The following is a 57,671-nucleotide window of genomic DNA, read 5'->3' on the forward strand; positions in this document are numbered from 1 at the left end:
ACCTGTCCCGAGACTATATCAAGGGTTTATGCCATCTCTGACAATGATGGAAACTCCTCTCAATGTACACAGCTTATCGTGGTCAACGATGACATTGCGCCCGTATTAACCGTTCCGGCAGACGTTGCCAATGTGGAATGTGATGCTGTGCCTGCAGTGGGAATCGCAACGGCTACAGACAACTGTGATGCCGACGTGAGCGTTACCTACGATGGCGAGGTCAGAACCGACGGAACCTGTGAGGATACATATATCCTGACAAGGACCTGGACCGCCACTGACAACTGTGGAAACGCAACGACATTGTCGCAGACCATCAACGTCCAGGACACTACGCCACCTACTATTGACACTCAGGCAAATAATTTAACGGTTGAGTGTGATGGTGCAGGTAATATTGCAGACCTTAACAATTGGTTAAATTCAAATGCTGGAGCTTTTGCTTCCGATTCTTGTGGCAATGTTACATGGTCTAATGATTTTTCTGCACTTTCTGATGGATGTGGGGAAACTGGTTCTGCAACTGTAGTCTTTACTGCCACAGATGATTGTGGAAACACGTCCACAACGTCTGCAACGTTTACCATCGAGGACACAACGGCGCCAACTGTACCTACTAATGAAAGTTCTACAGTTCAATGTCTATCAGATGCTGTTCAGCCTAATGCTCCTATAGTAACAGATGTATGTAATGGCATCATTACACCAGTAATTACTGCCGGTCCAGATCCAGTTTGTGAAGGCACTAAAGTTTATACATTTACCTATACCGACTGTGCAGGAAATGCATCAGTGTATACCTATACTTACACCATTGACCTTAATGCATTTATATTGCCTGAAAATGGAGCAGAAACTATTGATAATTTAGCTGATGCTGTGGAACCAACTCCACCTACCGTCACAGATAATTGTGGAAATATTTTAACTCCTTCAGCGCCAGAAGTTACTGAAACACCTGATTGTCAAGGGACTATTAAATATACATTTACATATACAGATTGCGCCGGTAACACCGCTGATTGGACTTATACTTATACAATTATCTTAGCGCCATTTACAGTTCCTGCAAATGAAGCTTCGACTGTAAGTTGTATTGCTGATGCTGTGGTTCCAACTCCTCCTACTGTATTTGATGCCAACGGTAATGAAGTAGTTCCTATCATGACCGAAAATGATGATCCAGTATGTCAAGGAGATAAAATATATACATTCACGTATACTGATTGTGCGGGCAACACTGCTGATTGGACTTATACATACACGATATATGATGATATTGCTCCTATAGCACCTAATGCTCCGGCTAATATGACTTTTGAGTGTATTGATGATGTTCCAGTAGCAGGAAACCTAACTGCTGTAGATAACTGTTCTGGTAACATTACCGTTGCTGGTGTAGATAGTGTAGATAGTTCAAATCCCTGTAACGTAATTATTACTCGTACTTGGACATTCACAGATAATTGTGGTAATTCAAGTTCTGTTGCTCAAGTCATCACAGTTACAGACACAATTGCTCCGGTAGCTCCAAGCGCGCCTACTGATATGACCTACGAATGTATTGATGATGTCCCATCAGCTGGCAATTTAACTGCTGTAGATAACTGTTCTGGTAATATTACCGTTGCAGGTGTTGATAGTGTAGACAATTCAAATCCTTGTAATGTGATTATAACTCGTACTTGGACATTCACTGATAATTGTGGCAACGCAAGTTCTGTTAATCAGGTTATTACAGTTAAAGATACAACAGCGCCGGTATTGACAAGTGAATTAGATACTGAACTGAATGTAAGTTGTGCTGATGTTCCAGATGTTCCTAATTTGAAATTTGAGGATAATTGTTCGTCAAATGTTACTGTTGACTATAGTGAAACCAATACGTTTGATGAAAATATCTTAACAGATTATGAAATTGTAAGAACTTGGAAAGTCAGTGATGCCTGTGGAAATGAAAACACATATACACAAACACTGCATGTTGCACTTGATGAAGTTGTTACAGAAATAATTGCAGAAGACAGATGTTATGATGATGGTGTAGTTGACTTAAATCAATACTTGCAGGTACCAAACCTAAATGGTGTTTGGGAAATGGTTGAAGGTGATCCAGCAGCAACTCTCGATGGTCATATTTTCAATCCAACAACATTAGAGTTAAGTATGGATTTCCTCCCAAAAGACGGTGGAATAGATTATCTGTTCAAATACACAACAACAGATAGTGGTTGTATAAGCATTACCAATGTGTCCATGAATATCAATGCAGATTGTACGGTATTGCCTTGTGGAAGTGAAGATGTAGTTATCTCAAAAGCCATAACGCCTAACGGTGACCAATGGAATGAAAACTTTAAAATAAGTGGTGTTGAGCTATGTGGTTTTGTTATGGAAGTCAAGATTTTCAACCGTTGGGGAGCCTTAGTGTATGAATCTGATAATTATCAAAATGATTGGAATGGTAAATCAACAAGTTCTTCTTTAGGAAATGCTGGTACCGTACCAAATGGAACATATTATTACATTGTTATCTTAAAAAATAGTGGATTGGCTCCATTTACAGGCCCAGTTTACGTTGGAACCAAATAAAACTTTAACCTATGAAACTTATTAAACATTATATAATAGCTTTTGCGTTGTTTAGTTGTACGGTAGGAATTGCACAACAGTTGCCGCAATTCACACAGTACATGTACAACACAATCTCGATAAACCCTGCCTATGCAGGTAGTAGAGAGGCTTTAAGCATTGTTGGTTTACACAGAAGTCAGTGGGTTGGCTTTAAAGGAGGTCCCATTACGCAAACACTCTCAATCCACACGCCTTTAAGAAATGATAGAATTGGATTAGGTCTTTCTTTTATTCAAGATGATTTAGGCCCAGAAAATTTTTCTTATTTATATGGTGATTTTTCATATAGTATCCCAACGGGAAGATCCGGTAAACTGGCTTTTGGTTTAAAAGCAGGATTTACACAATACAGTCTGGATTCCGATTTTTTAAATGACCCAAAAGTATCTGAAGATGATTATTTTAAAGGATACAGAAACAGGTGGGCACCAAATATGGGAGTTGGATTGTATTATAGCACCAATAGATTTTATGCAGGTTTATCAACACCTAGAATTTTAAAAACAGATAAGAACAAAACTGATGGCTATGAAGCTTTAGAAAGATTGAGTTATTATCTTACCTTAGGATGTGTTATTGACTTGAGTAAAAGCATCAAATTTAAACCTGCTGGTTTAATTAAAGCAACCAATGGTGCACCAGCATCTTATGATTTAACTGCCAATTTCTTATTCAATGAGAAGTTTTGGCTAGGTGGTTCTTACAGAATCAATGAGAACACTGCTGCTTTTGGTGGCTTGGTTGATTTTCAAATATCAAGACAATTACGCATAGGTTATGCCTATGAGAAACCAATTTCTGATATTGCGGCCTATACCTCTGGCACACATGAGATTTTGTTGATTTATGAGTTTAAATTCTTAAGTTCAAAATTAAAATCGCCAAGATATTTTTAATTGAAAACAATCAAATTGTAACCATTGCAATAGCATTCTTAAATTGAAAAATTTTTAAAACAGATGAAAATAAAAAACTACATACTAGTTTCAATTGTACTAATGATAAGTTTGTCTGCATTCCCTCAACAAGGAAAACAGAAACGAGCTGATACATTGTTCAATAAATTCTCATTTGTAAAAGCAGCAAAAGTATATAGAGAGCTTATTGACAATAATTACAATAAAGATTATGCAACCAGACGTTTGGCTGATTGTTATGCGTATTTAAGAGATCCTAAAAATGCCGCTAGATATTACAAAAGTGTTGTCAAACAAGAAAATGTTCCTATTGAATATTATTATAGTTATGCCCAATCTTTAAGAGGTATAAAGGACTACAAAGAATCGCGCGTGTGGTTACAACGGTTTAAAGATTCTGGAGGAGTTGTTAATACCAATGATTTTGAAAAGGATGTCAATTTCATTACAAGCGTTTTTAATGCAAAACAACAGTATTTTTTGGATAGAATACGGTTCAATTCAAAGTTCAGCGACTTTGGTGCTTTTGAGTTTAAAGGCAAAATATATTTTGCGTCATCAAGAGACGAGGGTGTTTCGGTTAAACGCCTTTACGGCTGGAATGAACAACCGTTTTTGGATGTATATGTAACGGATGTAGGAAGCAAAAAAGTAGATCATACTTCCAAACTAAAAGGTGATGTAAATACCATATACCATGACGGTCCGGTTACCATCACAAAAGATGGAAACACCATGTATTTTACCAGAAACAACTACAAGGAAAATATAGAAGGCAGGGATAAAAAAGGGTTGATCAATATGAAAATATACCGTGCAACCTTAAAAGATAGCTTATGGACAAACGTTGAAGATCTTTCCATAAACAGTGATGACTTTTCTAACCAACATGCAGCTCTCAATACCGATGATACCAAACTCTATTTTTCTTCGGATAGACCTGGAGGATATGGTGGTTCTGATATTTATTATGTAGATATAAACCCAGATGGAAGCTTAGGAACACCCGTTAATGTTGGAAATATTGTAAATACAGACAAAGCAGAAGGATTCCCTTTTATCAATAATGAAGGCACTCTGTTTTTCTCTTCTGATGGACACCAAGGCTTAGGATTATTGGATATCTATGGAACCATTAAAGGTGATAACAATGAAATTGTTGACGTTATAAACTTAGGAATTCCAATCAATTCAAATAAAGATGATTTTGCCTTTACCATGAATCCTGATGGCGTTACGGGATACTTTTCATCAAACAGACCAGGTGGTCGTGGTGATGATGATATTTATGGCTACCATAGGGTTCCTACGCTACAAGTTGAAGGTGTTGTAAGTGATGCCATCAATACAAAGCCAATTGCAAATTCTGTGATTACCTTATATGATGACAAAGGCAACAAGATTGCCTACATGGTAACTGATGAAAATGGTTACTATCAAATTAACATTGACAGAAATAAAGATTACAAAATTGTAGCTAGCCAGAAAAAATATATTGATGATTACAGAACATTTACATCAAAAAACTTACAAACTGAACTGACATCAATTACCGCAAATTTATTATTGAATCCTGTTCAGGATGTTGTTAAACTAGCCGAGTTAAATACTATTTATTTTGATTTTGACAAGTATGATATCAGGGAAGATGCCGCTAAAGAACTGGACAAAATAGTGTCTATGATGAAAAACGACTACCCAGATATGGTCATTCGAATTGAATCTCACACAGATTCAAGAGGAACACGGTCTTATAATGATAAATTATCTATTGACAGGGCCAATTCAACCTATGATTATCTAATATCAAAAGGTATCGATCCTTCTAGAATTGTAGCACATGAAGGTTTTGGGGAACGCCGTTTAACAAATGGCTGTGAAGATGGCGCTAAATGTGAAGAAGAACAACATCAATTAAACAGACGTACACAATTTATAGTTGTAAAAATGGAATAATTAGTTATGAAATAAAACTAACCTGCTTTTAAAAAACCAAAGTGTTTTTTAATTAAAACAATACCCCCATGAAACCAAAAAAACACATATTAATTTATATAATTTTGCTAATAAATGCTGCCTTATTTGCTCAATACGGAAAGCAAAAAAAAGCAGATGCCTTATTCAATAAATTCTCGTTTGTAAACGCTTCAGAAGTTTATGAAACACTTCTGGAAAAAAACTTTAACGCCGATTATGCTGTAAGACAGTTAGGTGACTGCTATGCCTACATGCGAAATCCAGACAGTGCAGCTGTTTATTACAAAAAAGCTGTTGAGCAAAACAATGTTCCAAAAGAGTATTACTACAGATATGCGCAGTCTTTAAGGGGTATTAAAGACTATAAAGAATCACGTGTTTGGTTGAAAAAATTTAAAGATGCTGGCGGTGAACTGAATAATGAAAAGTTCATGAAGGATGCTGATTTTATTACAACCATTTTTAATGCTAAACCACAGTACTTTTTAAAAACGGTGAATTTTAATTCAAAATATAGTGATTTTGGAGCTTTTGAGTATGGTGATAAATTATATTTCACTTCTTCAAGAGATGAAGGCGTTTCAACCAAACACACCTACGGATGGGATGGGCAGCCCTTTTTAGACGTTTACGTTAAAGACAAAAATGATAGTGTTAATGTCATCAATCATAAATATAAACTTAAAGGAAAAGTAAATTCAGTATATCATGATGGTCCTATTACAATCACCAATGATGGCAAAACCATGTATTTTTCAAGAAACAACTTCAACAAAAATACACTTAACAAGGATAAAAAAGGTATTAGCAATTTAAAGATTTACAAAGCGACACTTGTTGATGGCTCATGGACCAATATTGAAGATTTACCTTTTAACAGTGATGAATATTCTACAGGACACCCTGCATTAAATAGTGACAACACTAAACTGTACTTTGCTTCAGATATGCCTGGTAGTATTGGTGGTTCTGATATTTATTATGTTGATATAAATTCGGATGGATCATATGGCTCTCCAAAAAATTTAGGAGATATAGTCAATACCAAAAAAAACGAAGTATTTCCTTTTGTTAATAGTGAAGGCACCCTATTCTTCTCTTCAGATGGTCATCAAGGATTGGGACTGTTGGATATTTTTGCTGCAATAACAGATAAAAATAATAACATAACAGGCGTTTTGAATCTTGGTGTTCCAGTTAATTCAAGCAAAGATGATTTTTCATTTTTCATGAATACGGATGGCACATCAGGCTATTTTGCTTCAAACAGAGATGGTGGAGTTGGCAGTGATGATATTTATGCTTATAACCGATTACTGCCACTGAAATTAGAAGGAACAGTAACCGATGCAATCAACAACAAACCAATTGCAAATGCAACCGTTAGTATATTTGATGGTGGTGGCAACAAAATGGCAGATTTGGAAACTGATGCTGACGGCTACTATGAAATTAATATTGACAGAAATGCTGATTATAAATTATTAACCAGTCACCAAAAATATGAAGATCAGTCCAGATTAATAACCTCTAAAAACATTGATAAGACTGCTAAGCGTATCTTAGCTGATTTTTCATTAAATCCTCTACAAGATGTTGTGAAACTAGCCGAATTAAACACGATTTATTTTGGTTTTGAAAAATATGACATTAGAAAAGATGCCGCATTGGAACTTGACAAAATAGTTAACATGATGACCAATATCTATCCCAACATGATTATTAGGATTGAGTCACACACAGATTCTAGGGGAACAACAGCATTTAACGATTGGTTATCCCAAAAACGAGCAAAAGCTACATTTGACTATTTAATTTCCAAAGGTATTGATCCTTCTAGAATTACAAAATATGAAGGTTTTGGTGAACGCAGATTAACCAACGGCTGTGATGGAAGTGTACCTTGTACAGAAGAAGAACATCAATTAAACAGACGTACTGAGTTTATAGTCATCAAAATGAAATAAAAATTAAAGTATTTCAAGAAATTATAGAAAAAAAACAGGTATTTAAATACCTGTTTTTTTATTGGTTGGTTAGCTATCAATACTTTATTACAAGATTGGTATAAAGAATATCATGGTAAATATATACTATTGAAAAATCATTTTCATTAACAAATGTTAATATAGCGCTTTTAATCCTTTCCGTATCCTACTTAATTGAACTGGTGTAATACTTAAATACGATGCAATATGGTATTGTGCAATCAATAAATCTATATCAGGAATTCGTTTTCTGAGCTCTAAATAACGTTGTTTGGCATCAAGTGAAATCAACTCAAGCTGGCGTTCTTCATATTGCATAAAAATATGTTCCACTATTTTGTTATATAAATTACTGATAACAATATCCGTGTGGCAAAGTTTAATCAACTTAACATAATCAATTTCATACACCTTGCAGTCCGTTAAGGTTTCATAGTTTAATTTTGATGGTTTATTTTTTATCAAGGCCGTAAATGATCCTACAAAACAAATAGGCATAAAGAAATTTTTATTGAACTCTTTTCCACTCTCTGTACTAAAGTAGACCCGCATTAAACCAGAAACAAGCATGTAGATTTTAGTAGGTGTTTCGCCTTCTTTAGCTATGAGTGTATCTGCTTTGATGTGTTTAAACGTAGAAATTCCTTTAAGCTTTTCAAAAGCATCTTCAGAAACATCGATAAATGTGTTTAAAAATGAGAGATTTGGATTCAAACTATTGTCACAAAATTAAAGCAATTAAGAAGGACGTTCCAATATACATTAATTTCTGAACAAAAGAAACCTAAAAACGATTTTTGATTATTTAATTAACTAACACATAAGATTGTTTTGCAATTTCCAGTTCCTCATTTGTTGGAGCAACTAAAATTTTTACTGAAGAACCAGGAACACTAATATCTCTTAACGTATTGCCGCGTACATCGTTTTTTCTGTGATCAAGATGTAATCCTAAAAATTCCATGTCTTCACAAACAATTTTTCTGATTACACTACTGTTCTCTCCTATTCCAGCTGTAAAAACAATGGCGTCAAGTCCATTCATAGCTGCTATATAAGCACCAATGTATTTTTTAATTCGATAACCGTTCATGTATAAAGCCAATCGGCAAGTTTCATCGCCTTCAGCCGATTTTGCCTCTATATCACGCATATCACTAAATCCTGTAAGTCCCAGCATACCGCTTTCCTTAAGTAAAATATCTTTAACTTCATCTGCTGAATACCCTAATTTGTCTATCAGGTAGAAAATCACGGACTGATCAATATCGCCTGCACGCGTTCCCATTATGAGTCCGTTAGCAGGTCCAAAACCTAAAGAATGGTCCACAGCCTTTCCGTCTTTTACCGCTGAAATACTACAGCCATTTCCTAAATGGACCGTGATTATTCTTGAATATGCTGCCTTTTCGCTTTTTAAATATTCAATTGACTTTTCAGAAACATATTTATGACTGGTTCCATGAAAGCCATAAGCCCTGATATCATAATCTTCCAAAAATTTGGTTGGAATGGCGTATTGATATGCTTTTTGCGGCATGGTTTGAAAAAAGGCCGTATCAAAAACCGCAACCTGCTTGGCATGAGAAAACACCTTTTCGGCAACCTCAATCCCTTTTAAGTTATGCGGGTTGTGCAAAGGCGCCAAGGGAACCAAGCTTTTTATCTTTTCTTTTACTTCTGGAGTCACTTCTACGGTTTCAGAAAACGTTTTACCTCCGTGTACCACTCTATGTCCTACTACATGAATACTATCTTTATCTCCTATGACACCAAATTCTTCATTCAATAATAAAGCGGTTATTTTTAATAAACCTGTTTCATGATCAGGAATATCAACTTCTTGAGTCAATTTAAAATCTCCAGATTTATAACTTATTAGCGCGCCATCTAATCCAATACGTTCTACCATTCCACTGGCCGCCACAATTTCCTCTGGCATTTGTATTAATTGATATTTAATTGATGAGCTTCCTGAGTTGATTACTAATATGTTCATTTTAAATTCCTTGTGCCTGAATGGCTGTAATAATAACTGTGTTAAATATGTCGTCTACGGTACAGCCTCTACTTAAATCATTTACTGGTTTATTCAATCCTTGTAGCATAGGGCCAATGGCCAATGCTCCAGTTTCTCGTTGTACTGCTTTATACGTGTTGTTTCCCGTATTCAAATCCGGAAAGATCAAAACGGTGGCCTGTCCAGCAACTTCAGAGTTTGGCATTTTGCTTTTGCCTACACCAATGTCAACAGCGGCGTCATATTGAATAGGTCCTTCTATTTTTAAATCCGGGCGTTTTTGTTTGACAATTTCAGTTGCTTTTCTAACCTTGTCAACTTCTTCCCCTTTTCCTGAAGAACCAGAGGAGTATGATAGCATGGCGATTCTTGGTTCAATTCCAAAGGCCATACTGGATTCTGCTGATGAAATGGCGATTTCTGCCAACTGCTCTGCATTGGGGTTTGGGTTGATAGCGCAATCACCAAATACAGACACCCGATCATCTAAACACATAAAAAATACTGAAGAAACAACCGATACAGATGGTTTCATTTTTACAAACTGTAAAGCAGGTTTAATGGTATGCTGTGTTGTATGTGCTGCACCAGAAACCATACCGTCTGCCAATCCTTTATAGACCATCATGGTTCCAAAATACGATACATCGTTCATTAAATCTTCAGCAATATCAATGGTAACACCTTTGTTTTTTCGCAATTCAAATAAGGTATTTGCAAAATCCTGTGAGAATTCAGATTCCAAAGGATTGATAATATTTACTTTATTGATATCCAATTTTAAACCTAATCTGTGAATTGTTTCAGTAATTTGGTCTTTATTGCCTAAAATGGTCAAATCAACAATGTCCATTAAAACCAATCGTGCGGCAGCTTCAATAATCCTATCATCGTTACCTTCAGGAAGTACAATATGCTTTCTTGATTTTTTAGCACGCTTTAATAAGTTATATTGAAACATTCTAGGCGTGATGCCTCTTTGAGTGAATGTCACTAATTTATCTGATAATTCATCAATATTACAATATTTATCAAACGTGTTTAAAGACATGATGATTTTGTCCTTATTTTCTGCATACATATGAGAGCGTACAGCACCTATTTTATTGGCCGCATCAAAAGTGCCATATTTAGATGACAAAATAGGTACAATTTGTTGCAGACCGTCAATAAGCTTAACAATAGAATCCTCAGGTAACAAACCGCCGGTCAAGACTATACCAGAAATAGATGGATAATTACTAGAAATATTAGCTTGTAACGCACCTAAAATAATATCGGCTCTATCACCAGGTGTAATAATCAAACAATCTTGCTCCAACTGGGTTAAATAGTTACGCAATTGCATAGCACCAACTTTAAAACTACTGGTTTGATTATTGATGAAATCCTCACCAAATATAATTTTTGCATCAATGGCTTTAGCTATTTCTTTAACTGTTGGATTTTTTAATGCCGGAATTAAAGGAATGGCATTAACAATAACATCTTTAGGTAAATTTTGCTCAACACCTTCAATGATTATCGGTATGTTCTTTTCTTGAACTTTATTGGCTATGACAGCTAATACCTTTACTTCCTTTTCCTTGAAAGAATCATAGGCCAAGTGCAATCCACCAATAAATTCATCAAGGGTCTTGCCTATTCCACTTGATACAATAATGGCTGGGATACCTAAGTTTTTGGCTATTAAAATATTGGCATCCAATTCTATGGCAACACCTTCTCCAGAAAAATCGGTTCCTTCAACCAACATGAAATCATTTTTATCCTCAAGGGCCTTGTATTTTTCAATAATGGTATCAAAAATTTCACCTTCTTTTCCAGTATTTCGCTTGTTTATAAATTCAGAACGCGTAAAGGCAAAAGCCTCTTCTGGTTTTATATCCAACTCAAAATGCGTTAATATGGTATTGATATGGTTATCAATTTTTTCTTTTGATTCGTCATCAATTATAGGCCTGAAATATCCTACTTTTGGGGTCTTTCCTAACAACATTCTCATAAGACCTAAAGCGACTATTGATTTACCACTATTAGGCTCACTGGTTGCTATATAAATAGCTTTATTCATTTGTACTAATTTTGTACAAATGTACTCTAAAATTTTTATTGAAATAAATTTTTAACGCCCTAAAATCAAGGGTTTTGCGCTTTTTTTTAAATATTTTTTTTGAAATTTTTATATTGAATTTTAAAATGATTTTAATCATATTTTGTAAGTTTTTTTTCGATTAAAAAATATGGTTTCGTCTAAAAAATATCTTGTATTTTTACTGTATGAGTTTACTTATTATTAACATTAAAGAACTTCTTCAAGTTAGGGATCAACATATCCTACAAGTTTCTGGAAAAGAAATGGGAATACTCCCAACAATTAAAAATGCTTTTCTATTAATAGAAGATGATATCATTAGGGATTTTGGAAGCATGGATAATTGCCCAAACAAAACACCAGATAGAATAATTGATGCTCAAGGCAAAATGGTATTGCCAACTTGGTGCGATTCCCATACGCATATTGTTTATTCTGGCCATAGAGAACAGGAATTTGTGGATAGAATCCATGGTTTAAGCTATGAAGATATTGCCAAACGTGGCGGTGGTATCTTAAATTCAGCAAAAAAGCTTCAAAAAACCAGTGAAGATGACCTTTATGAACAATCCATCAAACGCGTAAAAGCGGTCATTAAAATGGGAACAGGTGCCCTGGAAATTAAATCGGGTTATGGGCTGACCGTAGATGCTGAATTAAAAATGCTGCGTGTTATAAAACGAGTACAAGACAATTTCCCAATACCAATAAAATCCACCTTTTTAGGAGCACATGCATTACCTTCAGAATACAAGGATAACAAACAAGGTTATATTGATTTAATAGTCAATGAAATGCTTCCTCAAATTTCAAAGGAACAGTTAGCGGATTTTATTGATGTGTTTTGTGAAAAAGGATATTTTAATCTTGAGGATACTGAAATCATTTTAAATGCTGGAAAGCAATACGGATTGACTCCAAAAATACACGTCAATCAATTTAATACTTTTGGTGGCGTAGCCTTAGGTGTTAAACATCATGCACTTTCTGTTGATCATTTGGAAGAACTCAACGCCGATGATATAAACAGCCTTATAGGCAGTCAAACCATGCCAGTGGCACTTCCGTCGTGCTCATATTTTCTAAGTATTCCCTACACACCTGCCAGAAAACTTATTGACGCTGGATTGCCTCTTGCGCTAGCATCAGATTACAATCCAGGTTCAACACCTAGTGGCAATATGAATTTTGTTGTGAGTACGGCATGCATAAAAATGAAAATGACTCCAGAAGAGGCTATTAATGCAGCCACCATAAATGGCGCCTATGCCATGGGATTGGCTAATGAAGTTGGCAGCATTACCAAAGGCAAAAAAGCTAATGTAATGTTAACCAAAGCTATTCCAAGCTACCATTACCTCCCATATGCTTTTGGCGATGACCATATAGAAATGGTCATCATTAATGGAACACCAATCAATTACTGAGTTTTTGTAAATAAAAAAAGCCCGAAAGATATTTTTCGGGCTTTTGTATAAAACTCTTATAAATTATTTAAGCGTAAATTCAGATTTAGAAACTAATCCTTTATTGTTATAAACATTAACGGTGTAGCGTCCTTTTTCAAAATCGTTGTCTCCTTTTGAAGCAACAAATTCGCAAATATCAAGACTTTCATTTTCATAGTTAAATTTGCTAACAATACTGTAGTTAATAGCTGTATCACCAAACATAACTTGCTCATTGGCTCCAAGTGTGTTGTTTTTTGGATCTATTACTTGAACATAAAGTTCTTGGTCTCCAGCTTGCGCCAACTTGTTTTTTGCAACTGTAAAGCATACCCTGATTTTATCACTTCGGCTTGCGCGTTCTGTTGGAATCAATTTTCCAGAGGTTCTTTCTATAACACCAAACCCTTTTAAACCAACGGTTGTAAGTGCAGAAGCATCTTCCATAACTTCAGTTAAAGCTGTGTTTTGAACCAATAAAGAGTCTGTAAACATAGTTCTCTCTTCTAAACGAACTCGTGTGCTATCCAAAGAAGTCGCTAAATATGAGTTTTGAACTCTAAGTGAATCATTTTGTGCCAATAATTCGTTCATTTCTTTTTGTAGTGATACATATTTTTGCTTGTATCTCCAAAGGCTTTTCACATTGGTTTCAGAAATTTTCAATGAATCAATCAAACCTTGTATACGAGCTCTAGCTTCAACTAAATTTTGATTGGCTACGGTGTTTTCACTAATGGCATCATCATATTGCTTTGCCATGGCATTAAGGTCATTCATGACCAATTGTTTTTGCTCAGTTAAGTCTTTTTGAATTTTATGACTGCTTTGGTACAAATTCATTGTATAAAAAGCTGTTCCTAAAAAAAGGACTAAAGCAATCCCTAACGCTACTTTTAATCCTGTTCCACTTTTACTATTTTCCATAATTACCTGTTTTTAAATTGTTTTAGAGTTTAACGATTTTTTTAATTTTTATAGTTATTGTTTTTAATGTTGTGAATAAATAAAACTGTATTTTTAAATATTCAAAAACTTATTGCTTCAATGGACAAACTGGTTTTATTTAACAATTCAGATCTAAAAAAAACACTAAATAAACGTTCTGGTGAATCTAAATTTGGTGAACATATAAAAACATTATCATCCATTTCTAACATATACGAACAACTTGAAAATTTGGATGTTAGCTATGTGATAATTGGTTTACCCGAAGATATAGGTGTTTTTGCAAACCACGGAAAATCAGGTACTTGCAACACTTGGAGTGCTGTAATAAAATTTCTTTTGAATATTCAAAATAATGAATTTACAAAAGCCAACAGGGTTTTAATACTTGGCTATCTGGACTTTACAACGGAATTATTAAAGGTTTCTAAACTGAATCCGTCCAAAAAAAAGGATGTTTTAAAAGCTAGGAAAATTGTAAAAAAGATAGATACCTATGTAACATTCATTGTTCAACAAATAGTGAAGGCAGGAAAAAAACCAATTATTATTGGAGGAGGCCATAACAATAGCTACGGAAATATTAAAGGAAGCGCTTTAGCCTTTGGATACCCAATTAATGTGATAAACCTTGATGCCCATACCGATTTTAGAGCGGAAGAAGGCAGGCACAGTGGAAATGGGTTCTCATATGCTTTTACAGAGGGCTTTATGAGGAACTATTTTATTTTTGGAATCCATGAGAATTACACGCCTGATGTTGTTTTTAAAAAAATAAATAAGATAAAATCTATTACATATAACACGTTTGAATCACTCGAAATAAGGAACGAGGTGAAATTCAAGGATGAGTTAAACAGAGCTTTGGAACATGTCAATACCACTTCATTTGGAATAGAAATTGATTGTGATGCCATTGAAAACATTTCAAGCAGCGCCATGACACCTAGTGGATTTAGCGTGACAAAAGCTAGACAGTTTGTTGACTTTTTTGGTAAAGAGGATAACGCTTGTTATTTACATATTTGTGAGGCCATTGCAACGCCAGAAAACGAAAGTCAAATAGGCAAATTAATCACTTATTTAATCACTGATTTTATAAAGGCTAATTCGCATTAAGCGCCCAATAATCCATGGATTTGGGCATATTGTAATAAAACAATGGTTCTGGTATCATGGATTTCCCCATTATTAAGCATTCTAACAGCTTCTTTAAATGGTATTTCCAAGACTTCTATATCTTCATGTTCACTCTCTAAACCACCGCCTGCGCTCACTTTCATATCATCTGAATACTCTCCAATAAAAAAATGCATTTTTTCTGTCATAACTCCGGGCGACGAGTAAGCTTCATATACTTTTGTCACACTTTTAAGCCTATACCCTACTTCTTCTTCTGTTTCCCGTATTATACAAGCTTCTGGGTTATCTTTATCCAACATGCCCGCACAAATTTCCAATAGAAAGCCGTTTTCATTATCATTCATATAAGTAGGCATTCTGAACTGCTTTGTTAAAATAACGGTTTGTTTTTCAGTGTTGTACAGTAAAATTCCGGCGCCATCACCTCTGTCATAACACTCACGCACTTGGGTTACCCAATCACCATTTCGCATCATATAATCAAACGTGATTTTATTCAAGGTATAATATTGTTTTGAAAGTAATTCTATTTGTATATTCTTAACAGACATGATAACTAAATTTATTTCTTGCAATTTCCATAAAAAAAACTAACTATAAAATTAAAGCTACGGAATCACTGAAATAAAGCCTTGAATCCGTTTTAATTAAATGATTTAAAGATGTATAGGTTTTTATTTTTAGTTTAATGAATAAAAAGTTTATATTTGAATAGCTATTAATCTTAAATAAAAAATGCACATCAGTTATCATATTTTCTCGCTTCTATCCTTTGCATTAATAGATCAAAGTGATATTGTAACCATGCTTATAATTGTTGTTGTATTTTTTTCTATTCTTCTGCTCCTAGGTATCCGAAAATCTTATAAACTCAAAAAGGAAAACGAACGTCTTGATAAAATAAGTGAGGAAATGGCCAAGCAAAAAGAAGAATACAAAGACTTCACTGAAGGTCATATGTACGGAAATAATTAAACACCAATAAGAAAGCCTGCAAAATGCAGGCTTTCTTTTTTATACTAACGTACCAGTTTTTTATACTTAATTCGTTTGGGCATCAAATCGCCACCGAGCCGTTTCTTTTTATTCTCTTCATATTCACTAAAGCTACCTTCAAAGAAATAAACTTGTGAGTTTCCCTCAAAAGCTAATATGTGTGTACAAATCCTATCTAAAAACCACCTATCGTGACTAATAACCACAGCACAACCCGCAAAGTTTTCCAAACCTTCCTCTAAAGCACGTAACGTATTAACATCAAGGTCGTTTGTAGGCTCATCCAAAAGCAATACGTTACCTTCCTCTTTTAACGTCATGGCCAGATGCAAACGGTTTCTTTCACCACCGGACAGTAATTTTACTTTTTTATTTTGTTCACTACCTGAGAAATTAAAACGGCTTAAATAGGCTCTGGAATTAACTTGCCGACCGCCCATTAAAATCAATTCCTGTTCATCACTAAAATTTTGCCAAATGGTTTTTTCAGGATCTATATTGGAATGGCTTTGGTCAACATAAACTATCTTAGCGGTTTCACCAACTATAAATTCACCATTATCAGGGGTTTCCTCCCCCATAATCATTCTAAAAATGGTGGTTTTTCCTGCGCCATTAGGTCCAATAACACCAACTATTCCTGCTTGAGGCAGTTTAAAGTTCAGACTTTCATATAATAACTTATCATCATAGCCTTTACTGACATTCACCGCTTCAATAACATTGGTTCCCAAACGTGGACCATTGGGAATGTAAATCTCTAGCTTTTCATCCAATTGTTTTTGGTCTTGGCTCAATAATTTGTCATAATTGTTCAAACGCGCCTTTTGTTTGGTTTGGCGTCCTTTAACACCTTGTCTTACCCATTCCAACTCACGTTCTAAGGTCTTTTGGCGTTTGGAAGCCACTTTGCTTTCTTGAGCCATTCGTTTTGATTTTTGATCCAACCAAGACGAGTAATTCCCTTTCCAAGGAATGCCCTCGCCTCTATCCAATTCTAAAATCCAACCGGCAACATTATCCAAAAAGTACCTATCGTGTGTTACGGCAATAACGGTTCCTTTATATTGTGCCAAATGATGCTCCAACCAATGCACAGATTCTGCATCCAAATGGTTAGTGGGCTCATCCAACAGCAACACATCAGGCTCTTGCAATAACAATCTACATAAAGCTACTCTACGTCTTTCTCCTCCAGAAAGAATTCCGATTTTTTTATCGCCATCTGGTGTACGTAAGGCATCCATGGCTATTTCAAGTTTGGTATCCAGTTCCCAAGCATTGGCAGCATCAATCTGGTCTTGTAATTCTGCTTGCCGGTTCATGAGCTTTTCCATCTTATCCGGATTGGAATATACTTCTTCCAAACCAAACATGTCATTAATTTTATTGTACTCATCTAGAATAGCAACGGTTTCAGCAGCTCCTTCACGTACCACTTCCATCACGGTTTTGTTGTCATCCAATTTGGGTTCTTGTTCTAAATACCCAACTGAATAATCTTGCAAAAACGTCACATCACCCTGGTAATTTTTATCAAGTCCCGCAATTATTTTAAGCAGTGTGGATTTCCCGGAACCATTAAGTCCTAAAATCCCGATTTTAGCACCATAAAAAAAGCTCAAGTAGATATTTTTCAAAACCGGCGTATTGGCGCCTTGAAATGTCTTGGTCACACCAGACATTGAAAAAATCACTTTCCTATCATCACTCATTATACCCTACCTTTTAAAGCGTTAAACACCCAAGCTACAGCCAAAAAGCCAATCCCTACGGCGGCAAAACCATAACCTGCTACTTCATAATACCTAAACGCACCAAGCGCTATTAAACCAAAACCCACAAAAATCATAATCCATGTTGCCCAAGCTAACACTGTATTTTTATTCATTGCCATAATTAAATTTTTATTTCTTAGGGCGCATCCTTGTTAGATAACAAGGTCAGGCTTTTCGCTAAATCTTTTTTATGCCTAAATACATTCCGCATAAAAAAGGATATCGCTGCAATCCTTTGCGCAAATTAGAAACACAAATATCGTATTTTTTAAATAAAAAAGCATCTTTTAAAAGATGCTTAATTATTATTGTTCCATTTAAAAATTCAGGATTTTAAATACTGACTTACGATTTTCCCGGTGTTTTGCTTCCGAACATTTTGTATGGTCATCGCATTCGTTAAATAGTCTGAGCTCTCCATAGGCTTTTCCAACAATCCTACTGGGCTCAATTCCGTTTTCATTCAAATAATTAAGGATACTTTGTAATCTACGTTCTGAAAGCGATTGATTATAATCAGTACTTCCTCTTGAATCAGTATGGGTATCAACTTCAATGGAAAGTTTTGGATAGTCATTTAATATCAAAACCAATTTAGATAGTATGTCTTTGGATTGAGGCGTTAATCTCGACCAATCAAATGGAAAATAAATGTTTTCTAAAGCATTCAATCTATCTTGAATATTGCTTTTTTCCCTTTCTCTAGCTTCTTCTTTTTCCTTTTCTATTTGTGCCAACCTAGCTTGCTCTTCTTGGGCTTTTAACCTATGCTCCTCATCTATTTTTTTAGCCAATGCAACAGAATCCTTAACTCTGGCATTTTCTTTTTCAATGGCATTAATTGTGTCTAATTTAGCCATGCCCTCTTCAGTCAACTCTTTTTTGATATTGAATCTATAGACCAATCCTAGGGCATGCTGCAAATGATTTTTAACCCTTGGTTTCATGGCCCACTTCCCTGAGGAGTTGACATCTAAACCCAGATTATCAGAAAACCACACTCTAAATCCTACTACTCCATTGTAAGTTCCCCTGGAAATGTCATTGGCATGAGTGTAACCAACGCCAATGCCCAAATAAGGGTCAAACCATCCTGTATTGCCGATAATCTTATTTAAGTCGTAGCTCAACCTTGAATCGATGGAAAAGTAATCTTTGTCACTATCAAGTGGAAAGTTGTCTACTATTTTTCCTTTTTTGTATTTGTTGTAAGCTACAATACCTTCAATTCCTAACCCATTTTTAAAATATTTACCTATGCTTAATCTTGAAGGAAAAGGAACAGCGTTCCAAGCCTTCTTTATGTCAAATAAATTACCATAAGAATTACCCGAATCATCAATGGCATTAAAACCTACGCCAAAAACCCATAAACTAACAATAGTGGAATCTTGTTTTGTGAGTGTTGGTTCGTTTTGAGAATAAGTAGTAACAATAGTTAGAAATAGAAAGACAGATAAAATCCCTTTTTTAAGTATCATTTTAATTTGGGGTTAAAATTTTTGCTAAAATATCCAAACATTAAAAGGCAATGAAAAATTTACTTTAAATAGTACAAATAATCGTTTATATGAACTTAAAATTGATTATGACTTACAAAATCATAAAAAAAACATCTTTTAAAAGATGCTTTTTCATATAAAAATTGTTATCCTAGAATTCCATGGGAACTTCTATAAACAATAAACTGGAATCTTCCTCAGCATGTATTTCAAAAGAATCGGTTTCTGAAACACCAATAGCATCACGGGTTTCCAACACATTATCAGACAAGTTTACAGCGCCATAAATTGTCATAACATATACGCCATGTTGTGCACTTTTCAATTGATATTGAAATGCTTTTCCTTTATCCAAGTCTATTCTTGAAATGATAGCATCTTGATGGATTTTCAAACTACCTTCATGGTTTTCATCAATTGATGTGACCAATGTTTGAAGTTTGTTTTTTCGCTCGCTTTCTTCAAATACTTTTTGGTCATAACGTGGAGCAACCTGCTGCTTATTGGGGATAATCCAAATTTGAAACAATCCCAAATGCTCATCGTTAGACCCATTGATTTCAGAATGCTGCAACCCTGTTCCTGCGGACATTACCTGTACTTCTCCCGGTACCACCGATTGCCACGCATTGTGCATGGAATCTCTGTGCTTTAAAACACCTTTTAATGGAATAGTAATAATTTCCATATTATCATGTGGATGGGTTCCAAATCCCATTTTAGGTGCAATAACATCGTCATTCAAAACTCGAAGAGCACCAAAATGCACTTTTTCAGGATTATAATATCCTGCAAAACTAAACGAATGGTTTGCTTGTAACCAACCATGATTTGCAAACCCTCTACTATCGGCTTTATGAACTATTGTTTTCATTTTTTTAATTTCCTTTCCTTAAATTATTATCTCATTTTATCTAGCAGATTACTTAATTGCTCTGCTTCAACTTCGGTTAAATTCTTCAATAAATCTTTGTTAAAATTATTTGGTATGGCATTTAAAAGCTCCTTTCCTTTTTGAGTGATTGCAATTTTAACAACACGCCTATCATGTTCACATGGCAAACGCTCAATATATGCCTTGGCACACAACTTATCCATGAGTCTTGTGGCATTTGGAGAACGTTCAATCATTCTATCCTTGATTACTTGTACATTCAAAGGTTCTTTGGCACCGTTTAAAATCCTCAAAATATTATACTGTTGTGGTGAAATGCCAAAAGGTTTAAAAAATTCGTTTTGGCAACCAGAAATCCAACTAGCAGTGTATAAAATATTTAACAATGCCTTAATCCTGTTATTGGCAAAAGTTGAATTAATGTCTTTTGATAAATCTCCCATAATTGCAGTTTAAAATAACACATCAGCGTATTCTTGAGCTTTCTTTTTAAAGACCGCATTGGCAAAAGGACAAAGCGGCTTAATTTTTATGTTGTTTTCCCTAGCAAACTTTACAGCTGCATCCACAAGTTTATATCCTATGCCTTGACCTTTAAAAATATCATGAACCTCAGTATGGTCGATAATTATGTTATTTCCTGCATAAACGTAGGTCATGACCGCTTCCTCCACGCCAGCATGCACTGCAAAAAATTTGCCTTTTCTCCCAATTTCTTCTTGTTGAATTTCCATATTTATAATGCTTTTTGAAATTGTTCAATTGAATTTTTTAATTGCTCGTCTAATTCTTCATTGATAATTTTTCCATCAGCAAAATTATTTTCAAAAAAAGGCAACGAAAACACTTCCACAATGTTAGCATCATGGCGCGGAAATCTGTCTCTTGCAATGGCTAATACCGATTGTCCTCCTCTACCTCCGGGCGATGTTGCCATTAACAGCATTGGTTTATCAAAAAAAAGTTTGCTTTCAATTCTTGACATCCAGTCAAAAATATTCTTAAAAGCTGTTGAATAGGCCCCGTTGTGCTCTGCTAATGATATTATTATACCATCTGACGATTTCAATTTATTTAAAAACTTATGAGCGTTATCTGGAATTCCAACTTCATTTTCATAATCAATTCCATAAATTGGTAATTCATAATCATTTAAATCCAACATCTCAACCTGACAATCCTTAGTCAAACCCGATACGTAGGTCACTAATTGTTTGTTTATTGAATGTTTGCTGTTGCTTCCTGCAAATGCAATAATATGTTTCATGCAATTTATATTTTAATTCTTAAACAAATGTATGAATAAAAAATTTATTTTCCAAGGAAACTATTTCCATGTAATATTATTTAATATTTAATAAACATAGTTTGAAACTTTTTTTGAATGTTTTGTACATTAGCGTCAAACTTAAGGCACATGGATATCAACTTCAATAAAAACGAGGACCACAATAAACTTTTAGTATCTGAATTGACCAAACGACTTGCCAAAGTGCATCTTGGGGGTGGAAAAGCTAGCATTGAAAAACATCACGCCAAAGGCAAGATGACTGCTCATGAACGTATTGATTATTTATTGGATGCCAATTCAAAATCCATAGAAATTGCAGCTTTTGCTGGGGAGGACATGTATCCTGACCATGGTGGATGTCCTTCAGCGGGTGTTGTTGTTAAAATTGGATATATTAAAGGCAAACAGTGTATTGTTGTTGCCAATGATGCCACCGTAAAAGCTGGTGCTTGGTTTCCTATTACGGCCAAAAAGAATTTAAGAGCCCAGGAAATTGCTATTGAAAATAAATTACCCATTATCTATTTGGTTGATAGTGCCGGTGTCTATTTGCCATTGCAAGATGACATTTTTCCGGACAAGGAACATTTTGGTCGTATTTTTAGAAATAATGCTATCATGAGCAGTTTGGGCATCACCCAAATTGCTGCCGTTATGGGTAGCTGTGTGGCTGGTGGTGCGTATTTACCAATCATGAGCGATGAAGCCTTAATAGTTGACAAAACCGGCAGTATATTTTTGGCCGGAAGTTATTTGGTAAAAGCCGCCATTGGCGAAACCATTGACAATGAAACTTTGGGCGGCGCTACAACACATTGCGAAATTTCGGGAGTAACGGATTATAAGGCTAAAAACGATAAGGATGCGCTTAACACCATTAAAAATATTATTGACAAAATTGGAGATTATGATAAAGCTGGTTTTAATCGATCACAACCTGTAAAACCTAAAGAAAATCCTGAAGAATTATATGGCATTATACCAAAATCAAGAACCGACCAATATGATATGTATGATGTCATAAAACGATTGGTTGATGATTCTGAATATGACGAATATAAAGCAGGCTATGGAAAAACGATCATTACATGCTATGCCAGAATTGATGGTTGGGCTGTTGGGATTGTTGCCAATCAGCGTAAATTGGTCAAAACCAAACAAGGTGAAATGCAGTTTGGTGGCGTTATTTATAATGATAGTGCCGATAAAGCCACACGGTTTATAGCCAATTGTAATCAAAAGAAAATTCCGTTAGTATTTTTACAAGATGTTACGGGTTTTATGGTTGGTAGCAAAAGTGAACACGGTGGCATCATTAAAGATGGTGCTAAAATGGTAAATGCCGTGAGTAATTCGGTGGTTCCTAAATTTACTGTCATTATTGGAAACAGTTATGGTGCGGGCAATTATGCTATGTGTGGCAAAGCCTATGATCCCAGACTTATTGTGGCTTGGCCTAGTACCGAACTGGCCGTGATGAGCGGAAATTCCGCAGCAAAAGTCTTACTACAGATTGAAACCGCTTCATTAAAGAAAAAAGGTGAAACCATTACCAAAGAAAAAGAAGAGGCTCTTTTTAATAAAATAAAAGACCGATACGATGCCCAAGTATCACCGTATTATGCGGCTGCACGAATTTGGACCGATGCCATCATAGATCCGTTGGATACCAGAAAATGGATTAGCATGGGCATAGAAGCTGCAAACCACGCTCCTATTGAAAAACCATTTAATATGGGTGTTTTACAAGTTTAAACGATTGCCAACTTGTTTAATATTTTCTTACGTTGAATTTTGTCTGAAATGATATCAAATTTTTTGGTACAGTAAATTTTCTTCGGTTTTTCATATTTATCCAGAACTTTAAATACGGATTTGTCAATAGTATCTATATCGCCTTCTAAAATCAAAATGATTTTTTCCCCAAACGTTTCATCTTTTTCCGAAGCAATAAAAAAACGTTGCTTTATTTTGCCTTGTAATTTTTCTTCAATTGTTTCAGGAAATATTTTGACCCCTCCTGAGTTTATTACATTGTCAAACCTACCCAACCATTCAAATTCATCTTCAGAATAAAGTTTTACCAAATCATTAGTGACTATTGGGGTTTTTGATAAATGACCAGACTCTACAACCAAACAACCCCTATCATCTTGAGATATGGAAATATCTGGTAAGGTTTTAAAAATTGACTTACCCAAAGCAGTCATTTTTTGACCATTTTCAAAATTGTTCAAAGGTCTTAATGCAATATGGGTGGCGGTTTCAGTCATCCCGAAGGTCTCAAAAACATGAACTGGAAGATCTTGCAAATCTTCTATTAATTTATTTGAAGCCTTGACGCTTCCTATAATAATATTTTTAAAATTACGAACTTCTTCCAGCGTATTTTGAAGTTGAATTGGCAACATGGCTGCAAAGTCATATTGTTTGTTAGTATCAAATACCGGTTTTGAAGTAGGTTCTGTTAAATCTAATTCCAAACCTAAAATCATGGCCCTTACCAACATCATTTTACCAGCAATAAAGTTGGCTGGCAAGCAATGAAGGGCTTTGTCACCAGGTTTTAAATTAAAAAAGTTTCCGGTGAAAATAGAGGAGTTCACCATGACCTGCTTGTCAATTTTCACTTGTTTAGGTTTACCAGTTGTTCCGGTTGATTTTACTTTGATAAAGGTTTTGTTATCCAGCCAATCCAACAGAAAATCACCAATGGCTTCCTCATAAGGCAATCCTTCTTTTACAAAACTGTAGGCAATCTCCCTGATGTGTTCTTGATCATAGTTTACGCCATTAAGCTTAAACTTTAAGTGTACTTTATTATAAGTTGGTATCACGTTTCCGTATATTTTTTAAAAGTTTTTTTAATTCTCTATTTGAGGTTCTTGAACCTTACCAAACAGTTTTTCTGTCCAGTTGGTCCAATTGTATTTCTTAGCCAAAATTAACAGAATTATTGGAAATACTATAAAGACGGGCATAAATATATCAGTAAAACCAGCCATTGTAGGATCTGATGTGTCCTTTAAAATAGAGTTGGTTTGAAAGGCCGTCCAGTCTGCTGTTACCAATAAAGCCGTAAAGAGATTATTAGCGGCATGAAAACCCAGCGAAAGCTCCAAGCCTTCATCCATCAAAGTCATGATACCAAGAAACAAGCCAGTTCCTATGTAATAAATCAATATAACATTTCCTAGTTTGTCAACTTCTGGATTGGCAATGTGCAGCAAACCAAAAGTAAATGATGTGATCAGCAATGGAATCCATTTATTTTTTAAAGTAACGCCAATACCCTGCATCAAATAACCCCGAAACAGATATTCTTCAAAACTGGTTTGAAGCGGTACTAACACAATGGCAATGACGCATAATATCAAAAAAGGTTGCCAATGGAAGTTTACAACGTAACTTTCTGGGGACATAAAGTAATCAATCAGTACAAAGCTGCTAGAAACAATTCCCCATAAGATAAAAATAAACCAAAATCGATTCCAATCTATTTTTTTTCTTGAGGTTGTCAACTGTATTAACGATTGATTGTGCAGGTATTTAACAACCAAAAATAACCCAAGTAACCCAACAGCATATGTTAAAAGCATTAAAAACAAATTTAGGTTGGGCTCTAAAAGAGTCATCATTTTATGTTCATCCAAGCCAAATATACTATCGCCATTTTTATAAGCCTGCAAAAAAACAGCAGCCGTAAATGGTATTTGGCCAATTATAACGGCAATTACTATTAGTAACAAACCAATTAAATAACGCCACCATTCGTGCAATGCATTAAAAGCCTGAGAGATATACATATTTATAAGTTAAAATTCCAACTATTTAAGTTATTATAATAAAGTGCACCATTTTTAACTTCTAACGGCGACTCAATGTTATTAGTAAACAAACTTCCTGTTCCCAGACCCTGTGGTAAGTCACTCTGTTTGGTATAGGTATATTGCGCTATAGCGTTTAGACCCACATTACTTTCTAGCGCGCTAGTTATCCACCATCCAATATTATTGTTTTCGGCAATGTCAATCCAGTCATCACTTGCTTTAAAACCGCCCACTAAAGTAGGTTTTAATATGATGTATTGTGGTTTGATTATTTCAAGTAATTCCTTTTTTATTTCGTTTGAAAAAACACCTATCAGTTCCTCGTCCAAGGCAATAGGTAAAGGTGTTTCAGAACATAGTCTGGTCATGTCTTCTATTAGACCTTGTTTAATTGGTTGCTCAATAGAGTGCAAGTCAAGTTCAGCTAATATGTTAAGTTTATCCAAAGCCTCAGTTGGTGAAAAGGCACCATTGGCATCAACACGTAATTCAATATCGTTTGACGAAAACTCGTTTCGTATGGATTTTAAAAGTTCTATTTCCGTTTGAAAATCTATGGCACCAATTTTCATTTTGATGCATGTAAATCCTGCTTCAATTTTGTCTCTTATTTGTTGTCGCATAAAAGCTTCTGTCCCCATCCAAATAAGACCGTTTATAGGAATGGACTTTTTCCCATGGGTAAATTCTGAAGGAAATAATTTAAATGGATCTTCAGCTTGCAACGATTGTAAAGCCATTTCCAAACCAAATTGAATACTTGGAAATTCTGTCAACTCATGAAATAAAATAGCTGAATCAAGATTTATATTATCACATACCCATTGTAGTTTCTCTTCAAAATTGGGTCTATCATCAACAGACAGTCCTTTAAACATACCACATTCACCTATGCCCTGTTTACCATTGGCATTGATTATTAAAAACCAGGTTTCCTTGGTCTTTAAAACTCCTCGTGATGTTCCACTTGGCTGTTTAAATTGTAGGATGTGTTTTTGGTAAGTAGCAGTTTTCACAAGCCAAAAATACTTAAATGATTTTGGACTTTTGATACGTTTTTCTGTTTAAACATCAATTTATAATTCAATGCTTTCACCTATTTCCAATAACATTAAATCTTTATCTTTTTCGTAAAACTTTCGCTTGGCTTCTTCATGGTCTATTTCAATATAGCCAAAGGTATCATAATGACAGCCCAAAACTTTATCACATTTTACAAAATCACTGGCAATAATGGCATCATCAATACCCATTGTAAAGTTATCACCTATGGGCAAAATAGCCAAGTCCAACTTAGTTTGCATTGGGATGAGTTTCATATCCATTGTTAACGCTGTATCACCTGCTATATAAATATTTTTATGCTCGCCTTCAATTACAAACCCTCCCGGCTGTCCACCATACGATCCGTCAGGAAATGATGATGTATGTATGGCGTTGACATATTTTACATTACCAAATTCAAAATCCCATTGACCGCCATGATTCATGGGATGACCTTCAATTCCTAATTTTTCGTAATGGGATACAATTTCAAAATTTGAGACAATTATCGCATTGGTACGTTTAGCAATAAATTCTGCATCTAAAATATGATCCTGATGTGCATGTGTCAACAAGATATAATCTGCTTTTAGGGTTTCTATATCAATTTGAGAAGCCTTTGGATTAGCTGAAATAAAAGGATCTACCAATATGTTTACATCACCTACTTTAATACCTAATGAAGCGTGACCATAAAATGAAATTTTCATTGTGTAAGATTTTAATTATTCAAAAAAGAAAATTACAAAAATTCTATAATAAATGACCTATTCCCATAAGAATAGCCAAAAGAAATGTTGTAAGCGCCAATTTTTTTAATTCTGGGTCCAATAAGTGTAATTCTTTAATCTTATTTACCCTTAAAAGGTGTAAAATTAAAGGAATATATGCCACCATAAAAATTAAATTAAACGGAGACGTGTAATATAAAATACCAAACAATCCCGATATTAAAATAGCTGAACCAATTAGAAAATCATGATATTTCTTTGCGTTATTTCTCCCTAGTTTGACGGCCAAAGTGAATTTTTGTGCTTTTTTGTCAGATTCAATATCACGCATATTGTTCAGGTTAAGAACAGCTGTGCTTAAAAGTCCGATAGTGATAGCCGGTAAAAAAACAACATGGTCTATTTGTTTTGAATAAAGAACATAACACCCAATGACACTCACTAATCCAAAAAAGACAAACACAAATAAATCACCATAGCCTTTGTATCCATAAGCATTTTTTCCAATGGTGTACTGCATGGCAGCAGCAACACTGGCCATACCAAGCACAAAGAACATCAATGCGAGGAAAAAGTGTTGGGCCCTAAACGAAACAAAAATTAGCATGGTAGCCAAAAAAATAGATATAAGAACACTTATTTTTATGGCATTGAACATACTTTCTGGAGTGATTTTACCACTTTGTATCGCCCGCTCTGGGCCAATTCTATCTAAATTATCCGTACCCTTCATGCCATCACCGTAATCATTGGCTAGGTTTGATAATATTTGAAAACTTAAGGTTGTCAATATGGACAAAGTGAATATCTTCCAATTAAAAAACCCATTATATTCAGCTAAACAAGACGCTAATATGATTCCAGATATTGATAAAGGCAATGTGCGTAAACGCATTGCTGAAATCCAAAGAGAAATATTTTTCATTAAGGAATCCATTTTTTTTCAAAGTTGGGCTTGCGCTTTTCAAGAAAAGCATTTCTCCCTTCTTTGGCTTCGTCGGTCATATAAGCCAACCGTGTAGCTTCGCCTGCAAAAACTTGTTGCCCCACCATACCATCGTCGGTTAAATTCATTGCAAATTTAAGCATCTTGATAGATGTAGGTGACTTTGCCAATATTTCTTGAGCCCATTCATAAGCCGTGGCTTCCAATTCATCATGTGGCACAACCGCATTGACCATTCCCATATCAAAAGCTTCTTGTGCTGTATAATTTCTGCCTAAAAAGAAAATTTCCCTTGCTTTTTTTTGACCAACCATTTTGGCCAAATAAGCCGAACCATATCCTCCATCAAAACTGGTTACATCAGCATCCGTTTGTTTAAAAATAGCATGTTCTTTACTCGCTAAGGTTAAATCACAAACTACATGTAGACTATGTCCACCGCCAACTGCCCATCCTGGAACCACTGCTATTACTGCTTTAGGCATGAATCTTATTAAACGCTGAACTTCAAGAATATTTAAACGATGGTATCCATCTTCACCAACATAACCTTGATGCCCTCTTGCTTTTTGGTCGCCACCACTGCAGAATGAATATACACCATCTTTAGTTGAAGGTCCTTCAGCAGACAATAATACAACGCCTATGTTGACATCTTCATTGGCATTATAAAATGCATCATATAATTCACTGGTGGTTTTTGGTCTAAAAGCGTTACGGACATTGGGTCTATTAAAAGCAATTCTGGCTACACCATTACACTTTTTATAAGTAATGTCCTCATATTCTTTGGCTACTTCCCATTTTATTTCTTCCATTTCCATAATTTGTTCAAAAATATATTTTATTTTAGAAACACCCTCATTTTCATTTTAAAAGTTAATAAAATAGCTTCATGTTTTTTAGGAAAAGCTCAACGAATTCTATAAAATGATATAATTTTTAATTGCTTTATTGAAGAATAAGTATCAAAAATGCCATTCCAATAAATAATATTCATAAAAAATACGTAGTACTGCGTATTTTTTATGAATATTTAAAGTATTATATTTACATATATCTATTTTTAACTTGAAAAAATTCTTAATAATGTAAATTTCACATGAAATTAATGTTGTTTTATCGTCAAAACAAGGCTTTAATCGATTAATTCATCTATATTTGCACTAGCTATTTAAACCCGAATCTATGATTTATACAATTACTATCTCTATTTCTGTGTTAATTGCCATTAATTTTTTGTTATTGAAATTTAGCTGCAACAAAACAACCAGAAAGCAAAAAGAAAACAAACGACCCGTTGTGCTTTCAGAGAGAATCACCATTGTATCGGAGCCTCAAGAGCTTGCTCCAACAGGAAGTTAGCCTTACTAAAGTGCTTATTTCCAAACCATAATCCTCTGTTTGCACTTAATGGAGACGGATGGCCGCTTTTCAAAAACATGTGTTTTTTTGTGTCTATTAATTTTATTTTTTGTTTTGCATAACTTCCCCAAAGCATAAAAATAACACCTTTTTTATTGTCACTTATTGTTTTAATAACCGCATCGGTAAACACTTCCCATCCTTTTCTTTGATGGCTTCCCGCTTGATGGGCTCTAACCGTTAATGTAGCGTTCAGGAGCAATACACCCTGGTCTGCCCAACGTGTAAGATTACCGCTTTTAGGGTACGGAATACCTAAATCATTTTCTATTTCCTTAAAAATATTTATTAGCGACGGTGGATGTTTAACACCATCATTGACTGAAAAGCAAAGACCATGGGCTTGCCCTAAATCATGGTATGGATCTTGTCCAATTATCACCACTTTAACATCCTCAAAATGGCAATGTTCAAAAGCATTAAAAATTTGATTTCCTGGCGGAAAGCATTGATATCTTGAATATTCGTCTTTGACAAAACTTACCAAATTTTTAAAATAAGGCTTATCAAATTCTTCTTGCAATAGTTGTTTCCAACTATCATGTATCTTTACGTCCATGCCCAAATAAATAAAAATTATTCTAAAATAATACTATCTTTATTCTTATAAAAACAGAAAACGATTGAAAAAACACAAGTTTCCAACAGCTCAAACGATTTTACTCATCATAGCTGCCTTTGTTGCCCTGCTTACTTGGATTGTTCCCTCCGGTAAATATGATACTCTATCCTATAATTCAGCTGAAAATATTTTTACTAGAAATGGATTAGAGAAAACAATACCACTTCCTGCCACGCAAGAAACCTTAAACAGTTTAAATATTAAAATTCCTTTGGAAAAATTCACCAGTGGTGATATTTGGAAACCCATAAACATACCTGGAACCTATAAAAAACTAGATCCCAAACCGCAAGGTGTCATTGCTTTTATAAAATCTCCCATAAAAGGTATCATTGAAGCTGCCGATATCATTTTTCTGGTTTTGGTTATTGGTGGATTGATAGGGATTATGAACCTTACAGGTGCTTTTGATGCCGGCATTGCTTGGATGGCAAAGGCTTTAAAGGGGCGGGAATTTATTTTGATAATTGCTGTAACTTTTTTAGTTGCCGTTGGTGGAACTACCTTTGGTTTAGCCGAGGAAACCATCGCTTTTTACCCTATTTTAATTCCTATTTTTCTTGCGGCCAAATATGATGCCATGGTAGCTTTAGCTTCTATATATATTGGATCATCTATAGGGACCATGTGCTCTACAATCAATCCTTTTAGTGTTATTATAGCATCGGATGCAGCTGGCATAAATTGGACATCAGGCTTGGTCGGTAGAATAATTATGTTCACTTTGGGGACACTTATATGCGTCTTGTATATTCTGTTTTATGCCAAACGTGTAAAAAAAGACCCGTCAAAATCCATAATCTTCAGCCAAAAAGAGGAAATTGAAAATCACTTTGGCAATACCACACATTCAACCATTAAGCTAACAGGGCGCTTACGGTTGATTATTTTTCTGTTTTCAATAAGTTTTGTGATTATGGTTTACGGTGTAGCTCTATTGGGTTGGAGGTTTAATGAAATGACCTCGGTATTTCTGGTTGGCTCTATAATAATAGGTATCATTGGAAGAATCAAAGAATCCGTTTTTGTGGATACTTTTGTTAAAGGTGCTAGCGATTTATTGGGAGTTGCACTTATCATAGGCATAGCAAGAGGAATCACCGTTTTAATGAACGATGGTTTGATAAGTGATACCATGTTATATTATGCCAGCAATATGACAAACGGGATGAACAAAGGATTGTTTATCAATGCCATGCTGTATATATATGGTGGTTTGTCTTTTTTCATTCCCTCATCGTCAGGAATGGCGGTGCTCACTATGCCAATAATGTCACCATTAGCTGACGGTGTAGGAATTGGGCGCGAAGCTATTGTAAACGCTTACAATTATGGTATGGGGCTGTTTGCCTTTATCAGTCCGACAGGTTTGATTTTAGCATCCTTAGCGATTGTAAAAGTTGGCTATGATAAATGGCTGAAATTTGTAATGCCACTCGTTATGATATTACTGATTTTTACCATGATTGCATTAACAATTTCAGTATACATTTAAAAATCACGCTAAAATCCTAGCAATTAATTCTTTAAGTAGATCACCTTGTGGCACATTGTTGGATCCAACACCCTTACTTTTTACATCAAATTCCCTTAATGTTGAAATCACAGCGCTTACTTTTTTCATGGGAAAATTTCTTGCTGCAGCAATATATTCGTTTACAAAATAAGGATTGATTTTTAAAGCTGAAGCTACATGCCGTGGCGATTTGTCGGCCAATCCATGAAACTGCAATAGTTGTGTGAAAAAATTAAACAACAAAGCTACAGTAACCACCATTGGATTATCCTTGGGGTTTTCAGCAAAATAATTTATAATTTGATGGGCCTTTACAATATTGCGCTCTCCAATTGCCTTTCTAAGTTCAAAATTATTGAAGTCTTTACTAATTCCTATATTTTCCTCTATGTTCAAAGGGGTGATTTCAGAACCTTTTGGTAAGATTATCTGAAGCTTTTCAAGCTCGTTATTGATTTTACTCAAATCAGTCCCTAAAAACTCTACCAACATTTGCGCGGCTTTTGGTGAAATGGTATAGTTTTTTGAAGATAAAACCCTTCTAATCCATTCGGCTACCTGGTTTTCATACAGTTTTTTACTTTCGTAAACAACACCAATTTTATTTATGGCTTTGTACAAAGCTTTACGCTTGTCTAATTTTTTATACTTGTAGTTGAGAACCAAAACGGTTGACAGTTGTGGGTTGTTTGCGTAGGATTCCAGTTTTTCAATACTTCTTGATAAATCTTGTGCTTCTTTAACAATGACTACCTGACGCTCAGACATCATGGGATAACGCTTGGCATTTTCCACAATATCATCAATGGTAATATCACGTCCGTACAAAACAATTTGGTTAAATCCCTTTTCATCTTCAGAAAGCACATTGTCCTCAATAAAATCAGAAATCCTGTCAATATAGTAAGGCTCCTCGCCCATCAAAAAATAAATGGGTTTTATCTGTCCGTTTTGTATATCGGTTACTAATTGTTTAACTTCATCCAAAATGTAAAAATTTCAAATTATAACATTCAAAATTCCAAAAAAGAATACTTCAGTTTGGTATTTAAATATTGTGGTTTAACTTTGAAACAATTAAAACCAAGGCGTTGCAACAGCTCAACTTTCCACAGTTTTCGTTTCGATTCAAAAATAGCGAAAATAAAATTTCTATTTTCGATGTGATACGCAAAAGATTTATGATACTGCAACCTGAAGAATGGGTAAGACAACATTGCATCCATTACCTGATTGACGTAAAAAAGTATCCTAAATCATTGATAAATGTTGAAAAGGAATTGATTGTCAACACACTGAAGAAGCGATATGACATTGTGGTTTTTAACCCTAATGGAAATATCCACTTGATTGTAGAATGCAAATCGCCATCCGTAACAATCGACCAAAACACATTCGACCAAATTGCACAATATAACATGGCACTAAACGCAACCTTTTTAATGATTACCAATGGATTAAATCATTATTATTGCCAAATGGATTTTAAAAACAAAAAATATCGATTTTTAAAAGATATTCCTGATTATCAAGTATGAAGTTAGCCGTCGTTATATTGAATTGGAATGGTAAGAAACTGCTGGAACAATTTCTGCCTTCTGTTGTAGAACACTCAAAAGAAGCCACAATTTATGTTGCCGACAATGCGTCTACAGATGATTCGATTGCTTTTATTAAAATTCATTTTCCATCGGTAAAAATCATTCAAAACAAAGTGAATGGTGGTTATGCCAAAGGATATAATGATGCTCTAAAAAATTTAAGCGAAGATATTTTCTGTTTGCTTAATAACGATGTGGAAGTGACTAAAAATTGGTTGCTGCCTATCATTGAAACGTTTAAAACCAACCCTAAAACGGCTATCATACAACCAAAACTATTAGATTACAACCGGAAAGATTATTTTGAGTATGCTGGTGCTGCCGGTGGCTTTATTGATAAGTTTGGATATCCGTATTGTCGTGGACGAATTTTCAATACCATTGAAAAAGACACTGGCCAATACAATGACGTAGCTGATATTTTTTGGGCTTCAGGCGCCTGCTTGTTTATCAGAAATTCAATATTTAATGAGCTAAACGGATTTGATGAAAGCTTTTTTGCCCATATGGAAGAAATTGACCTATGTTGGCGTGCCAAAAACCAGGGATACAATGTTATGTATATTGGACAATCTGAGGTGTTTCATGTTGGAGGTGCCACGCTTAGTAATTTGAACCCGAAAAAAACATACTTGAATTTTAGAAATAGCTTGTACACTTTGACCAAAAATGCCAAAGGCAACTTGTTTGTTTTAATCCTGGTAAGACTTCTTCTAGATGGCGTTGCAGGAATTAAATTCTTGTTGGAATTAAAATTCAGACATATTATAGCAATCATTCATGCCCATCTAAATTTTTACAGAAACTTTGAGGTTTTGGTAAAACAACGAAAAGCCTTTAAAAACAAACAAAAATATTATAAAAAAACATCTATTGTTCTCAATTATTACGTATATAATTTTAAACATTACAAAAGTTTATAAATAGTTAGTAAAAGTTTTGTTAAAATGTTAAAAACAGCTGATTTTTATATACTTTTGTGGTTGTTGAACCAGAAAAATTAATCCTTAAATAATTATGAAGAAACTTTTTTTATTTACTTTAACTTCTATGTTGATTCTTAGTTCATGTGTGTCTAAAAAAGAATACGCAGCACTTGAAGCCAAACAAAAAGAAACCCAAGATTTATTAAATACTGCAACAGTAAAATTGAATAGCTGTTTAGCCGACAAAGCGGCTTCTGCTGCTAGAGCACAAGCTTTAGAGGAGCAAGTTGCTGACTTGAGAAAAAGCAATGACAACTTACAGGTTTTATCTGCCAAAGGCGCTTCAAATGTTGAAAAGACTTTAGAAAGCATCAAAGAAAAAGATCTTAAAATCACTCGTTTGCAAGATGCTTTAACCAAAAAAGATAGTGTAACATTAGCTATTGTAACTAGTTTAAAACGTGAAGTTGGAATTAACGATCCAGATATTGAAATAAACGTTGAAAAAGGTGTAGTTTTCATTTCCATTGCTGATAAATTATTGTTCCAAAGCGGAAGCTACAATGTAACCAGTAGAGCAAAAGAAGTACTTGCCAAAGTTGCTAAAGTAGTCAATAGCAAGCCAGATTTTGAATGTATGGTTGAAGGACATACTGATAATGTACCTTACCAAAGTGGTGTGCTTTTAGATAACTGGGACTTAAGTGTTAAACGTGCAACTTCTGTTGTTAGGGTTTTACAAGGTCTTGGTGTAAATCCAAAACAGTTAATCGCAGCTGGTCGTGCAGATTATGTTCCATTAGTTGATAATGATACTGCTGAAAATAGAGCAAGAAACAGACGTACGCGTATTGTGGTTATGCCAAAAATTGATCAATTCTATGATATGGTTGAAAAAGAAATGAAAAATCTTTCTACAGGAACCAACTAAGAAAAAAGAAAATGATTTTATATTAAGCCCAATCTTTCGATTGGGCTTTTTTAATGAAGTTTTTAAAAGCTAAAATATCTCTAGACTTCCTTTTCCCTCTCTTACAATCAAAGGAATGTCTTCAGACAAGTCAATAACGGTTGAAGGCTCATTGTCGCCATACCCTCCATCAATCACCAAATCAACCAAATGGTCCCATTTTTCCAAAATAAGTTCGGGGTCGGTTGTATATTCCAAAATTTCATCCTCGTCCCTAATAGAGGTAGAAATAATTGGGTTTCCTAGATGTTTTACAATCTCTAACGCAATGTTGTTATTGGGCACACGAATACCAACCGTTTTTTTTTGTTTAAATGGATTTGGCAGGGTTTTAGCACCAGGAAGTATAAACGTATAAGGACCAGGCAATGCGCGTTTTAAAATTTTAAACGTTGAAGTATCTATCTGCTTAACATAATCGCTTAAATTACTCAAATCGTGGCAAACAAACGAAAAATTGGATTTTTCAAGTTTAACACCTTTAATTCTGGCCACGCGTTCAAGCGCTTTGATGTTTGTAATATCACATCCTAAACCATATACCGTATCAGTTGGATAGATAATCAGTCCGCCTTTTTTTAGAACATCAACAACCTTTCCAATTTCTTTTGGATTCGGGTTTTCTTCATAAATTCTAATAAATTCGGCCATAGCTTGTTACCTCACCATATTTGATTACAAAGTAAGCATTTTTTTTCAGCTAAACACTGTTGGGCTTTCAAACAGTTGTCAAACCAATTTGGATATTTTAAAAATCGTGTAACATTTTTTCGATACAATAGTCTTTTAAGTATGGCAAAATTACTTTCATACACTTTGATTTTCTTTATATGCTTACAGCAATCATTGTCTGCTAGGAATAAGCCAATTAATTCTATTACTAATTCCATCACATTTCCTAAAGCTGAAATTGTCAATAGCAATACTACCAGAATTCCATTTAAATTAATTGATCATTTAATCGTGGTTGAAGCGCAACTTTTAGATAAAAAAGGGAACTTCATCATCGATACGGGATCTGAAGCGCTGATTCTTAATAAAGTTCATTTTCCTGATGCACATCCGTTTCAAATGAAAAGTGAAGAAACATCGGGTATTGTTTCTGAAATTGAGACTATTCACGAGAAAAGACTAAAAGAATTCACATTACAAAATGTCAAACTTTACAATACTGATGCTGATGTGATTGATTTATCGCATATTGAAAATAGCAAACACATGAACCTTTTGGGAATTATTGGTTATAGTATTTTAAAAGACTATGAGGTTTTTATAGACTTTTATTTAAATCAAATAACACTTACTAAAGTTGACCAATATGGTAATAAACTCAATAAAAAAGTCTATTTGGAAAAAATTGTAGATAGCATCGATTTCAAACTAAAAAACCATACCATCATTTTATATGGCACTATTAACAAACAAAACCTTAAATTTGGATTGGATAGCGGTGCTGAGTTTAATCAAATTAATAAAAGCATCAATAAAAAGGCCTTGAAATATTTTGTGCCCAAAAGACGCTTGTTGTTATCTGGTGCCGGAAATAAAAAAATTGAGGTTTTGGCAGGAAAATTGTATAGTGTAAAACTAAGCAACTCAGTTTATTTTGGTCCCATGTACACGGTTTTAACAAACCTAAGCAATATGAACGAGGCTTTTGGAACCAATTTGGACGGTATTTTAGGGTTTGAATTTTTTAAACAAAAACGAACTATTATAAATTATCAAAAAGAAAAAATATATTTTATAGATTATCCAAAAACAACACATTGAAACAACTTACTTTACATATTATCAATATTGTGTTTGCGTTAGCAAGCCTCATTTCTTTTGCTCAAAACGACGCACTTAAGGGTTATAGAATTGAAGGTGAAGACGTAGTGTTCACTTTTGATAAACGTGATTATCAAAACGTAACCGAAGATGCTTTAGGTTACAAACGTGATTTTGATGATCTGGACATAGAAAGTGTTGTGGTTTCTGGCCAATTTAATGATTGGTCAAGAGATAAATGGCAAATGAACAAAATCAATGAAAATGTCTATGAGCTGAGAAAAAAACTAATCGATTTCACTGATGAGTTTTCTTGGGAATTCAAATTTGTCATTAATAATAGCTTTTGGGCCGAACCTTCAAAACATGATCCCAACATTACCCCCGCCAGATCAAAATACGGCGACAATTACCACACCTATAATTTAAAACTATTTACAGCCTATCCAGATAAAAACGGCAATGCCACATTTAAATTAAAAGGTCATACAGACGCCAAAAAGGTCATTCTTTCTGGCTCCTTTAACAGATGGAACGAACATCTTTTTGAAATGAATAAGACAGCCGACGGTTGGGAACTCACGCTTCAATTAAAACCGGATGAATACCAGTACCGGTTTATTGTAGATGGCCATTGGATGGAAGACCCAGACAATATGGACAAAGTAGTCAATGAGTTTGGTGAATACAACTCACATATAGACATTAAGGAATATACCACGTTTAAGTTAAGAGGTTACACCAATGCCAAAGAAGTTGTTCTTGCCGGTAGTTTTAATGGGTGGAATGAACATGAATATAAAATGCAAAAAACAGATTATGGCTGGAAATATGTCATTCCGTTGTCTGGTGGAAAATACCATTACAAATTCATTGTAGATGGTCAATGGATTGTGGATCCTAACAATACCGTGAAAGAATATGACGACGATGGCCATATCAACTCGGTTTGCATGGTCAAATAGTGTACTACCCTATTATCTCCAACTTAGCAAAACGTAATAACAGTTTCTTTACGCCTCCATTTTCAAAATCTATTTCAGCTTTGGTATCCGCTCCAGCATCTTCAATTTTAAGGACTTTGCCATTGCCAAAACGAATGTGTTTAACTAAATTGCCAACTACCAATTTACTATCAAACAAGTTGGTGTTTCCGTTTGCTTTTGAAACTGGCTTTAGGTTTTTGGGTGTAGTTACTTGAAATTTTTCAGGTTCAGATTTGGTGCTGCCTTTTTTTAATATAGGCTGTTTTGCCGGTTTAAATCTGATTGTATTGGGTTCTATATCGCCAAATATGTCGGCATCAAGCATGGGATTAAACCGACGTTCTTCAATAGGCGTGGTATTTTCCAAGTATTGCTCGTCAATTTCTTCTATAAACCTACTGGGTTCAGAATCAATCAGTTTTCCCCAGCGGTATCTGGACAAAGCGTAGGTTAAATAGGCTTGCTTTTCTGCCCTAGTCAAGGCCACATAAAACAGACGGCGTTCCTCTTCTAATTCACTTCTGGTATTCATGCTCATGGCGCTTGGAAACAAATCTTCTTCCAACCCGACAATATACACATACGGGAATTCCAGTCCTTTTGCCAAATGAATGGTCATCAACGCCACATGGTCCGAATCACCTTTGTCAGCATCCAAATCAGTAGCCAAGGCAACGTCTTCTAAAAACTCAGCCAAAGATCCCGTGGTATCGGCCAGCTCCTTTTGGCCTTCCACAAAATCCTTCATACCATTTAAGAGTTCCTCGATGTTTTCCATTCGGGTAACCCCCTCAGGCGTTCCATCTTTATTGAACTCACGTATCAACCCACTGGTTCTGGTAACATGTTCAGCTAGTTCAAAAACATCAGCTGTTTGGTTTAATACCTGATAGCTCTCAATCAACGTCACAAAATCCTTGAGTTTTGTTTTAGTTCCTGAATTCACATTGACTTCGGTCTTGTCAATGTTTTTCATGACCTCAAAAATAGATTTCTTATATCCGTTAGCGGCTACAATCAATTTATCAATAGTTGTTTGGCCAATACCCCTTGGTGGAAAGTTAATGATGCGTTTTAAGGCTTCCTCATCTGCAGGATTGATAATCAACCGCAAATAAGACAGCACGTCCTTGATTTCCTTTCGCTGATAAAAAGAGAGCCCTCCATAAATTCGGTAAGGAATGTCTCGTTTTCTCAATGCATCTTCAATGGCACGCGATTGTGCATTGGTACGATACAGCACCGCAAAATCACTGTTCTTTAAGCGATGGTTCATTTTATTGTCCCAAATGGTACTGGCTACATAACGACCTTCATCACCATCGGTCAACGACCTATTAACAATAATCTTATTACCTTCGTCATTGGCTGTCCAAACCACTTTATCAAGCTTAGTTTGGTTTTTATCAATGATGGAATTGGCCGCATTCACAATGTTTTTGGTTGACCGATAATTCTGTTCTAACCTGAACACTTTTACATCATCATAATCCTTTTGAAAATTTAAAATATTATTGATGTTGGCTCCCCGAAAGGCATAAATACTTTGGGCATCATCACCCACCACACATATATTTTGAAACTTATCAGACAATGCCCTCACAATTAAATACTGTGAGTGGTTGGTATCTTGGTACTCATCAACGAGAATGTATTTAAACCGGTTTTGGTATTTCATCAAGACTTCTGGAAAACGTGTCAACAGTTCATTGGTCTTCAACAGCAAATCATCAAAATCCATGACACCCGCCTTAAAACAGCGGTCCACATATTCCCTGTAAATATCCCCTAATTTAGGGCGTCTTGCCATGGTATCTGCTTCAATCAATTCCGGATTTTGAAAATAAGCCCTTACTGTAATCAAGCTATTCTTATAGGATGAAATCCTGGACCGTACCTGCTTGTATTTATAAACATCCTTATCAAGATTCATTTCCTTGATTATGGAAGCTATCAAGCGATCGGAATCTTGTGTGTCATAAATAGTGAAATTACTAGGATATCCCAATTTATCGGCTTCACTACGCAAAATTTTAGCAAAAACCGAGTGGAAGGTTCCCATCCATAAATTTTTTGCCTCTGTATTACCGACTATGGTTGCAATACGTTCTTTCATTTCCCGAGCCGCCTTATTAGTAAAGGTCAATGCCAATATATTAAAGGCATCAACACCTTGACTCATCAAATAGGCAATACGATATGTAAGCACACGCGTCTTTCCAGAACCTGCACCAGCAATAATAATCATGGGGCCATCTTTTTGCAAAGTAGGCTCTAATTGCGCTTCATTTAACTGACTTAAATACTTCTCCAAAGGTCTTATAATTTTACGTTGTGAAAATAACTATTGTTGGGCTTTTAACTAAGTAGATTTATGAATAATTATAAACAATCATGATTCTTTTAGCTTTCTTTTTATTTTAAATACCTTTACGGTACAATTACATTTTTTATGGAAACAATATTAAATTTTTTATCCAATATCTCTTGGTGGCTTTGGATTATAATTGTGTTAGTCCTTATTGCCATCCGTGATATTTTTATTCAAAGAAAACATACTATTAGCCATAACTTCCCTATTGTTGGGCATTTACGCTATATGCTTGAGAAAATTGGCCCCGAACTAAGACAATATTTGGTTGCCAATAATAGAGAGGAATTACCATTCAATCGTATTGAGCGAAGCTGGGTTTATGCCTCTTCCAAACACGTAAATAATTATGAGGGTTTTGGAACCGACCGTGATATTTATGCCAATCAGCATATTTTTGTCAATAACGCCATGATGCCGTTTAAGATTGATAGTGATCACCCTAACAGCAAAGACCAATCCTTTTTGCCTTGTGCCAAGGTAATTGGCACTTATCATAAACGCAAAAAACCATTTAGACCTGCATCTGTTATCAATATTTCAGCAATGAGTTTTGGGTCGCTATCTGCTAAAGCCGTTGAATCATTGAACAAAGGTGTTAAGATAGCCGATGCGTATCACAATACCGGTGAAGGTGGCCTGTCCCCTTATCACAGGCATGGTGGTGATGTTATTTTTCAAGTGGGAACCGCTTATTTTGGAGTACGTGATAAAGATGGTCATTTTTCAATGGACAAACTGGTAACATTAACTCAAGAGAATCCGTTTATCAGAGCTATTGAAATCAAACTCTCCCAGGGTGCTAAACCCGGAAAAGGTGGTGTGCTTCCTGCAGCCAAAATAACAAAGGAAATAGCTGAAATACGTAATGTGGAAATAGGTAAGGATGTCATTTCGCCTCCTGGCCATACTGCTTTTTCCAACGTAAAGGAAATGGTGGATTTGATAGAAGACATTGCTGAAAAAACAGGTTTACCAGTAGGTATCAAAGCGGCCATAGGAAAATTGGATCAATGGGAAGAATTGGCAGATTTAATGCATAAAACCGGGAAAGGACCTGATTTTATTACGGTTGATGGTGGCGAAGGTGGTACTGGAGCAGCACCACCAAGTTTTGCAGATCACGTTTCGTTACCATGGGTTTACGGTTTTAGCGACTTATACAAAGTTTTTCAAAAATATGACCTTACAGAGCATCTGGTTTTCATTGCTAGTGGAAGACTAGGATTTCCAGCCAAAGCAGCCATGGCTTTTGCCATGGGAGCCGATAGTATTAATGTAGCCAGAGAAGCTATGATGAGCATTGGCTGTATCCAAGCGCAAAGATGTCACACCAATCGGTGTCCAAGTGGTGTGGCCACCCAAAGCAAATGGCTACAAAATGGTATAGACCCCACCTTAAAATCAGAACGATTGGCTCAATATTTCAGAACCTTCAAAAAAGAATTTATTGAGATTACTCATGCGGCAGGATATGAACATCCCTGCCAATTTAAAATGAGCGATATTGAGATAAATGTGGATGACCATAATATATCAAAAACATTAAACAGAACCTATATGTACCACAAAACCAAAGTTGCTTTTTCTGGTATGCAGGATTTAAAAGATTGTGTATATTTGGGAGGCAGTTACAATAATAATTAAAGTTCTTCTTTATGGAAGTTGAAAAAATTTTTGATCTATTTTTATATACCATTCCATCACTCATTACAGGAATTATTGCATACTCATTTTTTAAGATTCATACCAAAAACGAAGATGGACGAAGACGTTTTTTATTAAAAAAAGATTTGCAGGTCAATGCCATGCCACTTCGCTTACAAGCCTATGAACGCATGGCGATTTTTTTAGAACGCATTACACCTTCAAAATTACTGATTAGAGTATCTCCAACATCTTCAAATAAAGGTGATTATGAATCTTTACTTATACAAAGTATTGAACAAGAATTTGAACACAATTTATCTCAACAAATCTATATTAGTGACAAATGTTGGAGCATTATTACAGCTGCAAAAAATGCCACTATTCAACTGATTAGAAAGGCTAGCTTGTTAGAGAAAACTGATACCGCAAACAAATTACGCGAGGTCATTTTAACCGAAATGATGGAAAGGCGACCACCTAGTGATGCCGCTTTATCATTTATTAAAGATGAAGTAAGTGATCTTTGGTAAGTTTATCGCTCTTTCAATTCATTCATTTCAAGTCCGTTTTGATTTCTGGCTTTGGCATAATCAAATCCTTGTTGCCACCATTTAACCATTAAGCGTTTACTGAAAATCAATGAATTTTCTGTTAACTGTGTAGGTGTGTAATATAAATTCAGCTTCGCGTTTCTATGGGCAGCTGCCAACTTGCCTATGGCTATATCGCTCTTTTCTACCTGGTCCAGCAAATGGCTAAACAAATTAATCATCAGTGAAAACGGATTTTTACCAAGCACTTTGTTGTATTCTAAATTTTCACTTTCCAAAACAATAGCGTCTACTTCAGTTGCTCCTCTTAAAATAGCCTCACGTATGGGAATAACGCACCCTAAGCCACCATCTGCATACTCAAACCCGTTCCTGGTTGCTAGAGACATAAACGGAATATAATTGCATGAAATCCATATCCAATCACAAAATTCCTCATAATCAAACTCTTTAATGGACTTATACTCTACCCTGTTTTTTGATAAGTTTGAAACGGTCACAATAACGTCCTCTTTGGTTTGACGTATCAAATCATATTCTTCTTTTGTAAAATTCTTGAAGATATTTCTCCGCAACGCCTTACTTTCTCCAAATGTTCGTTTCATTTTTATAAACTGAAGCATGGAATTGAAAAAGTTGATAGATACATATTCCCTCTCCCCTTTTCTACGTTGAATAAACGGATTGATACTAAAAATGGTGCTTTGGTTGACATTGGTGAAAATGTCATACACCTTCGGGATGTTGTTAACAGCCAAATGTGGTATCAATAAGCTTCCAGTAGACGTTCCTAAAAACATATCATACTGATGCCCTTTTTCATCCATAAGATATTGCGCCACACCACCTGCAAATGCCCCTTTACTGCCACCTCCTGATACTACTAATGCCCTCATAATTAATTTTCCAACGGACTTACTTCTTGGTTTTTATATTTTGCAAATTGATAACCACGTTGCCACCAATCGGTCATTTTTTCTTTATCAAAAATCAATGAATTGGTTGTTAAAACGGTTGGTGCATAGTAAAAATTGATAACGGCGTTGTTATGGGTTGCAACATATTTGCCAATTTTAATGTTTTGCGATTCTATCCGGTCCAGCATAAAACCAAACATATTGGTTAGCAATGAAAAGGCATTTCTTGAGGGCATTCTATTATACTGGGTTACCTCTGTTTGCAAGATAATAGCATCAACCTCTGTAGCACCTCTGTTTATGGCCTCTTCTATTGGCACCATGTTACCCAAACCGCCGTCAGCATATTCACAACCACTCTTTTTAACCAAGGTCATAAAAGGCGTGTAATTACAGGAAATCCAGACCCAGTCTACAAATTCTTCATAACTGAATTCCTTTAAGCTTTTAAATTCCACTTGGTTTAATGACAAATTGGATACAGTTACCACGATATCTTTTGACGAATGCTTTAAAAATAAAAACTCAGCTTCAGTTAGCGTGTTCTTAATGAGTTTTTTTAAGTTTTGGCTTTCGCCGAAGGTCTTACTGCCTCGTAAAAAATTTAAAAGTACGTTGATGTGATTAATGCCAATATTTTGTGTGCCATGCTTTTGTTTAATTGTAAACGGACACACATTAAAAATGCTTTCATTGTTGACATTGGTATAAACCGATTTTATCTTATCAATCTTATTAAGGGCCAAATGAGACACTAACAAACTACCTGTTGACGTACCTAAGAACAAATGGTAATCACGATTTAGTTCTTGAATAAGATATTGTGCCACGCCACCTGCAAAGGCGCCTTTGCTACCACCACCAGAAATCACTAACGCATTCATTGTCTTGGTTTTGTTACTGGCTTTGCTTTGTCAATATCCTCCAACATCCCTTTTGCGAATTTTGAGAATTGCCAAATAGGACTTGTAGTTGCCTGTTTTAAATTGTCTTGGCAAACGGCATCACAAGCTTGCAACAGATCTAAATACTGAAACGCATTTTGACGTATTTCAAAACCATAGTTAGCATTTGTATACCCACGCAATTCCTCAAAGTAAGTTTGATTCTTGTTTGGTTCAAAATCAGGTGTGTTTAAGGCCAATACCAACCAAAGCATGCGTATGTTTTTATCATTAAACCCATGAATCCCCTTAGTTTCCTTTAAATATCGATTTTGATTTTCCGGAAAATTTTTCCACAAATTGAATAAGGCAGATTCTATAGTAAGATATGAATTATCTTGCAAAAGCGACTCGTATTTTACTTTTAATTCCAACGGAATCTTAACAACGTATTTAGCAATCGCTTGACGCACTTTTAAGCTGTTATCAAAAGCATCAACAGTAACCAATTCAGGCGCTTGTTCAATAACTTTTATCTTGGCTTCATCTGAAATGCCTGAAGTTAAATAATCCTTGCACCTTGAAGTTGTTACTTCGCAGTCTGTCATCAAATACTCCTGAATAAAAGTTGACTTCTTAAGGCTTTTTAAAGCCTCATCAAAAGGAAAGGTCTTGCTTTCTAACCAAATCAACACAAAGTTGCTTAAATCTTTTCCACTTGCCTTTTCAACAGTTCTTATGAAATCCTTGGTTTCCACATTTCTAAATTGATGTTGCTCCAGATAGCTCTTTATAGCTGTTTTAAAAGCTTCATCACCTACTTGTTCCCTCAATGCATGCAAGGCCCATGCACCGCGTTTATAAAACGTAGAACTACTTGCTTTAGGATCCAGCAAGGCAGACCCTTGATTAGCTTGGTCTTGTTGCAATAATTCTTGGGCATACTCATACAACCGCCAATAATAGTAATGATCACCAAAAACCTGCCGTTCTGCCAATAAGGCATAATAAGTAGCAAAACCCTCTTGCAGCCAGTGGTGGGTACCCGAAACTTCTGTTACCAAATCCCCAAACCATTGATGTGCTAGCTCATGGGCATTTACATTGACAAAGTTCTTGTCATTAAACGCGACAGAATCCACTACAAAAGCATCCGAAAAAATCGTGGTGCTGGTATTTTCCATGCCCGCATATAAAAAATTTTTCACAGGCACTTCCTTATAGTTCTGCCAAGGATACGGCACACCAATTTCATCTTCAAAAAAGTCAAATATCTGTTTGGTGTAACGATAGGTTGGTTCAACTTTATTGGAATCTTTGGGGTAATAATACAGTTCTATTGGAACACCACTTTTAGAGAATTCTGTTTTAACACTGTACTTACCAATGGCCAAGGCTACCAGATAACTGGCCATAGGTTCTTTCATATCATAATGCCAGATTGTTGTGGAGTCGTTTATTTGTTTATTGATTAGTTTTCCGTTGGCAATAACTTCATAACTTTTATCAAACGTAATATTTAAATCAAACTCCACTTTTTCATTCATATCATCAAAACTGGGCAGCCAATTACTGGTATATTTTCCTTGTCCTTGGGTCCAGACCTGTCCTGAGCTTGCCGAAGGATCTTCCCAATCAATAAAATATAGGGCTTTTTTTGGATGCGCTTCATATTCAAATGCTAATTGATTATTTTTTGAAGGTTTAAATTTGTTGATGATCCAGAGCTTTTTACCATCGTTGGACCAATGCACAAAATCGTTGTTAAACCTCACTTTTTTAAAGGCCATGTTTTGGGCATCAACAAAAATGGAATCTGTAGGTTTTAAAATATCAAACAAATAGTTTACTTGACCAGAAACCACCTTTTGATTGGGTTGGATACTGATATTGACTTGGGCTGTTTTAAAATCGACACTGCTAGTCTGTTGGGAAAACACAGGAATATTAATAAATAGCGATATAAAAATGGGCCAAAATTTCATGGTTTAAATATAACAAAGCTTGAGCCAAATTAATAATTATACTTGTTATTAGTGGTAAAAGAATTATTTTAGTTTCATGAACACCAATCTCCAAACTCCTATCGATTATTTAAAAGGCGTTGGTCCCAATCGGGCTGATTTATTGCGCCAGGAGCTTGGCATTCACACGTATCAGGATTTAATCAACTTATTTCCAAATAGATATATTGATCGGACCCATTATTATAAAATCAACCAATTACAACGCAACAACGCCGATGTGCAAATTATTGGCAGCATAACCGGTTTGCAAGAAGCCGGCCAAGGACGCTCAAAACGATTGGTAGGTACTTTTAAAGACGATACAGGCACAATGGAGCTTGTTTGGTTTAGAGGCCACAAATGGATTCGGGAAGGCATAAAACTTAACAAGCCGTATGTTGTTTTTGGAAAGACCAATTGGTTTAATGGCAAATTTAGTATGCCGCATCCGGAAATGGAACTGCTGGAAGATCATCAAAAGAATCTACAACGTGCCATGCAACCCATTTATCCGTCAACCGAAAAGCTATCCAACAAAGGCATTACCAACCGTGTGATTATCAAAATCATGCAACAGCTGTTCTTGGAAACTAAAGGTCGATTCGCAGAAACACTTTCAAGCCATTTGCTTCAAGAACTAAAATTAATTGATAAAAGTACGGCACTGTTCAATATACATTTTCCAAAAACCCAAGAGCTTTTAGCCAAGGCTCAATACCGCCTGAAATTTGAGGAATTGTTTTATATTCAGCTGCAATTAATCATCAAAAATCTCATTCATAAATCAAAAATAAAAGGTTTTCCGTTTACACACGTTGGAGACCTGTTCAACACTTTTTTCAATGAGCATTTACCCTTTGAATTGACCGATGCACAGAAACGTGTTCTTAAAGAAATACGTGCCGATTTAGGCAGTAATGCTCAAATGAACCGACTGTTGCAAGGTGATGTGGGTTCCGGTAAGACCATAGTGGCGTTCATGTCAATGTTAATGGCACTTGACAATGGTTTTCAGGCCTGTTTAATGGCGCCGACTGAAATTTTGTCAGTCCAACACTACAACGGATTATATGAACTATGTAAACAATTGAATATCAGTATTTCATTATTAACTGGTTCAACTAAAACTTCAGAAAGAAAAAAAATTCACGAATCGTTAGAAAATGGTGAATTAAACATTCTAATTGGGACCCATGCCCTACTTGAAAATAAGGTAAAATTTAAAAATTTAGGACTCGCCATCATTGATGAGCAACACCGATTTGGAGTCGCACAACGCAGTAAATTGTGGCATAAAAATACCTCGCCACCACATATTCTGGTCATGACCGCCACCCCTATTCCACGTACCTTGGCCATGTCGGTCTATGGCGATTTGGACATCTCTGTAATTGACGAATTGCCACCTGGAAGAAAATCTGTTAAAACCGTGCACCGATATGACAAAAACCGATTGAAGGTATTTAAGTTTATTCGTGATGAAATTGCCAAAGGCAGGCAGGTTTATATTGTTTATCCATTAATACAGGAAAGTGAAGCCATGGATTATAAGGATTTGATGGATGGCTATGAAAGTATTGCACGGGATTTTCCGCTTCCTGATTACCAAATTTCCATTGTTCACGGAAAAATGAAACCAGCCGATAAGGATTATGAGATGCAACGCTTCATAAAAGGTGAAACACAAATCATGGTAGCCACCACGGTTATTGAGGTTGGCGTAAATGTACCCAATGCTTCTGTCATGATTATTGAAAGCGCCGAACGCTTTGGGCTGTCGCAATTGCACCAATTACGAGGTCGCGTGGGACGAGGAGCCGAACAAAGTTATTGCATTCTAATGACTGGTCATAAACTGAGCAATGATAGTAAGACCCGATTGGAAACCATGGTACGAACCAATGACGGCTTTGAAATTGCTGAAGTAGATTTACGTTTGCGTGGCCCCGGAGATCTCATGGGCACCCAACAAAGCGGTGTTTTAAACTTAAAAATAGCCGATATTGTTAAGGATAAGGATATTTTACAATTAGCAAGGTTTCATGCGAAGCAAGTTTTAAATAAAGACCCTAATTTATCTAAGGATACTAATCAGGTCATACTTCATACCTATAAACAGTTGAGCAAATACAAAAATATCTGGAATTATATTAGCTAATAATTCTTTTCAACTATTTATTCTATATTTTTCAATACTTGACTTTTATCATATTTTAACTATTAAATAATGCATATTTTTAAATATTATTTAATTATAAGTAATTATTCATATGTAAAATTATTAATATGGCAAAAGTTAAAGGAGCAATAGTGGTGAGTACAGAAACTTGTAAAGGTTGTGAAGTCTGCATTCCTGTTTGTCCTGAAAAAGTTATTGGTATGTCATCAGATGTTAACAGAAAAGGATTTCATTTTGCGTATATGGAACATCCTGAAGACTGCACTGGCTGCACAAATTGTGGTTTAGTGTGCCCTGATAGAGCTATATCAGTTTATCGAGTTAAGACATCTGAATAATTTAAGAACATCTTTTTATGGCAGAATTAAAACTAATGAAAGGAAATGAAGCGTTGGCTGAAGCTGCTATTAGAGCCGGAGTTGATGCTTATTTTGGTTATCCTATTACACCACAATCTGAAGTCATTGAATATTTAATGGCAGAGCGTCCCGAAAAAAGAACTGGCATGGTTGTTTTACAGGCCGAAAGTGAAGTAGCCGCCATTAATATGGTATATGGTGCTGCTAGCACAGGAAAAAAAGTAATGACATCGTCTTCAAGCCCCGGCATATCGCTTAAACAAGAAGGAATTTCCTATATGGCTGGAGCAGAATTACCAGCCGTTATTGTAAATGTAGTAAGGGGCGGCCCCGGACTGGGAACCATTCAACCCTCACAAGCCGATTATTTTCAATCGGTAAAAGGCGGTGGCCATGGCGATTATAAACTGTATGTCCTAGCCCCTGCTTCTGTTCAGGAAATGTCTGATTTTGTTGCAGATGCTTTTGATATTGCTTTTAAATATAGAACTCCTGTACTTATTTTATCGGATGGTTTAATTGGGCAAATGATGGAGAAGGTTGTTCTTAGAGATCAGGTAGAAAGAATCACTGATGAAGACCTTATAAAAACACATGGAAGCTGGGCTACAACAGGAAAAACCAATAGAAATAGAAATATTGTAACGTCACTGGATCTTCAATCAGAAAAAATGGAAGCCAGAGTACACAGACTTCAAAAGAAATATAAACAAATGGAACTTGAGGATTTACGCTATGAGAAAATTGATTGTGACGATGCCGAATATCTCATTGTAGCCTATGGCTCAAGCGCCAGGATTAGTCAAAAGGCTGTTGAAATAGCACGTAAAAAAGGTATCAAAGTGGGCTTACTCAGACCCCTGACACTTTTTCCATTTCCTAAAAAACAATTATTTGAATTGGCTGACCAAGTTAAAGGAATTTTAAGTGTTGAACTGAATTCTGGCCAAATGGTTGAAGACGTGCAACTTTCTGTTGAACATAAAGTTCCTGTAGAACATTTTGGACGAACAGGAGGCATTATCCATACACCTGAAGAAGTTTTAGACGCTTTAGAACAAAAAATTATAACACATGGACATTTTAGAAATCATAAAACCCGAGAATCAAGTATTCTGTAAAACAAAGCTCATGACAGATGCGACCTTGTCGTATTGTCCGGGTTGCGGTCATGGTACTGCCCATAATTTAACCATGGAAGTGATTGATGAAATGGGCATTGTAGAAGATACTATTGGTGTTGCACCTGTAGGCTGTTCTGTGTTATCTTATGATTTTATGGATATTGATATGACGCAAGCCGCTCATGGTCGTGCGCCAGCAGTTGCCACAGGAATTGCAAGAACATGGCCAGAGAAATATGTTTTTACCTATCAAGGTGATGGCGATTTAGCCGCCATTGGTACTGCCGAAACAATACATGCGTGCAATAGAGGAGAAAATATTGTCATTATTTTTATCAACAATGGTATTTATGGCATGACTGGCGGACAAATGGCTCCAACTACTTTAGAAGGCATGCGCACATCTACATCGCCTTATGGAAGGGAAATTGAAAATATGGGAAGTCCTTTAAAAATAACCGAACTAATAGCTAACCTTCCAGGAGTTTATTATGTGACCAGACAATCTGTACATACTCATAAACACGTTAGAAAGGCCAAGAAAGCAATTAGAACTGCCTTTGAAAATACACGCCTTAAAAAAGGTCTTTCATTTGTTGAAATTGTATCTAACTGTAATTCAGGTTGGAAAATGACTCCAAATGAATCTAATATCTGGATGGAAGAGCATATGTTCCCTTACTTCCCGTTAGGCGATATAAAAGTAGATGGTAAATTAAAATAAGCAACATGTCTGAAGAAATAATTATAGCAGGTTTTGGGGGCCAAGGTGTTTTGTCAATGGGTAAAATTTTAGCCTATTCGGGTATTATGCAAGATCAGGAAGTAAGTTGGATGCCTTCATATGGACCGGAAATGAGAGGCGGAACTGCAAATGTCACTGTTATTTTAAGTGATGAAAGAATAAGTTCTCCATACTTAAAAGTTTATGATACCGCCATTATTTTAAATCAACAATCAATGGATAAGTTTGAAAATACTGTAAAACCTGATGGCATTTTACTTTATGACCCTAATGGAATTACACATCATCCTACAAGAAAGGATATTAAAATTTATCAAATTGAAGGTGCAAAACTAGCTGCAGAAATGGACAATAAGAAAATATTCAATATGATTGTTTTAGGTGCTTTCTTAAAAATAAAACCTATAGTAAAACTTGAAAACGTTATTAAAGGATTAAAAAAATCGCTTTCTGAACGCTATCATCACCTAATTCCTTTAAACAAAGAAGCTATTGATACAGGGATGAAACATCTAAAAAAATTTAACATAGAGAAGCATATAATCCATAATTAACTAGTTTGGTTTTTATAAAAAAAGCCTAACTCCCGTTAGGCTAAAAACATACTTGTTAGTTTTTCGATTGATTTGTTTTCTTATTTTACATAGCTCCCAGTTCTGTTAATAGTTTTTCAGAATTAGCTTTTACGTTTGCCGGTGGATTTAATGATAATGATTTCTTTAAATTCTTTATAGCATTTTTCTTATCACCCATAATTTTATAGCACTCTCCCAAACTATCATATCCATTGGCATCATTTGGATTGTTCTTAATATTCATTTTAAAGTATTTTAATGCGCGCTCATAATCTTTCGCATTAATCATTTGATATCCCAATTGGTTCAATTGGGTTTTGTTGGCCATTTCAGATGCTTCATCCATAAGCAAGGCATATTCCATGGTTTTTCCCATTTTATTGAGAATTTGTCCTTTGATAGCTAAATTATTGAATGTTTTTTGGCTGTAAAACTGACCGGCAATAGCATTATTAATCCAACCCAAGGCTTCATTTAAATCACCACCGTTATTTAAGGCATAATTGGCGGCTTGTTCCCAGTTTTGCCTTATAAATCCTTGTTGGCCTTTTAATTTTGCCCTAATATCATTCAAAACAATCACATTGACAGGAACTTCAATAGTAAAAGGAATTTCTTTTTTGCCCCATATCAACGAAACTGTTGCTGATGTTGGTGTTACTGAATTGAATTCATAGGTTAACAATTCCCTAAACGGAACTTCCCGTGTTGCAACATCGGCCCGTAATGCATCTTGGTCTTTGTCATAAAAGAAACTTCCCCAAGATTGTGAATCATTCGATAAAATAATAGTGGCCTTATCATCTGGTTTTACTACCACGTGAAACCCATAGGTTCCCGCTTTAATATCTTTTCCGTCAATCATTACATCATCAGTAAATGTAATAGTAGTATTTTCATTGGCACCAGCGCGCCAAGGCGCTTCAGTTGCAGTTCCAAAACCTAAATTATTTATACCATAAGGCACCAGTTTTCCCCATATTTCCCGACCATTCACGCTAGGTCTGGAATAATTAATTGTGATATCGGTAATCCCAACACGCTGTGATACGCTTGCTTGCTGACTTGCTCTAGGTAAATTTAGCTGAGCAAAGATGTTCATACTGCTTGTAAGTAATAGACAAGCAAGAAATTTTGAAATGTAGTTTGTTTGCATAAATGTTCGTTTTAATGATTTGATAGTCAATGTACTCACAAAAAACGATGTTAAATGTTAGCGTTGTGTTAAAGAAATTATGCTGTGTGTTAATTAACATTTTTTAAGAATAAACTATTAAGATCAATTTTAAAAAACATATCACTTTTAAATTTAGACACTTTGTTTGAATGCTAGCCTCAATATTTTATCTTTACAAACTTAAATAGTAGATCATTCATGAAGATTTCATACAATTGGCTGAAACAGTTTATTAAAATAGATTGGACACCAGAACAAACGGGCGAATTACTCACAGATTTAGGACTTGAAGTTGAAGGTATAGAAACCTATCAATCTGTTAAAGGTGGTCTTGAAGGCGTTGTTGTTGGAGAAGTTTTAACTTGTGTGCAACATTCAAACGCAGACAAATTAAAAGTAACAACTGTTGACATAGGCAGTGATGCCCCTTTACAAATTGTTTGTGGGGCACCCAATGTTGCCGTTGGACAAAAAGTACCTGTTGCCACTATTGGTACTACATTGTATACTCCAGAAGGAGAGTCCTGGACCATAAAAAAAGGAAAAATACGAGGAGAAGATAGTCACGGAATGATTTGTGCCGAAGACGAACTTGGTTTAGGCAATTCCCATGATGGAATTATGGTACTAGATAGCGGTATTCCTGTGGGAACTCTAGCTGCCGACGTTTTTGAAATTGAAAACGATCATGTTTTTGAAATTGGCCTAACACCAAACAGGGCCGATGCCATGAGCCATCTTGGAACGGCTAGAGACCTGAAAGCTGGACTATTGCAAAAAGATATCAGCTTAGAGCTTATCACACCGTCGCTTAGTGCGTTTCATGTTGACAATAGACTCTTGAAAATTGATGTGGATGTAAAAAACAAAGAATTGTCACCCCGTTATTGTGGTGTTACCATTTCTGGAATTAAAGTTGCAGACTCCCCTGCTTGGCTGCAACACCGATTAAAAGCTATAGGAATCAACCCAATAAACAACATTGTTGATGCCACTAATTATGTACTACATGATTTAGGACAGCCCTTACATGCGTTTGATGCTGCAAAAATAGCCGGGAATAAAATCCAAGTGAAAACCGTAAAAGCAGGTACAAAATTCGTTACATTAGATGGTATAGAACGCTCACTGTCAGATGAAGATTTAATGATTTGTGACGCTGAAAAACCCATGTGTATTGCAGGTGTTTTTGGAGGCATCCATTCAGGTGTTTCAGAAACTACAACAAATATTTTCTTGGAAAGTGCTTATTTTAATCCGGTTAGCATTCGTAAATCAGCGAAAAGACATGGATTGAATACCGATGCCTCCTTTAGGTTTGAGCGTGGTATTGATCCTAACATCACAGAATTAGCTTTAAAACGCGCCGTTCTGCTAATACAAGAAATTGCTGGCGGAGAAGTATCTTGTGACATTATTGATATTAATCCTAAAAAAATCGAGGATTTTCAAGTGCGCTTAAGTTTTGAGAATGCTAAAAAACTTATCGGTGAAGAAATCCCAAGAGATGTTATAAAAAGTATTTTAACATCCCTGGAAATTAAAGTTAACAATGTTACCGAAACCGGTCTAGGTCTAACCGTACCGGCTTATAGAAACGATGTGCAACGGGAAGCTGATATTATAGAGGAAATTTTAAGGGTTTATGGTTACAACAATATTAATACCACTGAAAAACTGAATGCGTCCATTTCCAGTTCATCAAAATTTGAAGACCATAAAATTCAAAACATAGTCAGTAACCAATTAGTATCGCAAGGTTTTTTTGAAATCATGGCCAATTCATTGACCACTCCTAACTATGTTGCTCTAAGTGACCAATTAAAAAGCGAGCATAATGTTACCATTTTAAATCCGTTGAGCAATGACCTTTCGGTTTTAAGACAATCCTTATTGTTCTCTGGCTTGGAAGCCATATCATATAATATCAATAGAAAACGACTGGATTTAAAACTATTTGAATTTGGCAAAACCTATCATGATTTTAATGGCAAAAGAGAAGAACAGAAACATTTAACACTGTTTGTTTCTGGAAATCAAACTCAAGACAGTTGGTTGTCATCCAACAAAAAAAAAGGTGATTTCTTTTATCTAAAAGGAGCTATTTACTCGATATTGGAACGTATAGGAATTTCCAGATTCCAAGAATCACCCATAAGTAATGATGTGTTCAGTGAAGGACTCTCATTAAGTTTAGGAAAGATAACTTTGGTTGACTTCGGATTGGTTAAGAAATCCGTTTTAAAACATTTTGATATTACCCAAGAAGTCGTTTTTGCCGATTTTAACTGGGATGCCATTTTAGACATTGTAAAACGAAACAAAATTACGTTTAAAGCCATTCCTAAATACCCTGAAGTACGTCGGGATTTTGCATTGCTTTTAGATGACTCCGTTAGCTTTAAGGACATCCTTGCCATTGCCAACAAAACAGAACGGCAATTACTTAAAAACATCAGTTTGTTTGATGTGTACCAAGGCAAGAACCTGCCACAAGGCAAAAAAAGTTATGCTATTAGCTTTACGTTTCAAGACGAGAACAAAACACTAACCGACAAGCAAATTGACAAAATAATGAAGAGTCTGCAACTGAATTTTGAAAAAGAACTTGGAGCTGAATTGCGATAATACAATCATTACTTAAGTTATACATACAAAAAAAGCCTTTCAATATCTTGAAAGGCTTGGTCTTTTTGGGTGGAAGATCGGTCTCGAACCGACGACCTCCTGAACCACAATCAGGCGCTCTAACCAACTGAGCTACAACCACCATGTTGCACATTTTTCAATGCGTGTGCAAATGTAACTGATTTCAGTTTTTCTGCAAAGATTTTTGTAAATATTTTAAACAGAAAATAAATATTCCGATTCTTCTGTAATTAACCTCCTAACTATCAATAGTTAGGCTTCTTCCCTATTTTAAATGAAACAAACTGTCAACAGCTATATATCTGTCTACTGTAAATCCTTCACCATATTGCGTTCCTATTAACCGCCCCATATCTATGGCCCTGTTTTTAATATTATCAGTAAAATTTTTGGTTGCAATAGGTGTCATGGGTTCTTTACTGTCTTTATCATAAAACTGGGTCTTGTAAGCTAACACGGCATCCATTTTTGTTTCCATAAATCCAGTAACATCAACCACAACATCAGGTTCCAGATTTTTCCATTGTATATAATGGTATATTTGTTTAGGTCGCCAAGGCTCTTGCCAAGATTCATCATATTCATCTTTGGTGTCAATTTTCAACAAACCACTTAAAAAACAAGCATCACACACTAATTGGCTTCCTTTTGCATGATCAATATGCCTATCTTCTATGGCATTGCATATCACAATTTCTGGTTTGTATTTTCTAATGACTTTTATAAGTTCCATTTGATGGTGTTTATCATTTACAAAAAAACCATCGGAAAACTCCATATTGTCCCGAACGCTAACCCCCATTATTTTGGCTGCATTATCAGCTTCTTCATACCTGGTTTCTGCCGTACCGCGCGTTCCAAGTTCACCACGAGTCAAGTCAACAATACCCACTTTTTTTCCAAGTGAAATTTCTTTGGCCAAAGTGGCCGCACATCCTAACTCTACATCATCTGGATGAGATCCAAAGGCAAGAATATCTAATTTCATAATATTAATTCTTTTAAAACTTCAAAGTAACAGCGTTCTAAAAACATGTTATCTAAATAATTTTACTTTTGCAAAATTGATATTTTTTTGCCCAAATGATAAATTATTTGTCGTTTTTTTTAACCAAAAGTGAATATAAAATCAAATTTTTAGATATAACCGGCTTATTTTTTAAAAACTTAATATTACTCTCACGTTTTCGTTCTATTTTTTTCGATTTAATTGACTTAAAATTTGATAATTATTGAAAAATGAAGCAGTTACGAAAAGTATGATATTTATCATAAATATTAGAAGTTATCCATAGTAATTTTATCATGTAATTAAAAAACAAACATTACAGGGTCTAAAAAAGACCCATATTATCAATTAAAACTTAAACAAAATGAATGAATCAGCAACCTTATTAAATACAAACTTGGAAAAGTATGGTTTAAAAGACGTAAATGCCCACTGGAACTTATCTCCTGAAGAACTTCAAAGAATCACTGTAGAAAAAGGCATGGGTAAAGAAACTTCAAATGGAACGCTTGCTGTTAATACAGGAAAATTCACAGGACGTTCTCCTCAAGACCGTTTTATAGTAAAAGACCGTTATACTGAAGACAACGTTTGGTGGGGAAAAGTAAACAAACCTGTTTCATCAGAGAATTTTGATAAACTTCAAAACGAAGTCATCAATTACCTTTCTGGAAAAGAATTATATGTAAGAGATGGCTATGTATGTGCTGATCCCAGATATAAAACCAATATTAGAACCGTAACCGAACTGCCTTGGTCTAACTTATTTGTATTCAATATGTTTTTAAGACCCGATGAAGCAGAATTGCAAAACTTTGAAGAAGAGTGGTTGGTACTTTGCGCTCCAGGATATGTATGCCCAACTCCAGCAGAATACGGTATTCGTCAAGGAAACTTCTCTATAATCAACTTTACCAAAAAAATTGCGTTAATTGGTGGTTCTGCTTACACCGGTGAAATGAAAAAAGGCATTTTCTCTGCCTTAAACATGATATTGCCAGTTGAAAAAGAGGTATTGCCAATGCACTGTTCTGCCAATGTTGGTGAAGATGGTGACACGGCTATTTTCTTTGGACTGTCCGGAACCGGAAAAACAACACTATCTGCAGACCCTAACAGAAAATTGATTGGTGACGATGAGCATGGCTGGACTGCTGACAATACTATCTTTAACTTTGAGGGCGGCTGTTACGCTAAAGTAATTGACCTTACAGAAGAAAAAGAACCCGATATTTTTAGAGCAATCAAACCTGGTGCCTTGCTTGAAAACGTTGTGATTAAAGACAATGGAGAGGTTGATTATTTAGATAGTAGCATTACGCAAAACACACGTGTAAGTTATCCAATTTATCATATTGATAATATTCAACAACCATCATTTGCAAATAATCCAAAAAACATCTTCTTTTTAACTTGTGATGCGTTTGGTGTATTGCCTCCTGTTTCAAAATTGACTCCTGGTCAAGCGGCTTA

At 35.4% G+C, this 57,671-nt stretch carries 51 protein-coding genes and 1 tRNA gene (1 of these 52 running past the window's edge); 24 read left to right on the plus strand and 28 right to left on the minus strand.

Going from position 1 to position 57,671, the window contains the following annotated elements; genetic code table 11:
- From IEW94_RS15910 to IEW94_RS15925, 4 genes are all read left to right on the plus strand, one after another.
- Positions 1–2,592 (plus strand): T9SS type B sorting domain-containing protein (locus IEW94_RS15910; RefSeq protein WP_188654906.1); only part of this gene is annotated, 2,592 nt, incomplete at its 5' end.
- Between the two features lie 11 nt (positions 2,593–2,603).
- On the plus strand, positions 2,604–3,530 hold the full coding sequence (locus IEW94_RS15915; protein ID WP_188654908.1) for a PorP/SprF family type IX secretion system membrane protein: 927 nt from the start codon (positions 2,604–2,606) through the stop codon (positions 3,528–3,530).
- A gap of 63 nt (positions 3,531–3,593) precedes the next feature.
- The gene (locus IEW94_RS15920) at positions 3,594–5,507 is read left to right on the plus strand and encodes an OmpA family protein (RefSeq protein WP_229669557.1); all 1,914 of its coding nucleotides are present in this window, start codon (positions 3,594–3,596) and stop codon (positions 5,505–5,507) included.
- Between the two features lie 68 nt (positions 5,508–5,575).
- Positions 5,576–7,495, plus strand: coding sequence for an OmpA family protein (locus tag IEW94_RS15925; protein ID WP_188654910.1), 1,920 nt, complete (start codon positions 5,576–5,578; stop codon positions 7,493–7,495).
- A 156-nt stretch (positions 7,496–7,651) separates the two neighbouring features.
- Here the strand turns inward: IEW94_RS15925 and IEW94_RS15930 are convergent, their stop codons facing one another.
- The 3 genes from IEW94_RS15930 to pta form a co-directional block, all read right to left on the minus strand.
- The gene (locus tag IEW94_RS15930) at positions 7,652–8,230 is read right to left on the minus strand and encodes a Crp/Fnr family transcriptional regulator (RefSeq protein ID WP_188654912.1); all 579 of its coding nucleotides are present in this window, start codon (positions 8,228–8,230) and stop codon (positions 7,652–7,654) included.
- A 91-nt stretch (positions 8,231–8,321) separates the two neighbouring features.
- Complete coding sequence (locus IEW94_RS15935) at positions 8,322–9,515, minus strand: acetate/propionate family kinase (RefSeq protein WP_188654914.1); 1,194 nt, start codon at positions 9,513–9,515, stop codon at positions 8,322–8,324.
- 1 nt (position 9,516) lies between these two features.
- A complete protein-coding gene (gene pta, locus IEW94_RS15940; protein ID WP_188654916.1) occupies positions 9,517–11,610 on the minus strand; it encodes a phosphate acetyltransferase in 2,094 nt (697 codons plus the stop codon).
- Between the two features lie 206 nt (positions 11,611–11,816).
- On the opposite strand from pta, the gene hutI reads away from it, so the two are divergent.
- Complete coding sequence (hutI, locus tag IEW94_RS15945) at positions 11,817–13,058, plus strand: imidazolonepropionase (RefSeq protein ID WP_188654918.1); 1,242 nt, start codon at positions 11,817–11,819, stop codon at positions 13,056–13,058.
- Between the two features lie 63 nt (positions 13,059–13,121).
- Here the strand turns inward: hutI and IEW94_RS15950 are convergent, their stop codons facing one another.
- Positions 13,122–14,006, minus strand: coding sequence for a DUF8428 domain-containing protein (locus IEW94_RS15950; protein ID WP_188654920.1), 885 nt, complete (start codon positions 14,004–14,006; stop codon positions 13,122–13,124).
- 120 nt (positions 14,007–14,126) lie between these two features.
- On the opposite strand from IEW94_RS15950, the gene IEW94_RS15955 reads away from it, so the two are divergent.
- Positions 14,127–15,146, plus strand: a complete 1,020-nt coding sequence (locus IEW94_RS15955) for a formimidoylglutamase (protein WP_188654923.1) — start codon at positions 14,127–14,129, stop codon at positions 15,144–15,146.
- On the opposite strand, the gene IEW94_RS15960 is transcribed toward IEW94_RS15955, so the two are convergent.
- Positions 15,143–15,721: an NUDIX domain-containing protein gene (locus IEW94_RS15960; RefSeq protein ID WP_188654925.1), complete on the minus strand. Its 579-nt coding sequence runs from the start codon at positions 15,719–15,721 to the stop codon at positions 15,143–15,145. The two genes, IEW94_RS15955 and IEW94_RS15960, sit on opposite strands and share 4 nt — an antisense overlap.
- A gap of 184 nt (positions 15,722–15,905) precedes the next feature.
- On the opposite strand from IEW94_RS15960, the gene IEW94_RS15965 reads away from it, so the two are divergent.
- Entirely contained in the window at positions 15,906–16,145 is a 240-nt protein-coding gene (locus IEW94_RS15965; protein WP_188654927.1) for an FtsL-like putative cell division protein, read from the plus strand.
- A gap of 44 nt (positions 16,146–16,189) precedes the next feature.
- Here IEW94_RS15965 and ettA read toward each other — a convergent pair whose 3' ends face one another.
- The 7 genes from ettA to IEW94_RS16000 form a co-directional block, all read right to left on the minus strand.
- Entirely contained in the window at positions 16,190–17,881 is a 1,692-nt protein-coding gene (gene ettA / locus IEW94_RS15970; protein WP_188654928.1) for an energy-dependent translational throttle protein EttA, read from the minus strand.
- On the minus strand, positions 17,881–18,057 hold the full coding sequence (locus IEW94_RS15975) for a CAL67264 family membrane protein (RefSeq protein WP_188654930.1): 177 nt from the start codon (positions 18,055–18,057) through the stop codon (positions 17,881–17,883). The genes ettA and IEW94_RS15975 overlap by 1 nt, the downstream gene beginning before the upstream one ends.
- Before the next feature lie 204 nt (positions 18,058–18,261).
- A complete protein-coding gene (locus IEW94_RS15980) occupies positions 18,262–19,425 on the minus strand; it encodes an OmpA family protein (protein WP_229669558.1) in 1,164 nt (387 codons plus the stop codon).
- A 172-nt stretch (positions 19,426–19,597) separates the two neighbouring features.
- Positions 19,598–20,320: a pirin family protein gene (locus IEW94_RS15985; RefSeq protein ID WP_188654932.1), complete on the minus strand. Its 723-nt coding sequence runs from the start codon at positions 20,318–20,320 to the stop codon at positions 19,598–19,600.
- A 26-nt stretch (positions 20,321–20,346) separates the two neighbouring features.
- Positions 20,347–20,784 carry a MarR family winged helix-turn-helix transcriptional regulator gene (locus tag IEW94_RS15990; protein ID WP_188654934.1) on the minus strand — a complete coding sequence of 146 codons (438 nt, stop codon included), beginning with the start codon at positions 20,782–20,784 and terminating at the stop codon, positions 20,347–20,349.
- 9 nt (positions 20,785–20,793) lie between these two features.
- Positions 20,794–21,075, minus strand: a complete 282-nt coding sequence (locus IEW94_RS15995; RefSeq protein WP_188654936.1) for a GNAT family N-acetyltransferase — start codon at positions 21,073–21,075, stop codon at positions 20,794–20,796.
- Positions 21,076–21,077: 2 nt separating this feature from the next.
- Entirely contained in the window at positions 21,078–21,608 is a 531-nt protein-coding gene (locus tag IEW94_RS16000; protein WP_188654938.1) for an NADPH-dependent FMN reductase, read from the minus strand.
- Between the two features lie 150 nt (positions 21,609–21,758).
- On the opposite strand from IEW94_RS16000, the gene IEW94_RS16005 reads away from it, so the two are divergent.
- The gene (locus tag IEW94_RS16005) at positions 21,759–23,387 is read left to right on the plus strand and encodes an acyl-CoA carboxylase subunit beta (RefSeq protein WP_188654940.1); all 1,629 of its coding nucleotides are present in this window, start codon (positions 21,759–21,761) and stop codon (positions 23,385–23,387) included.
- Here the strand turns inward: IEW94_RS16005 and IEW94_RS16010 are convergent.
- The 6 genes from IEW94_RS16010 to IEW94_RS16035 are packed head-to-tail and all read right to left on the minus strand — an operon-like array spanning position 23,384 to position 29,001.
- The gene (locus IEW94_RS16010) at positions 23,384–24,469 is read right to left on the minus strand and encodes an AMP-binding protein (RefSeq protein WP_188654942.1); all 1,086 of its coding nucleotides are present in this window, start codon (positions 24,467–24,469) and stop codon (positions 23,384–23,386) included. The genes IEW94_RS16005 and IEW94_RS16010 overlap by 4 nt on opposite strands.
- A 27-nt stretch (positions 24,470–24,496) precedes the next feature.
- Positions 24,497–25,438 (minus strand): CPBP family intramembrane glutamic endopeptidase, encoded by a 942-nt coding sequence (locus IEW94_RS16015; protein ID WP_188654944.1) that lies wholly within the window; start codon positions 25,436–25,438, stop codon positions 24,497–24,499.
- Positions 25,439–25,440: 2 nt separating this feature from the next.
- Positions 25,441–26,478 carry an o-succinylbenzoate synthase gene (locus IEW94_RS16020; protein ID WP_188654946.1) on the minus strand — a complete coding sequence of 346 codons (1,038 nt, stop codon included), beginning with the start codon at positions 26,476–26,478 and terminating at the stop codon, positions 25,441–25,443.
- A gap of 60 nt (positions 26,479–26,538) precedes the next feature.
- Positions 26,539–27,216: a metal-dependent hydrolase gene (locus IEW94_RS16025; RefSeq protein ID WP_188654948.1), complete on the minus strand. Its 678-nt coding sequence runs from the start codon at positions 27,214–27,216 to the stop codon at positions 26,539–26,541.
- Between the two features lie 43 nt (positions 27,217–27,259).
- On the minus strand, positions 27,260–28,162 hold the full coding sequence (menA, locus tag IEW94_RS16030) for a 1,4-dihydroxy-2-naphthoate octaprenyltransferase (RefSeq protein WP_229669559.1): 903 nt from the start codon (positions 28,160–28,162) through the stop codon (positions 27,260–27,262).
- Complete coding sequence (locus IEW94_RS16035) at positions 28,162–29,001, minus strand: 1,4-dihydroxy-2-naphthoyl-CoA synthase (protein WP_188654952.1); 840 nt, start codon at positions 28,999–29,001, stop codon at positions 28,162–28,164. Before IEW94_RS16035 ends, menA begins: the two co-directional genes overlap by 1 nt.
- 370 nt (positions 29,002–29,371) lie before the next feature.
- Between IEW94_RS16035 and IEW94_RS16040 the strand changes: the two genes are divergently transcribed.
- Complete coding sequence (locus IEW94_RS16040) at positions 29,372–29,548, plus strand: hypothetical protein (RefSeq protein ID WP_188654954.1); 177 nt, start codon at positions 29,372–29,374, stop codon at positions 29,546–29,548.
- Here the strand turns inward: IEW94_RS16040 and IEW94_RS16045 are convergent.
- On the minus strand, positions 29,502–30,167 hold the full coding sequence (locus IEW94_RS16045) for a uracil-DNA glycosylase (RefSeq protein ID WP_188654956.1): 666 nt from the start codon (positions 30,165–30,167) through the stop codon (positions 29,502–29,504). The two genes, IEW94_RS16040 and IEW94_RS16045, sit on opposite strands and share 47 nt — an antisense overlap.
- A 64-nt stretch (positions 30,168–30,231) precedes the next feature.
- Between IEW94_RS16045 and IEW94_RS16050 the strand changes: the two genes are divergently transcribed.
- Complete coding sequence (locus tag IEW94_RS16050) at positions 30,232–31,725, plus strand: YfcC family protein (RefSeq protein WP_188654958.1); 1,494 nt, start codon at positions 30,232–30,234, stop codon at positions 31,723–31,725.
- 3 nt (positions 31,726–31,728) lie between these two features.
- Here IEW94_RS16050 and holA read toward each other — a convergent pair whose 3' ends face one another.
- Positions 31,729–32,733: a DNA polymerase III subunit delta gene (gene holA, locus IEW94_RS16055; protein ID WP_188654960.1), complete on the minus strand. Its 1,005-nt coding sequence runs from the start codon at positions 32,731–32,733 to the stop codon at positions 31,729–31,731.
- A gap of 104 nt (positions 32,734–32,837) precedes the next feature.
- Between holA and IEW94_RS16060 the strand changes: the two genes are divergently transcribed.
- The 3 genes from IEW94_RS16060 (at position 32,838) to IEW94_RS16070 (ending at position 35,204) form a co-directional block, all read left to right on the plus strand.
- Complete coding sequence (locus IEW94_RS16060; RefSeq protein ID WP_188654962.1) at positions 32,838–33,284, plus strand: type I restriction enzyme HsdR N-terminal domain-containing protein; 447 nt, start codon at positions 32,838–32,840, stop codon at positions 33,282–33,284.
- Positions 33,281–34,270 (plus strand): glycosyltransferase family 2 protein, encoded by a 990-nt coding sequence (locus tag IEW94_RS16065; protein ID WP_188654964.1) that lies wholly within the window; start codon positions 33,281–33,283, stop codon positions 34,268–34,270. The genes IEW94_RS16060 and IEW94_RS16065 overlap by 4 nt, the downstream gene beginning before the upstream one ends.
- Positions 34,271–34,364: 94 nt before the next feature.
- Positions 34,365–35,204, plus strand: a complete 840-nt coding sequence (locus IEW94_RS16070; protein ID WP_188654967.1) for an OmpA/MotB family protein — start codon at positions 34,365–34,367, stop codon at positions 35,202–35,204.
- A gap of 69 nt (positions 35,205–35,273) precedes the next feature.
- Here IEW94_RS16070 and IEW94_RS16075 read toward each other — a convergent pair whose 3' ends face one another.
- Positions 35,274–35,894, minus strand: coding sequence for an L-threonylcarbamoyladenylate synthase (locus IEW94_RS16075; RefSeq protein WP_188654968.1), 621 nt, complete (start codon positions 35,892–35,894; stop codon positions 35,274–35,276).
- A 141-nt stretch (positions 35,895–36,035) separates the two neighbouring features.
- Here IEW94_RS16075 and IEW94_RS16080 point away from each other — a divergent pair, with 141 nt between their 5' ends.
- Both IEW94_RS16080 and IEW94_RS16085 read left to right on the plus strand, forming a co-directional pair.
- Positions 36,036–37,016, plus strand: a complete 981-nt coding sequence (locus IEW94_RS16080) for a pepsin/retropepsin-like aspartic protease family protein (protein ID WP_188654970.1) — start codon at positions 36,036–36,038, stop codon at positions 37,014–37,016.
- Positions 37,013–37,981, plus strand: coding sequence for an early set domain-containing protein (locus IEW94_RS16085; RefSeq protein WP_188654971.1), 969 nt, complete (start codon positions 37,013–37,015; stop codon positions 37,979–37,981). The genes IEW94_RS16080 and IEW94_RS16085 overlap by 4 nt, the downstream gene beginning before the upstream one ends.
- 4 nt (positions 37,982–37,985) lie before the next feature.
- On the opposite strand, the gene IEW94_RS16090 is transcribed toward IEW94_RS16085, so the two are convergent.
- Positions 37,986–40,316: an ATP-dependent helicase gene (locus IEW94_RS16090; protein ID WP_188654973.1), complete on the minus strand. Its 2,331-nt coding sequence runs from the start codon at positions 40,314–40,316 to the stop codon at positions 37,986–37,988.
- 138 nt (positions 40,317–40,454) lie between these two features.
- On the opposite strand from IEW94_RS16090, the gene IEW94_RS16095 reads away from it, so the two are divergent.
- Positions 40,455–42,020: an FMN-binding glutamate synthase family protein gene (locus IEW94_RS16095; protein WP_188654975.1), complete on the plus strand. Its 1,566-nt coding sequence runs from the start codon at positions 40,455–40,457 to the stop codon at positions 42,018–42,020.
- An 11-nt stretch (positions 42,021–42,031) separates the two neighbouring features.
- Entirely contained in the window at positions 42,032–42,553 is a 522-nt protein-coding gene (locus IEW94_RS16100; RefSeq protein ID WP_188654977.1) for a DUF7935 family protein, read from the plus strand.
- 2 nt (positions 42,554–42,555) lie between these two features.
- On the opposite strand, the gene IEW94_RS16105 is transcribed toward IEW94_RS16100, so the two are convergent.
- From IEW94_RS16105 to IEW94_RS16115, 3 genes are read right to left on the minus strand one after another with little or no spacing between them, the layout of a single operon-like run.
- Positions 42,556–43,470 (minus strand): patatin-like phospholipase family protein, encoded by a 915-nt coding sequence (locus tag IEW94_RS16105; RefSeq protein WP_188654979.1) that lies wholly within the window; start codon positions 43,468–43,470, stop codon positions 42,556–42,558.
- A gap of 2 nt (positions 43,471–43,472) precedes the next feature.
- Positions 43,473–44,375 carry a patatin-like phospholipase family protein gene (locus IEW94_RS16110; RefSeq protein ID WP_188654981.1) on the minus strand — a complete coding sequence of 301 codons (903 nt, stop codon included), beginning with the start codon at positions 44,373–44,375 and terminating at the stop codon, positions 43,473–43,475.
- The gene (locus tag IEW94_RS16115; protein ID WP_188654983.1) at positions 44,372–46,360 is read right to left on the minus strand and encodes a M1 family metallopeptidase; all 1,989 of its coding nucleotides are present in this window, start codon (positions 46,358–46,360) and stop codon (positions 44,372–44,374) included. The genes IEW94_RS16110 and IEW94_RS16115 overlap by 4 nt, the downstream gene beginning before the upstream one ends.
- A 76-nt stretch (positions 46,361–46,436) precedes the next feature.
- Here IEW94_RS16115 and recG point away from each other — a divergent pair, with 76 nt between their 5' ends.
- The 5 genes from recG to IEW94_RS16140 all read left to right on the plus strand — a co-directional run bounded on the left by recG (position 46,437) and on the right by IEW94_RS16140 (position 51,342).
- Positions 46,437–48,539, plus strand: a complete 2,103-nt coding sequence (gene recG / locus IEW94_RS16120) for an ATP-dependent DNA helicase RecG (protein WP_188654985.1) — start codon at positions 46,437–46,439, stop codon at positions 48,537–48,539.
- Positions 48,540–48,667: 128 nt separating this feature from the next.
- Complete coding sequence (locus IEW94_RS16125; RefSeq protein ID WP_188654987.1) at positions 48,668–48,898, plus strand: 4Fe-4S dicluster domain-containing protein; 231 nt, start codon at positions 48,668–48,670, stop codon at positions 48,896–48,898.
- Between the two features lie 17 nt (positions 48,899–48,915).
- Entirely contained in the window at positions 48,916–50,040 is a 1,125-nt protein-coding gene (locus IEW94_RS16130; RefSeq protein ID WP_229669560.1) for a 3-methyl-2-oxobutanoate dehydrogenase subunit VorB, read from the plus strand.
- Positions 49,994–50,767 carry a thiamine pyrophosphate-dependent enzyme gene (locus IEW94_RS16135; RefSeq protein ID WP_188654989.1) on the plus strand — a complete coding sequence of 258 codons (774 nt, stop codon included), beginning with the start codon at positions 49,994–49,996 and terminating at the stop codon, positions 50,765–50,767. Before IEW94_RS16130 ends, IEW94_RS16135 begins: the two co-directional genes overlap by 47 nt.
- A gap of 5 nt (positions 50,768–50,772) precedes the next feature.
- Complete coding sequence (locus IEW94_RS16140; protein WP_188654991.1) at positions 50,773–51,342, plus strand: 2-oxoacid:ferredoxin oxidoreductase subunit gamma family protein; 570 nt, start codon at positions 50,773–50,775, stop codon at positions 51,340–51,342.
- 85 nt (positions 51,343–51,427) lie between these two features.
- Here the strand turns inward: IEW94_RS16140 and IEW94_RS16145 are convergent, their stop codons facing one another.
- The gene (locus tag IEW94_RS16145) at positions 51,428–52,519 is read right to left on the minus strand and encodes a DUF2911 domain-containing protein (protein WP_188654993.1); all 1,092 of its coding nucleotides are present in this window, start codon (positions 52,517–52,519) and stop codon (positions 51,428–51,430) included.
- 219 nt (positions 52,520–52,738) lie between these two features.
- On the opposite strand from IEW94_RS16145, the gene pheT reads away from it, so the two are divergent.
- A complete protein-coding gene (gene pheT / locus IEW94_RS16150; protein WP_188654995.1) occupies positions 52,739–55,168 on the plus strand; it encodes a phenylalanine--tRNA ligase subunit beta in 2,430 nt (809 codons plus the stop codon).
- Positions 55,169–55,235: 67 nt separating this feature from the next.
- Here the strand turns inward: pheT and IEW94_RS16155 are convergent.
- Both IEW94_RS16155 and bshB1 read right to left on the minus strand, forming a co-directional pair.
- Positions 55,236–55,311, minus strand: a tRNA-His gene (locus IEW94_RS16155).
- Between the two features lie 143 nt (positions 55,312–55,454).
- Positions 55,455–56,177, minus strand: a complete 723-nt coding sequence (gene bshB1 / locus IEW94_RS16160; RefSeq protein ID WP_188654997.1) for a bacillithiol biosynthesis deacetylase BshB1 — start codon at positions 56,175–56,177, stop codon at positions 55,455–55,457.
- 385 nt (positions 56,178–56,562) lie between these two features.
- Here bshB1 and pckA point away from each other — a divergent pair, with 385 nt between their 5' ends.
- Positions 56,563–57,671: the 5' portion of a phosphoenolpyruvate carboxykinase (ATP) gene (gene pckA / locus IEW94_RS16165; protein ID WP_188654999.1), read on the plus strand. 520 nt of this gene lie beyond the right edge of the window; the window shows 1,109 of its 1,629 coding nt (coding positions 1–1,109); the start codon lies at positions 56,563–56,565; the stop codon falls past the right edge of the window.

Origin of the sequence: Yeosuana aromativorans, assembly GCF_014646655.1 — a bacterium.
Lineage (GTDB): Bacteria > Bacteroidota > Bacteroidia > Flavobacteriales > Flavobacteriaceae > Yeosuana > Yeosuana aromativorans.

What these genes read in the sequence shown, in the direction of transcription:
- IEW94_RS16145 (WP_188654993.1), bottom strand. Translation starts at nt 52,519, where the DNA reads ATGCAAACAAACTACATTTCAAAATTTCTTGCTTGTCTATTACTTACA.
- IEW94_RS16105 (WP_188654979.1), bottom strand. Translation starts at nt 43,470, where the DNA reads ATGAGGGCATTAGTAGTATCAGGAGGTGGCAGTAAAGGGGCATTTGCA.
- IEW94_RS15980 (WP_229669558.1), bottom strand. Translation starts at nt 19,425, where the DNA reads ATGATACTTAAAAAAGGGATTTTATCTGTCTTTCTATTTCTAACTATT.
- IEW94_RS16075 (WP_188654968.1), bottom strand. Translation starts at nt 35,894, where the DNA reads ATGGCCGAATTTATTAGAATTTATGAAGAAAACCCGAATCCAAAAGAA.
- recG (WP_188654985.1), top strand. Translation starts at nt 46,437, where the DNA reads ATGAACACCAATCTCCAAACTCCTATCGATTATTTAAAAGGCGTTGGT.
- IEW94_RS16065 (WP_188654964.1), top strand. Translation starts at nt 33,281, where the DNA reads ATGAAGTTAGCCGTCGTTATATTGAATTGGAATGGTAAGAAACTGCTG.
- IEW94_RS16025 (WP_188654948.1), bottom strand. Translation starts at nt 27,216, where the DNA reads ATGAAAATTTCATTTTATGGTCACGCTTCATTAGGTATTAAAGTAGGT.
- IEW94_RS16110 (WP_188654981.1), bottom strand. Translation starts at nt 44,375, where the DNA reads ATGAATGCGTTAGTGATTTCTGGTGGTGGTAGCAAAGGCGCCTTTGCA.
- ettA (WP_188654928.1), bottom strand. Translation starts at nt 17,881, where the DNA reads ATGAGTGATGATAGGAAAGTGATTTTTTCAATGTCTGGTGTGACCAAG.
- IEW94_RS15915 (WP_188654908.1), top strand. Translation starts at nt 2,604, where the DNA reads ATGAAACTTATTAAACATTATATAATAGCTTTTGCGTTGTTTAGTTGT.
- IEW94_RS15975 (WP_188654930.1), bottom strand. Translation starts at nt 18,057, where the DNA reads ATGAATAAAAATACAGTGTTAGCTTGGGCAACATGGATTATGATTTTT.
- IEW94_RS16135 (WP_188654989.1), top strand. Translation starts at nt 49,994, where the DNA reads ATGGACATTTTAGAAATCATAAAACCCGAGAATCAAGTATTCTGTAAA.
- IEW94_RS15950 (WP_188654920.1), bottom strand. Translation starts at nt 14,006, where the DNA reads ATGGAAAATAGTAAAAGTGGAACAGGATTAAAAGTAGCGTTAGGGATT.
- IEW94_RS15925 (WP_188654910.1), top strand. Translation starts at nt 5,576, where the DNA reads ATGAAACCAAAAAAACACATATTAATTTATATAATTTTGCTAATAAAT.
- IEW94_RS15935 (WP_188654914.1), bottom strand. Translation starts at nt 9,515, where the DNA reads ATGAACATATTAGTAATCAACTCAGGAAGCTCATCAATTAAATATCAA.
- IEW94_RS16080 (WP_188654970.1), top strand. Translation starts at nt 36,036, where the DNA reads ATGGCAAAATTACTTTCATACACTTTGATTTTCTTTATATGCTTACAG.
- IEW94_RS15955 (WP_188654923.1), top strand. Translation starts at nt 14,127, where the DNA reads ATGGACAAACTGGTTTTATTTAACAATTCAGATCTAAAAAAAACACTA.
- IEW94_RS15995 (WP_188654936.1), bottom strand. Translation starts at nt 21,075, where the DNA reads ATGGAAATTCAACAAGAAGAAATTGGGAGAAAAGGCAAATTTTTTGCA.
- hutI (WP_188654918.1), top strand. Translation starts at nt 11,817, where the DNA reads ATGAGTTTACTTATTATTAACATTAAAGAACTTCTTCAAGTTAGGGAT.
- IEW94_RS16015 (WP_188654944.1), bottom strand. Translation starts at nt 25,438, where the DNA reads ATGTATATCTCTCAGGCTTTTAATGCATTGCACGAATGGTGGCGTTAT.
- menA (WP_229669559.1), bottom strand. Translation starts at nt 28,162, where the DNA reads ATGAAAAATATTTCTCTTTGGATTTCAGCAATGCGTTTACGCACATTG.
- IEW94_RS16140 (WP_188654991.1), top strand. Translation starts at nt 50,773, where the DNA reads ATGTCTGAAGAAATAATTATAGCAGGTTTTGGGGGCCAAGGTGTTTTG.
- IEW94_RS15985 (WP_188654932.1), bottom strand. Translation starts at nt 20,320, where the DNA reads ATGAAAACAATAGTTCATAAAGCCGATAGTAGAGGGTTTGCAAATCAT.
- IEW94_RS15965 (WP_188654927.1), top strand. Translation starts at nt 15,906, where the DNA reads ATGCACATCAGTTATCATATTTTCTCGCTTCTATCCTTTGCATTAATA.
- pta (WP_188654916.1), bottom strand. Translation starts at nt 11,610, where the DNA reads ATGAATAAAGCTATTTATATAGCAACCAGTGAGCCTAATAGTGGTAAA.
- IEW94_RS15920 (WP_229669557.1), top strand. Translation starts at nt 3,594, where the DNA reads ATGAAAATAAAAAACTACATACTAGTTTCAATTGTACTAATGATAAGT.
- IEW94_RS16100 (WP_188654977.1), top strand. Translation starts at nt 42,032, where the DNA reads ATGGAAGTTGAAAAAATTTTTGATCTATTTTTATATACCATTCCATCA.
- IEW94_RS16005 (WP_188654940.1), top strand. Translation starts at nt 21,759, where the DNA reads ATGGATATCAACTTCAATAAAAACGAGGACCACAATAAACTTTTAGTA.
- IEW94_RS16035 (WP_188654952.1), bottom strand. Translation starts at nt 29,001, where the DNA reads ATGGAAGAAATAAAATGGGAAGTAGCCAAAGAATATGAGGACATTACT.
- IEW94_RS16130 (WP_229669560.1), top strand. Translation starts at nt 48,916, where the DNA reads ATGGCAGAATTAAAACTAATGAAAGGAAATGAAGCGTTGGCTGAAGCT.
- bshB1 (WP_188654997.1), bottom strand. Translation starts at nt 56,177, where the DNA reads ATGAAATTAGATATTCTTGCCTTTGGATCTCATCCAGATGATGTAGAG.
- IEW94_RS16095 (WP_188654975.1), top strand. Translation starts at nt 40,455, where the DNA reads ATGGAAACAATATTAAATTTTTTATCCAATATCTCTTGGTGGCTTTGG.
- IEW94_RS16115 (WP_188654983.1), bottom strand. Translation starts at nt 46,360, where the DNA reads ATGAAATTTTGGCCCATTTTTATATCGCTATTTATTAATATTCCTGTG.
- IEW94_RS15960 (WP_188654925.1), bottom strand. Translation starts at nt 15,721, where the DNA reads ATGTCTGTTAAGAATATACAAATAGAATTACTTTCAAAACAATATTAT.
- pheT (WP_188654995.1), top strand. Translation starts at nt 52,739, where the DNA reads ATGAAGATTTCATACAATTGGCTGAAACAGTTTATTAAAATAGATTGG.
- IEW94_RS16040 (WP_188654954.1), top strand. Translation starts at nt 29,372, where the DNA reads ATGATTTATACAATTACTATCTCTATTTCTGTGTTAATTGCCATTAAT.
- IEW94_RS16125 (WP_188654987.1), top strand. Translation starts at nt 48,668, where the DNA reads ATGGCAAAAGTTAAAGGAGCAATAGTGGTGAGTACAGAAACTTGTAAA.
- IEW94_RS16000 (WP_188654938.1), bottom strand. Translation starts at nt 21,608, where the DNA reads ATGAAACATATTATTGCATTTGCAGGAAGCAACAGCAAACATTCAATA.
- IEW94_RS15990 (WP_188654934.1), bottom strand. Translation starts at nt 20,784, where the DNA reads ATGGGAGATTTATCAAAAGACATTAATTCAACTTTTGCCAATAACAGG.
- IEW94_RS16070 (WP_188654967.1), top strand. Translation starts at nt 34,365, where the DNA reads ATGAAGAAACTTTTTTTATTTACTTTAACTTCTATGTTGATTCTTAGT.
- IEW94_RS16045 (WP_188654956.1), bottom strand. Translation starts at nt 30,167, where the DNA reads ATGGACGTAAAGATACATGATAGTTGGAAACAACTATTGCAAGAAGAA.